We start from the raw sequence: 57,513 nt of genomic DNA on the forward strand, positions 1-57,513 counted from the left end.
ACGCTGGAGCCCTGCGCCATGTGCGCGGGCGCGATCGCGCATGCGCGGGTGCGGCGGCTCTACTACGGCGCGGCCGATCCCAAAGGAGGGGGTGTGGAGCACGGCGCGCGCGTGTTCGCGCAGCCGACATGCCATCACCGGCCGGAGGTGTATGCCGGATTGGGGGAACGGGAGGCGGCGGAGTTGCTGCGGGGGTTCTTCGCTGGGCGGCGGTAACTTCTGCCCTCTCCCGCTTTCGCGGGAGAGGGAAGAGTGTCAGCCCTGCACGTCGTTCTGCTGGATCGGCACGACCTTGATCTCCACACGCCGGTTCGCCGCCTGGCCGTCGGGCGTGTCGTTGGGGGCGACGGGCTGCGTCTCGCCGAAGCCGCGCGTCGCGACGCGCGCGGGCGAGACGCCGCGGGTGGAGAGGTAATCGGCGACCGAGCGGGCGCGGCGTTCGGACAGGCCCTGGTTGTACTGGTCGGAGCCCGTCGCGTCCGTGTGGCCGTACACGTCGATATAGGTCTGGTTGTACTGCGCCAGCGTGCCCGCCACCTGGTCGAGCGTGGTGCGGAACTCGGGCCGGATGGCGGCCGAGTTGTAGTCGAAGTTGATGCCCGACGGGATGTTGAGGATCAGGTCGTCGCCCTGGCGCGTCACCTGCACGTCGGTGCCGGCGGTACGCTGGCGCAGCTCTTGCTCCTGCCGGTCCATGTAGGAGCCGATGGCGGCCCCCGCGATGCCGCCGATGCCGGCGCCCAGGATCCGCTCCGTCCGGTCGCGCCGTCCGCCGACCAGGTCGCCGAGCAGGTACCCGCCGACCGCGCCGCCGATGCCGCCGATCGCGGCGCGGCTGATGCGGCGCTCGCCCGTTTCGGGATCGGTGGTGCAGGCGGCGGTGGTGAGGGCCGCGGAGGCGGCGAAGCTCAGGACGACTTTGGACCGCAGATTCATTCGGATACGCTCCCTGACATACTATGGAGCCGGATAACTCGAAGCCGCCGGCGAACGTTCCCCTGCTTGCGGAACCGCACGGTCCGGGCCAAGTTGGGCCAACAAGCCCGATGGCACAGCTTCCCCCGTTCCCCTGGACCGACGTCCTGATCATTCTGGCGTTGGTCGCCCTGAACGGCGTGTTCGCGATGAGCGAGCTCGCCATCGTCTCCGCGCGCCGCGCGCGGCTGGAGGCGATGGTGCGCGCCGGCAAACGCGGCGCCGCGACCGCGCTCGACCTCGCCGCCGAGCCGTCCAAGTTCCTGTCCACCGTGCAGATCGGCATTACGCTGATCGGCATCATCGCGGGCGCCTATTCGGGCGCCAGCCTGGGCGAGCCGACCGCGGCCAGGCTGCAGATGCTGGGCCTGTCGGCGGGCGCGGCGTCGCGGATAGGCTACGCGCTGGTGATCGGGCTCACCACCTACGCCTCGCTGATCGTCGGCGAGCTGGTGCCCAAGCAGTTCGCGCTCCGCAGCCCGGAGCCGATCGCCGCGGTGGTGGCGATCCCCATGCGCTGGCTCGCCAAGGCGACCGCGCCGCTCGTCTGGCTGCTCGACCGGACCAGCGCGCTCATTTTCCGGCTGCTGCGCCTGCGCCGCGAGTCGGAGGACCAGGTGACGGCGGAGGAGCTGCATCTCGTCGTGGCGGAGGCGTCCAAGTCGGGCGTGATCGAAGAGCATGAGCGCTCCATCATCTCCGGCGTGGTGCGGCTCGCCGATCGGCCGGTGCGCGAGGTGATGACGCCGCGCACGGAGATCGACTGGATCGACGTGGACGCCAGCCCTGAGCAGATCCGCGACGCGCTGCTCGACACGCCGCACACGCGGCTCCCCGTCGCGCGCGGGTCGGTGGACGCGGTCGCGGGCGTGGTCCAGGCGCGCGACATCGCGGGCGCGCTGTTCCGGGGCGAGTCGCTCGACCTCCATCGGCTGATGCGCAAGGCCCCCGTCGTCATCGACCGGATCGACGCGATGGACGCGCTGAACGCGTTGCGCGAGGCCGACGTGCCCATGGCGATGATCCACGACGAGTACGGGCACTTCGAAGGCATCGTGACGCCCGCCGACCTGCTCGCCGCGATCGCGGGCGAGTTCCGGTCGGACGCCGACCCGGACGAGGCCCCCGCCATCGTCGAGCGCGACGACGGGTCGCTGCTGGTGGCGGGCACGGCGGCGGCGGACATGCTCGCCGAGCGGCTGGGGATCGAACTGCCCGAAGACCGCGACTTCGCCACGGTGGCGGGGCTCGCGCTCGCGGCGTTCAAGCATCTGCCGGGTGAAGGCGAGAGCTTCGTCGAGCAAGGCTGGCGATTCGAAGTGGTAGACCTGGACGGGCGGCGCATCGACAAGTTGTTGGTCAGCGCTGACGATTAAGGACGTTCTTGGGCCGCGCCGTCCCAGAACGCTCCATCCCGGACCAAACAGGCGCTGTACGTTACACGCACAACGCGTTGCCAATCCGAGAACTTTCCTTACTGTTGGTGCTAACAGGGGGAAGGCGAATGAGCCTGGTCGCGAGTTGCCCGGGGGACGGGCGGCTAAGTATTTGGTACGCCAAGCCGGCGTTACATTTATCGCGTTATTTAACCGCCTACGATTCATATCACGCTTCTTTGTTGCCGGGCGAAGAAGCGCGGGACGTCATTCCGCCTGCGTGGGCGGCGATCCGTTTCGCGGAGGACGATTTCGACTGGGGGGCGAAGATCGGACGGCGGACGTTCGATCCGGGACCGCGCAACGCCCTGTTCGGGCCGACGAGCCACGCCGCCTATACGCGCTTCGCCACGGGGCGCTGCGTGTGCGTGGGCCTGACGCCGCTCGGCTGGGCCCGCTTCGTCGGACGCGACGCCGCGCCCTTCGCCGACCGGATCACGCCGCTCGAGACGGTGTGGCGAGACCGGACGGAGGCGCTGCGGGCGGCGGTGCTGGAGGCGGACGATCCCGCCCAGGCGTTCGACGCGTTCTTCACCGACCTCTTGATCCGCACGCCGCCGGAGGACGAGGCGGTGGCCCGGGTCGCGGCGCTGCTGCTCGACCCGGAGGTGCTCACCATCAAGGAGATGACGGAGCGGACGGGGATCGACGCCCGGCATATCGCGCGGCTGTCGACGCGCTATTTCGGCTTCACGCCCAAGCTGCTGCTCCGCCGGGCCAGGTTCATGCGCGCGCTGATCGCGTCGATGCAGGTCGGGCGCGGCGGGTGGAAGGCGCTGGTGGTGGCGGCCGGCTACCACGACCAGCCGCACTTCATCCGCGACTGCCAGCTGTTCCTCGGCATGCCGATCTCGTCGTTCATGCTGAAGCCCAAGCCGCTGTTCGAGCTGTCGCTCCGGCTCCGGGCGCAGGTGGTGGGCACGCCGGCGCAGGCGCTGCATCCGGTGGAGGGGTAGGCAGTCAGCGCAGGGGCCGACACGGGAGTAAATCCCGTGCCGTCGGTCGCGGCTGGAGCCGCGCCGGCCGGGCTGCTGTGTGCGGGCGAGCGGAGCTCGCACGCACCGGCTTACAGCTGCGCTGTGCGCCTCACAGCTTGCCGAAAACAGCCTCAAAGCCTGCGCGGTCGCCCGCCGCGAGAAACCTAGCCTGTTCGATCCACCGGTCCCGGTGCAGCCTCCCCGCGAACGGTCCGAGCCGGCCGTCGAGCGCTTGCGCCTGGTCAGCATCGAGCGCCGCGATCTGGCCCACGGTGGTGATGCCCAGCTCGGCGAGCCGTGCGGCGACCTTCGGCCCGAGCCCTTTCAGCTGCGTGACCGGCCCGTCGGCGGGGGAGGGGGTGCCCGCCTGGGCCGGGGCGGGCTCGGCCTCGGCGGCGGGGCTGGCGTCCATGGGCGCGGCGGTCAGGGCACCCCGCAAAGTACTACTTTGCGGGAACCCCACGGCGATGCGCTCGTCCTGCATCGGCCGCGCGGGCGGGGCTTCGTCGGCGACGGGCTCGGTCGGGGCGGGGCCGACCGGTTGCGGCGCGACGAGGTCGTCGTTCGCGGGTGGGGTAGGAGCGATCCCGATCGTGGAGCGGTCGAGCGACTGGGGCGGGATTGGCGCGTCGCGCAACTCGGTCGGGGCGGGCGCGGGCGGCGGGGGCGGCACCCCGGCTTCCGCTGCCTCCTCCTGCACGCGGCGCTCGGCCGCGCGCCTGGCGCGCGCCTTGCGGATACCGACGATCAGGATCAGCAGCGCCGCCGCGGCGAGCAGCGCGATCAGCACGAAGTGGATGGTCGTGAACGTGCCCGTGCCGGGCGGGGTCAGCGTCCCCTCCACCTCGGGGGCGGCGACGGCGGTGATGGGCAGCCACATGGGTCGGCGATCCTCTCGAACCTGTTCTCTGTTCAATCCTGCGGGGTGCGCTCGCGTTCCACCGCGCGCCAGCCGATGTCGCGGCGGTGGAAGCCGTCGGGGTAATCGAGAAGGTCGACGGCGCGGTAGGCGGCGGCCTGGGCCTGCGTGACCGTGGGGGCGAGCGCGGTGACGGCGAGGACGCGGCCGCCGCTGGCGGCCAGCGAACCGTCCGCTTCGCGCGTGCCCGCCTGGAACACGATCGCGCCCGTCGCCTCCGCCTCGTCGATCCCGCGGATCGCGCCGCCGGTGCGGGGCTGGCCGGGATAGCCCTGCGCCGCGACGACCACCGTGAGCGCGGCGTCGGTCGAGAAGAGCGCGGGGCCGAGTTCGGCGAGGCGTCCCTCGGCGGTCGCGAGCATCACCTCCAGCAGGTCGCCTTGAAAGCGGGGCAGCACCACCTCCGCCTCCGGATCGCCGAAGCGGGCGTTGTACTCGATGAGCTTGGGGCCGGTCGCGGTCAGCATCAGCCCGGCGTAGAGCACGCCCTGGAACGGCGTACCCGCCTCGCGGAGAGCCGCCAGCGTGGGCGCGACGATCTCGGCGAGGGCGCGCGTCTCGAGCTCGGGGGTGAGCACGGCGGCGGGGCTGTAGGCGCCCATGCCGCCGGTATTGGGGCCGGTGTCGCCGTCGCCGACGCGCTTGTGATCCTGCGCGGTGCCGAAGCTGGTGAAGAACTCGCCGTCGGTCAGCACGAACAGGCTCGCCTCCTCGCCGGACAGGAACTCCTCGATCACCGCCTCGGCCTCACCGCCGTCGAACAGGCGGTCGAGCGCGGCGTCGGCCTCCTCGCGGCTGTAGGCGATCGTCACGCCCTTGCCCGCGGCGAGCCCGTCGGCCTTGATGACGACGGGCAGCGAGAAGGTGGTCGTGATCGCCGCGTCCGCCTCGTCGCGCGAGCGCACGCGGAGATAACCGGCCGTCGGGATGCCCGCGCGGGCGCACAGGTCCTTGGTGAAGCCCTTGGAGCCTTCGAGCTGGGCGGCGGCCTTGCTCGGGCCGAACACGGAGACGCCCGCCGCGCGCAAGCTGTCGGCCAGGCCATCGACGAGCGGGGCTTCGGGGCCGATCACGACCAAGCCGATGTCGTGTCCGCGCGCGAAATCGACGACGGCGGGGTGGTCGGAGGCGTCCAGCGTCACCAATTGGGCCGAGCGCGCGGTGCCGGGGTTGCCCGGTGCGGCGTAGAGGGTAGTGAGGAGCGGCGACTGGGCCAGTTTCCAGGCGAGCGCGTGCTCGCGGCCCCCGGAGCCCAACAGCAGGACGTTCATGGCCTCTTCCTCCCCCGATGCACCCCGGCTGGTAGCGGAGCCTGTCCCCGGCGACAACGCGCTCGCCGTCACCGTGTCCGAGCTGGCGGGCAGGCTGAAGCGCGTCGTCGAGAACGAGTTCGGCTTCGTGCGCCTGCGCGGCGAGATCAGCGGTTGGAAGCGCGCGGTGTCGGGCCACGCCTATCTCGCGCTCAAGGACGAGGGCGCGGTGATCGACGGCGTGATGTGGAAGGGGCAGGTCAATCTTCTGCAATTCCAGCCGCAGGACGGGATCGAGGTTGTCGCCGCCGGAAAGCTGACCACCTATCCCGGCCGGTCCAAGTACCAGATCGTCATCGAGCGCATGGAGCTGGCGGGCGCGGGCGCGCTGATGGCGCTGCTCGACAAGCTCCGGCAGAAGCTCGCGGGCGAGGGGCTGTTCGACCGTGAGCGTAAAGTACGGCTCCCTTTCATGCCACGGGTGATCGGGGTGGTGACCTCGCCCACGGGCGCGGTGATCCGCGACATCCTGCACCGGCTGGAGGACCGCTGCCCGACGCACGTCGTGGTGTGGCCCGTCAAGGTGCAGGGCGAGGGGTCGGCGCAAGAGGTGGCGAGCGCGGTGCGGGGGTTCGACGCCATGCCCGCCGACGGGCCGGTGCCCCGCCCTGATCTGGTGATCGTCGCGCGCGGCGGCGGGTCGATCGAGGACTTGTGGTCGTTCAACGAGGAGGTGGTCGTGCGCGCGGTCGCCGACTGCTCCATCCCGATCATCTCGGCGGTGGGGCACGAGACTGACACGACCTTGTGCGACCACGCCGCCGACCTACGCGCGCCCACGCCGACCGCGGCGGCCGAGCTGGCGGTGCCGGTGCTGGCCGATCTGCGCTACCAGATCGAGAGCCACGCCGCGCGTACGGGGCGGTGCGCCCGTCGCTACGTCGAGCGCGGGCGGGAGCGGCTGGACGCGCTGGTGCGCGTGCTGCCCAAGCGCGACCAGCTTCTGGGGCCGCAGCGGCAGCGGGTGGACGACGCGTCGGCGCGGCTCGACCGCGGGCTGGAGCGGCGCGTGGTGCAGGCGCGGGGCCAGCTCGACCGCTTAGGCGGCGCGCTCCGCCCGGCGGTGCTGCAACGCGAGCTCGCGCGCGCGCGCGAACAGCTGGAGAGCATTTGGCGGCTGGTAGACTCGCTCAATCCCAACAAGGTGCTCGAGCGCGGCTATGCGCGCGTGACGGGGAGGGCGGGGGACACGCTGCTGTCCGCCGCCGCCGCCAAGGGCGCGGGCGCGGTGACGATCCACTTCGCCGACGGTTCGGTCGACGCCAAGGTTGAGCGGGGCGGCGGCCGTGCCTATCCTGACAAGAAACCCGAGCAGCCTTCGCTGCTCTGACCTCACGGACCGCGTCCCATGCTGATGTCGAACACCGACCGCCCCGCGCGGCTCCACTACATGGCCAACGGCTTCCGCGTGCTGGCGCCGGGCGACCACGTCGTCTGCGCGGCGACGGGCGCGCGCGTGCCGTTGAACGACCTGCGCTACTGGAGCGTGGCGCGCCAGGAGGCCTACGCCACCGCGCAGGTGGCGAGCGAGGCGCTGGCGCCCAAGTGAGGACGTTCCTCGCGCTGGCGCTGCTCGCCGCGCCCGCTGACGATTTCCGATTGGAGGGCGTGCCCACACAGGGCGGCCTCGTGACGGGCGAAGCGCCCGCGGGCGCGGTGTCGGCGGTGCTGCGCACGCCGGGCGCGGCGGACGTCTCCGTCACGCTCGACCGGGGACGGTTCCTCGTCGGGTTCGACCGCGATGCGCCCGCGAACGCCGAACTCGTCGCGCGCTTCGCGGACGGGCGCGAGCTGCGCCGGCCGGTCGTCGTCGCCCCGCGCGCATGGCGGATCGAGCGCGTGGACGCGCCGTTACGCGCCGGCCGCACGAGCGCCGAGTTCGAGGCGGTCAGGCCGGGCGAGCTCCAACGCATCGCCGCCGCGCGCGCCGCGCGGACGGAGGCGACGGGCTGGCGCGAGCGGTTCCGCTGGCCGGCGACGGGGCGCGTGTCCGGCCTGTTCGGGTCGCAGCGCGTCTACCAGGGCGTGCCCGGCTCCTACCATTCGGGCGTGGACGTGGCGCTGCCGACGGGCGCGCCGGTGGTCGCACCCGCGGGCGGCGTCGTGGTGCTCGCCGCCGATCCCGCGCGGCCTTTCACGCTGGAGGGCAATCTCCTCCTGATCGATCACGGCGGCGGGCTGTCGAGCGCCTTCCTCCACCTGTCGCGCATCCACGTGCGCGAAGGGCAGCGCGTCGAGGCGGGCCAACTGGTGGGCGAGGTCGGCAGGAGCGGCCGCGCGACGGGGCCGCACCTCCACTGGGGCCTGCGCTGGCGCGACGCGCGGCTCGACCCGCTGCTCGTCGCGGGGCCGATGCCGCGTTAGTTCACCCGCTTCACGCGGATAGCGGGCTGGCGCTCGACATTGGCGAGGAAGCTGCCGAGAGCGCCCTTGCGGATGCGGATCGCCTGGCCGGGCCGCGGCGTGCGGGCGAGCTCCTCGCTGTCGGTCTGGACCCAGTTCGCCCCGTCGGCGAGCGTGAACCGCCAGCGCCCGCCCGCTTGCGCCGCGTCCTTGAGCGTGGTCTCGATCTGCGCGAACTCGGGCTCCTCCGGTCCGTCGTCGCGGTCGCCGAACAGGCGGATTTTCGGGAGCGTCAGCCCGAACAGGCTGCGGCGCGCCTCGCGCACCTGGGCGCGGTCGACCACCACCACTTCCCGCTTGCGCTCCGCCTCGTCCAACGCCGAGACCTGGGCGTCGTAGCAGCGGAGCCGCTCCGCGTCGGCGGTGAGCTTTCGGCAGTCGACCAGCCGGGACAGGAGCGCCGGCCGCTCGGTCGACTGCGCGGCGGCCCCGCCCGCGGCGGCGAGCGCGAGCGCCCCGATCACGTATTTCATCCTCCGAACCCTCCCGATGCCGACGCCGGCGGTCCCTCGCAAACGTCAGCAGTGTTGCAATAAGGCGACAGGCCGACCGCAAAGCTCCGGCGGCGCTTAATGCGTGGTTTACACGCTTCTTCAGGATCATGCATCAGCGGCCGCATCTCCGAAAGGGGGGTGGTGCGTCGCCGCGTGATGAAGCCGCAAAGGCTCGGACGCGCGGCCCCGCCGGAACGATTCAGCATAAGGACCAGCTAGTGACCTACTCCCGGAAGCTCCAAATCCTGGCGAGCGCCGCGCCGTTCGCGATCGGCCTCGCGCTTCTCGCTTCGCCGGCGAGCGCGCAGCAGGAGGACACCGTCGGCGCTCAGTCGAGCCAGGACCAGACGGTCCCGGGCCAGACGGACGAGGCCCGCGCCGCGGCGGGCCAGGCGACCAGCACGGGGCAGGGCGAGGACGTCGTCGTCACCGGCTCGCGCATCGTGTCGCCGACCATCACGGCCGTCGCGCCCGTGCAGGTGGTCAGCGACGTCCAGATCGACCAAGCGGGCGTCACCAACGTCCAGGAGCTGCTGATCGAGAACCCGGCGTTCACCCCGGGGCTCAGCCGCACCAACACCGCCTTCCTGACGTCGGGGGCGGGCGTGGCCACCGTCAGCCTGCGCAACCTGGGCTCCGACCGCACGCTGGTGCTGATCAACGGCCGCCGCGTCGTCGCGGGCCTGCCCGGCTCGGCGACCGTGGACCTCAACATCATCCCCCAGCAGTTCATCCAGCGCATCGACACGCTGACGGGCGGCGCGTCGTCGCTGTACGGCTCGGACGCCGTCGCGGGCGTGGTGAACTTCATCTACAAGGATGATTTCGAGGGCGTCGACGCCAACGCCCAGTACGGCATCACCGAGCGCGGCGACGACCGCCGCTACCAGGCGAACGTCACGGTGGGTGCGAACTCGGCCGACGACCGCGGCAACATCATGGTGCACGTCGGCTATACCCGCGAGGACGGCCTGCTCTCGCGTCAGCGCCGGAACACGCTGGTCGACGATCTCGACACCGCGTTCAACCTCACCGGCGATCCGGCCGACTACGGCGTGCCCACGCAGCCCTTCTTCTCCGGCTTCGCGCCGCAGGGCCGCTTCACGGCCGGCGGCTGCAACTTCACCTTCGGCCCGACCGGCGCGCTCGAGCGCGGCTTCAGCGCGAACGGCGGAACGATCTCGGCCGGACAGGCGGCCGCCTGCGGCGTGCCTGCCGGCACCGCGCTCCCCGCGCGCGGCTTCAACCGCCAGTTCTTCCGCACCATCGCGGTGCCGGTGGAGCGCTACCTGTTCGCCGCGAGGGCGCGCTACGACATCAGCGACAGCCTCCGCTTCATCGGCGAGGCGACGTACAACAACACCAGCTCGGCCCGTGAGATCGAGCCGTTCCCGCTCGACTCGGGCGGCATCGGCGGCATCAACCCCGTCAGCGGCCTGATCCCGCTCGAGCAGCGCGTGGGCACTACGCTGGTCCGCAACCCGTTCGTTCCCGACGCGATCTACAACGCGGCGCGCGACGGCGACGGCGACGGGCTTCGCGACTTCAGCTTCGCGCGCCGCATCAGCGAGTTCGGCACGCGTAACGGCGAGACGGAGCGCAACCTCTACCGTTTCGTGGTCGGCTTCGAGGGCGACCTGTTCGACAACAAGTTCAATTGGGACCTGACCTACAACTACGGCCGGAACAACGAGTCGCAGATCTCGAACGGCCAGGTGAACGTCCTGAACTTCCGCAACGCGCTCAACGCGGTGCCCGGCCCCAACGGACCGCAGTGCGCCGACCCGATCGCGCGGGCGCAGGGCTGCGTGCCGATCAACATCTTCGGCGCGAACTCCATCTCGCCTGCGGCGGTGCGCTACATCGCCGCCGACCAGACGCTGCAGAGCCGCATCACGCAGCAGGTCGTCCAGGGCAACCTGTCGGGCGTGCTGTTCGACCTGCCCGCCGGCCCGCTGGGCGTGGCGGTCGGCGCGGAGTACCGCAAGGAGACGAGCCGCGAGAACAACGACGCGCTCACCAACGCCGGCCTGAACGCCGGCAACGCCATCCCCGACACGTCCGGCGAGTTCGACGTGAAGGAGCTCTACGGCGAGGTGAACGTGCCGATCCTGGCGGACACGTCGTTCGTCGGCCAGCTCAACCTGCGCGCGGCCGGCCGCGTCTCCGACTACTCCACGGTCGGCACCGTCTACACCTATAGCGTGGGCGGCGAGTGGGCGCCGATCCCGGACATCCGCTTCTCGGGCACGTACGCCCAGTCGGTCCGCGCACCGAACATCGGCGAACTGTTCACCGGTCCGTCGCAGACCTTCCCGTCGGGCCTGCAGGACCCGTGCGTCGGCGTCCAGGCGACCGGCGGCGGGACGCGCGGCGACGTGTGCCGCGCCTCGCCCGGCGTGCTCGCCAACATCGCCGCGAACAACGGCACGTTCGCGCTGACGCAGCCCGACCTTCAGGGCATCAGCGGCTTCAACGGCGGCAACCCGAACCTGGGCGAGGAGACGTCGAAGTCGTACACGGGCAGCGTCGTGATCACGCCGCGCTCGATCGACTTCCTGCGCAACGTCGTGCTCCGCGTCGACTACTTCAACATCGAGATCGAGGACGCGATCAACGCGCCGCCGCGGCAGTTCGTCCTGGACCAGTGCTACAACCAGAACAACCAGGAGCTCTGCTCGTTCATCCGCCGTCGCCCGACCGCGACCGGCAACAACAGCGCGGGCTCGATCGAGCTGATCGACGCGTTCCTGATCAACGCCGGCGAGCTCTCGACCGAGGGCCTGGACGTGACGCTGACCAACCGGATCCCGCTGGACGGCGTCGGCCTGCCGGGTGCGTTCAACATGCGCGTCGCGTACACGCACCTGTTCAACGGCGAGGTCATCCCCGTGCCCGGTTCGACCCCGGACGTCTTCGCGGGCGAGGTCGGGACGCCTCAGGACCGCTTCACCGCGACGGTGGGCTACACGGGCGAGCGCTTCAACATCAACTTCACCGGCACCTACTTCGGCCGCTCGAACGAGGATGACCAGACGCTGGCCTCGCTCGATCTCGACCGCAACGCGATCAAGATCCCTGCGCAGTTCTACTTGGACAGCCAGGCGTCGTTCAAGGCGGCGGACCAGTACGAGTTCTACGTCGGCGTCGACAACCTGCTCGACAATGATGCCCCGAACATCCTGTCCGGCACGACGTTCAACGTGACGGGCACCGACACGGCCGCCGCCACCTACGACGTGTTCGGCCGCCGCTACTATGCGGGCGTGCGCTTCCGCTTCTAAGCGGACGGCTCCGGCCTGATATGATCGGGGCCGCTCCCTCGCGGGAGCGGCCCCTTTTTTTCGGCGATTACGCGACGGAGAGCGCCAACTTGCCTTCGCCCTCGTCGACGCGGACGGTCCGGCCGTCGCCGACGTCGCCGCGGAGCAGCATCTCCGCCAGCGGGTCCTGGAGGTGGCGCTGCACCGCGCGCTTGAGCGGCCGCGCCCCGTACACCGGGTCGTAGCCGACGCGACCGAGCCAGGCGCGGGCGGCGTCGGTCAGCTCCAGCGCGATCTTGCGGTCGCCCAAGAGCTTGGCGACGCGGCCGACCTGGATGTCGACGATCGGGGCCATGTGCGCGAGCCCCAGTCGGTGGAACAGGATCACCTCGTCCAGGCGGTTCAGGAACTCCGGCCGGAAATGGGCGCGGACGACCTCCATGACTTGCGGCTCGACCGACTCGACGTCCTCGCCCTCGCCCAGGTTCGCGAGATACTGCGAACCCAGGTTGCTGGTCAGGATGATGAGCGTGTTGGTGAAGTCCACCGTGCGGCCCTGGCCGTCGGTGAGGCGACCGTCGTCGAGCACCTGCAAGAGCACGTTGAACACGTCGCCGTGCGCCTTTTCGACCTCGTCGAAGAGGACGACCTGATAGGGGCGGCGGCGGACGGCCTCCGTCAGCACGCCGCCCTCCTCATAGCCGACATAGCCGGGCGGCGCGCCCATCAGGCGGGCGACGGCGTGCTTCTCCATGAACTCGCTCATGTCGATGCGCACCATCGCATTGGCGTCGTCGAACAGGAACTCGGCCAAAGCCTTGGTCAGCTCCGTCTTGCCGACGCCGGTCGGGCCTAGGAACAGGAACGAACCCAGCGGGCGGTTCGGGTCCTGGAGCCCCGCGCGGGCGCGGCGGACGGCGGTGGAGACGGCGCGGACCGCGTGCTCCTGGCCGATGACGCGACGGCCCAGCACCTCTTCCATGCGGAGCAGCTTCTCGCGCTCGCCCTCCAGCATCCGGTCGACGGGGACGCCCGTCCAGCGGCTGACCACCGCGGCGATGTCGTCGGCGGTCACCTCCTCGCGGAGCATGGCGGTGGCGGTCTGCGCCTGCGCCTCCTCCAGCTGGCGGGTGAGCTGCGGGATGACGCCGTAGCTGAGCTCGCCCGCGCGCGCGAGGTCGCCCGCGCGCTGCGCCTGGTCAAGTTCGATTCGTGCGTGGTCCAGCTGCTCCTTGAGCTTGGCTTCCGCGCCGATCTTCTCCTTCTCCGCCTGCCAGCGTGCGGTCAGCTCGGCCGACTGCTGTTCGAGGTTGGCGAGGTCCTCCTCCAGCGCCGCCAGCCGCTCGCGCGAGGCGGCGTCGTTCTCGCGCTTGAGCGCCTCGCGCTCGATCTTCAGCTGGATAATGCGGCGGTCGAGCGTCTCGATCTCCTCGGGCTTCGACTCCACCTCCATACGGATGCGGGACGCGGCCTCGTCCATCAGGTCGATCGCCTTGTCGGGCAGGAAGCGGTCGGTGATGTAGCGGTTTGACAAGGTCGTCGCCGAGACGATCGCGCCGTCGGTGATGCGCACGCCGTGGTGGAGCTCGTACTTCTCCTTGAGGCCGCGCAGGATCGAGATCGTGTCCTCGACCGTGGGCTCGCCGACGAACACGGGCTGGAAGCGGCGCTGGAGCGCGGGATCCTTCTCGACGTGCTTCCTGTACTCGTCGAGCGTGGTGGCACCCACGCAGTGGAGCTCGCCGCGGGCGAGCGCAGGCTTCAAGAGGTTGGACGCGTCCATCGCGCCCTCCGACTTCCCCGCGCCGATCAGCGTGTGCATTTCGTCGATGAACAGGATGATCTGGCCCTCGGCGGCCTTCACCTCGTCGACGACGCCCTTCAGCCGCTCCTCGAACTCGCCGCGGTACTTCGCGCCGGCGATGAGCGAGCCCATGTCGAGCGCCATCAGCGTCTTGTCCTTGAGGCCGTCGGGCACGTCGCCGTTGGCGATCCGCAGCGCGAGGCCCTCGGCGATGGCGGTCTTGCCGACGCCGGGCTCGCCGATGAGGACGGGATTGTTCTTGGTGCGGCGCGCGAGCACCTGGATGGTGCGGCGGATCTCCTCGTCGCGGCCGATCACGGGATCGAGCTTGCCGTCGCGCGCGGCCTCGGTCAGGTCGCGGGCGAACTTCTTGAGCGCGTCGTAGCGGTCCTCGGCGGACGCGGTGTCGGCGGTGCGGCCGCCGCGAAGCTGGTTGATCGCGCCGTTGAGCGCGTCGGCCTTCACGCCCGCGGCCGCGAGCGCCTTGCCGGCGGCGGTGGTGGTCGCGAGCGTCAGCGCCAGCAGCATGCGCTCGACGGTGACGTAGCTGTCGCCCGCCTTTTGCGCGACCTGCTCCGCCTGGTCGAGCACGCGCACGGCGTCGTTGTCGAGGCCGGGTGGCGTCTGCGCGCCCGAACCGCTGACGGCCGGCAGCTTGGCGAGCGCGGCGTCGGTCTCGGCGGTCGCGCGCTTGGCGTCGCCGCCCGCGGCCCCGATCAGGCCCGCGGCCATGCCCTGCTCGTCCTCGAGCAGCGCTTTCAGGATATGCTCCGGCGAAATCCGCTGGTGGTTCATGCGGATCGCGACGGTCTGCGCCGATTGGAGGAAGCCCTTGGCGCGGTCGGTGAATCGTTCGAGGTTCATGGAGATCCCTGTTGTCCTTACGCCTCAGGTGGTGTGTTATCCGGGCAACACAAGGGTCGGAAGTTCACAAACTTCGCGCTACGTGCCGGCTGAAAGCACCCCGCCCGAAAGTGCCGGTGCGCCACATAAGCCGAGCGCGCGGCCCGGCGTCCGAGGAAAGGAAAGGGGGCGGCGAAGATGAGAGACGCATGATCCGCTAGCAAGCACGGCCCGATCCTGTAGGACAGCCCCATAAATCAGGGGAGGGCCGATTGATCCGTCGCTTGGCATGGGGGCTGGCCGCCTTGCTGGTCGTCGTCGCGCTCGCGCTCGCCGTCTGGGAACCGCTCGCCGCCACGCGCGCCGCGCCGCCGCCCGTGCGGGCGTACGACGCGGTGATCGCGCGCGACCGGTTCGGGGTGCCGCACATCTTCGGGCGGACGGACGCCGACGTGGCGTACGGCGTCGCCTACGCGCATGCGGAGGACGACTTCTCGACGTTGCAGGAGGTGCTCGCGATGACGCGCGGGCGGCTGGGCGCGATCACGGGTAAGGACGGGGCCGCGGTCGACTACGCCGCGCACCTGCTCGGCGCGCGCGACACGGTGCGGCGGGACTACCCGAAGCTGCCGGCGGACGTGCGGGCGCTGCTCGACGGCTACGCGTCGGGGCTGAACCGCTACGCCGAGCGGCACGCCCGCGAGATCCGGCTGCCTCGGTTGTTCCCCGTCAACGGCGAGGACGTGGCGGCGGGATTCGTGGTACGGCTGCCCTTCTTTTTCGGGCTCGACGCCTTGTTGGGCGCGCTGGCGGGCGACGAGCCGATCCCGGCCGAGCGGCCGCAGGGGCAGGATGGCGCGCCCGTCGGGCAAGCGGTCAGCGAGAACGGGTCCAACGCCTTCGCGGTCGCGCCCCGCCGGTCGGCGGACGGGTGGACGCGGCTGGTCAGCAACTCGCACCAGCCCTGGCGCGGCGGCGTCGCCTGGTACGAGCTGGTGGTGCATTCGGGCGAGGGCTGGAATTTCGCGGGCGCGACCTTTCCGGGATCGCCCTACCCGTTTTTGGGGCACAACGAGTTTCTGGGGTGGACCAACACGGTCAACCGGCCGGACCTGATCGACGTGTACCGGCTCGCCACGCAAGGCGACGCCTACCGCTATGACGGGCGCATGCGGCCGCTTGAGAAGCGGCGCGTGTGGCTGCCCGTCAAGCTGTTCGGTCCGTTCACGCTGCCCGTGCCGCGCACCATATATCGGGCGGTGCAAGGGCCGGTGATGCGGGGCGACAAGGGCGATTTCGCGATCCGCTACGCAGGCGCCGACCAGCTCCGGATGCTGGAGCAGTACTACCGCATCAACCGCGCGCGGAGCTGGGACGAGTGGAACCGCGCCATGGCGATCAACGGCGTGGCGGCGACCAACTTCATCTACGCCGACCGCACCGGGCGGATCGCGATGGTGTACAACGCGATGTTCCCGCGGCGGAAAGCTGGTTTCGACTACGGCAAAGTGCTGCCGGGCGATACGAGCCGGGCGTTCGAGCCCGGCCATCTCGGCTGGGCGGCCGTGCCGAAGAACGTCGATCCTCCGTCGGGCTTCCTCCAGAACGCCAACAACTCGCCCTACCTCGCGGCGGGACGCGGATCGGAGTTGCTGCCCCAGCCGCCGCTGCTCGGCGTAGAGACGGACGCGACCAACCGGGGAACGCGCGCGGTCGAGCTTTTGGAGGCGGACCGCTCGATCTCGCAATCCGACATTGAGCGGATCAAGTACGACACGGGCGTGTCGCAGCGGAGCTGGGCGGCGCGCTGGTTCGACCGGGTGCTCCGCGCGCCGGGGAACGACGATGCGAAGCCGGTGCTGGCGCGCTGGGACTGGAACTTCGACGGGCGAGGCCCCGCCGACGCGCTCGCGGCGCTAGTGCTGCGCGAGGGGAACAAGTGGCATTACCGCAGGCGCGCGCCGACCGACCCGGCGGAGGCGCTGAAGGTCTCGGCGGATTACCTCGGCAAGCATTTCGGGCGGCTCGATCCGCCGCTGGGCGAGGTGCTGCGATTGCGGCAGGGCGGGGTCGACCTGCCGCTCGACGGCGGGCCGGACGTGCTGCGCGCGATGGCGCTGTGGGACGAGGCGGACGACGGGCGGCTCGCGGTCCGGCACGGCGACAGCTTTCTAATGTTCATGGCGTGGGACCGCGAGGGAAGGGTGCGGTCGCGCTCGATCCAGCCCTTCGGTGCAGCGACCACGCGGCCGGACAGTCCACACTACGCCGACCAGGCTTCGCTGTTCGCGGCGAAGCGGACCAAGCCGGTGCTGTTCCACCCGCGCATGCTGCGGGGGAATGTGGAGCGGGTGTACCGGCCGTGACTCGTTCCTCCCCCGCATCGCAGATGCGGGGGAGAATCAGGGCGTTGCACTTGGGCAAGACACTCCTATAGATCGGCCGACATTTGGAGAGAGGGTCGCCCGAACCTATGCAGATCAAGACCTTGGCGCTCGCGGGCGTCCCTTTCGTCGCGCTCCACGCGCCCGCCTACGCGCAGACGGCCCAGAACCCGCCTCCATCCCCGCAAGCGGCGATCGCGCCGGCGGTGCCCGTCTCGCAGCTCGTCCGTCAGGTGGACATCCCCTACCGGCAGTTCACGCTCCCGAATGGTCTCCGCGTCGTCGTGCACGAAGACCGCAAGGCGCCCGTGGTCGCGGTGTCCGTGTGGTACGATGTCGGCTCCAAGCACGAGCCCAAGGGCAAGACGGGCTTCGCGCACCTGTTCGAGCACCTGATGTTCAACGGGTCGGAGAACGCGCCGGGCGAGTTCTTCGAGCCGCTGAAGGAGGTGGGCGCGACCGATTACAACGGCACCACCTATTTCGACCGCACCAATTATTTCCAAACGGTGCCGACCGCGGCGCTGGAGCGCGCCTTGTTCCTCGAGTCCGACCGCATGGGCTATCTGCTCGGCGCGGTGACGCAGGCGAAGCTCGACGAGCAGCGCGGCGTCGTCCAGAACGAGAAGCGGCAGAACGACAACAATCCCTACGGCCTCGTCCAGTATAAGCTGCTGGAAGGGCTGTTCCCGGCCGGCCACCCCTATGGCCACTCCACGATCGGGTCGATGGCGGACCTGGACGCCGCATCGCTGGACACGGTGAAGGACTGGTTCCGCGACCATTACGGCCCGAACAACGCGGTGCTCGTGCTGGCGGGCGACATCGACCTCGCGACCGCCCGGCCGCTGGTCGAGGAATATTTCGGCGCGATCAAGCGGGGGCCGGAGTCCAAAGCGCCGCCCGCGCCCATCCCGACGCTGCCCGCGCCCAAGAAGGACGTGATGCAGGACAATGTCGCCGCGACCCTGCTGCTGCGCAGCTGGGTGGTGCCGGGCCTCAACGACGAGGACTCGGCGGCGCTGGAGGTGGCGGCGGGCGTGCTGGGCGGCCTGTCGTCGTCGCGGCTCGACAACGCGCTGGTGCGCCGCGAGAAGCTGGCGGTGCAGGTGGGCGCGAACAACGCCGACTTCGCGCAGCTGGGCCAGTTCACGATCCAAACGGTGGTGCGTCCCGGCGTCGACGCGGCCGTCGTGGAGAAGCGGCTGGACGAGATTCTGGCCGACTTCATCCGGACCGGACCGACCGCCGACGAGGTGAACCGCTTCGTCACCACCACGGTCGCCGGCCGCATCGACGGGCTGGAGTCGGTCGGCGGTTTCGGCGGCAAGGCGGTCGCGCTCGCCGAAGGCGCGCTCTACTCGAACGATCCGGGCTTCTACAAGAGGAGGCTGCAGGCGCTGAGCCGCCAGACGCCCGAGAGCGTGCGCGCGGCGATGCGGAAATGGCTGACCCGGCCCGTCTACGCGCTCAACGTCGTGCCGGGGAAGCGTCCGGCTTATGAGGAGGCCAAGCGCGCCGCCGCCGACCCGGTGAAGGCCGCGCCCGATACGCCGTTCCAGGGTACGCGCGGGCCGCTGCCGCCGGTGGGCGAGGTCGCCGGGCTCAACTTCCCCGCCGTGCAGCGCACACGCCTCGGGAACGGCATCGAGGTCGTCTACGCGCAGCGCACGGCCGTACCGGTGACGGAGGCCGTGGTGAGCTTCGACGCAGGCGTCGCAGCGGACGTGCCCGGCAAGCTCGGCACGCAGGGCATGACGCTGGCGGTGATGGACGAGGGCGGGACCACCAACCTCGACTCGATCCGGCTGGCCGAAGCCAAGGAGCGGCTGGGCGCGGGCATCGGCACGGGCGGGTCGAACGACCGCACCACCTTCTCGCTCGAGGTGCCGAGCGCCAATCTGCAGCCGGGCATGGCGTTGCTCGCCGACGTGGTGCGCAATCCCGCGTTCCGCGAGGAGGAGCTCGGGCGCTTGAAGAACCAGGCGCTGGCGGGCATCCAGCAGGAGCTGACCAGCCCGCAGGCGCTGGCCGGCCGCGTGCTCCCGCCGCTCCTCTACGGACCCCAGAGCCCTTACGCCAAGGCGCAGGGCCTGGGTGATCCTAAGGCGGTGGCGGCGCTGACGCGCGCCGACCTCGTCGCGTTCCAGCAGGCGTGGCTCCGGCCGGAAAAGGCGAAGATCTTCGTCGTGTCCGACCGTCCCCTGGCCGAGATCACGCAGCTGCTCGAACAGCGCTTCGGCGATTGGCGGGGGGTCGGCGCGGCCGGGACCAAGAGCTTCGGCCGGTCGCAGCCATCGGCTCCGAAGATCGTGCTGGTCGACCGGCCGGACAGCCCGCAGTCGCTGATCGTCGCGGGCCTGCCGACGCAGTTGCGGGGCACGCAGGACCTGCTCGCCTACCAGACCGCGAACGACGCGCTGGGCGGCAGCTTCCTGAGCCGCGTCAACACCAACCTGCGTGAGACCAAGGGCTGGTCCTACGGCGTGCGCGGGTCGTTCAACCAGGCCGAGTACGCCGCGCCCTATGTCCTCTCCGCGCCGGTCCAGGCGGACAAGACGGGACCGTCGATCGCCGAGCTGCGCACCGATGTGCGCGACTTCGTGTCGACCAAGCCGATCACGCAGGCGGAGTTCGACCGCGCGATCACGGGCGCGATCCGGGCGCTGTCCGGCAATTTCGAGACGTCGGACGCGGTCTTGGGCGCGATGCAGTCGAACGATCTCTACAAGCGCCCGGACAACTACTACGCCACGATCACGCAGAAATATCGCGGGTTCACGCGTGATCAGCTCGCCGACGCGATGCGCCGCGTGATCGATCCCAACCGCTTCGTCTGGGTGGTCGTGGGTTCCGCCGCGCAGGTGCGCCCGCAGCTTGACAGCCTGGGCCTGCCCGTGGAGGTGGTCCCGGCGGCCGCGGTGGCCGGGGGTGCGGCGCCCGCGCCCGCGACGCCCGCCGCGACGAAGTGAGGGAGATGAGCTGATGGCTGGTGTCGACGGAACCTACGACTGCACGGTCAAATCGCCGCTGGGCGACCAGAAGATGACGCTGACGGTGCGGGGCGAGAACGATAAGTTCACCGGCACCGTGTCGGGCGCGATGGGCTCGAGCGACGTGTCGGGCGACGTGCGCGGCCAGCAGATCAGCTGGAAGCAGCAGATGACGGTGCCGATGCCCATGACGCTCGACTGCCAGGCGACGGTGGACGGCGACACGATCACCGGCACGGTAGGCGCGGGGGCGTTCGGGAGCTTTCCGTTGAACGGCGCAAGGGTGCACGCGGGCTAGCGGAGCTAGCACGCGAGACACTCAAGCCCGGCCGGCGTAGCGCAGCTACGTCCGACGACGCGGCTTTGCCGCGGCGGGGTAGTACGAAAGGGCCCGTCCTCCCGGTGCGGAGGGCGGGCCCGTTTGTTGTGAAAAACAAGCGCCGCGGCGAAGCCGCGTCGTCGGCCGACACGCGCGGGTCAGAACCGCGCGGTCGCCGGCCGAGCACGGCCGTCTCGCTTCGAGCTGTGCTCGGCGCGTGCGGCCTAGCTGAGTACCACCGCGTTCGACCCCGCCGCCTTCGCCAGCATCTGGCTCATCGCCTTCAGCAACTTCCCCATCGCGACCGGCTTCAGCAGCACCTCGTCCGCGCCCTGCGCGATGCAGCGCTCACGCAGGTCCAGCGCGGTGTCGGCGGTGACGACGATGACGGGCAGCTGCGCCTTGGCGTCGCCGCGCGCGCGCAGGTGGCGGATGGCGGTCAGGCCGTCCATGCCGGGCATGCGCAGGTCCATCAGAACGATGGAGAACTGGCCCTCGTCGATCATCTGGAGGCCGGTCTCGGCGTCGGGCGCCTCGGCCATGTTGGCGCCGACGACGCTCAGCATGTCCTTGACCACTCGGCGGTTCATTGCGTCGTCTTCTACGAACAGGACTTGCATGCGACCGGATTCCCTGAACTTCGAATCACTGTGTAGCGGTTGGTGGTAAACACGGGCTTACCGAGGCCTCACGCCGCCCGCGCATCCAAGAGCGCGGGGGCGACCAGCGTTTCGGGATCGTCGCCGTAGAGCGAGCGCAGCGCCGTCATCAGGTCCGCCGCGCCGATCGGCTTCACCACGAGCTGCGACGCGCCCACGAGCATGCCCTCGGCGACGGTGATCCCGGCCGCGGCGGGGGCGAGGAGGAGCGTGGAATGCGCGCCCGTCCGGTTCGCCGCGGCGACCAGCTCGCGTAAGCCCGCCAGCACCTCCGGACCTTCCGCGCCGGCCGACGCAGCGTCGGCGACGACGTGCGTGATCCCGCCCGCCTCCATCGCGGCGACCGCTTCGCCCACGCCGTCGCAGACGGTGACCGACTCGGCCTCGGCGGCGAGCAGCAGGCGCATGACGCCCTGATTCAAGGGGTTGCGCTCGAGAAGGAGCATGCGCGCCTGCCCGAGCGCCGGATTATTCTCCAGCTCCTCGGCCGCCGCCGCTTCGACCTCGGCGCGCTCCAGCGGCAGCGTCACGGTGAAGCTGGCACCGTGGCCGGTGGCGCTCTCGACGCGGATGTCGCCGCCCAGCGCGACCGCGAGCTGCTTGCAGATGGCGAGCCCCAGGCCGGTGCCACCGTACTGGCGCGTCGTGCCGCCGTCGACCTGGCGGAACGCTTCGAAGATCTCCGCCTGCTTCTCCGGAGGGATGCCGATGCCAGTGTCGGCGACGCGCAGCACCAGCGTCTCCGCGCCGTCCGCTCGCCCCTCGACGCCCGCGAACAAGGTGACGCGGCCCTGCGCGGTGAACTTGAGCGCGTTGGACATCAGGTTGAAGACGATCTGGCGCAGGCGGCCGCCGTCCGACACGATGCGCCTGGGCGCGTCCGCCTGGTCTAGCACCAGCTCAAGCCCCTTGGCCTGCGCCTGGCCACTCCACAGGCGTGCGGCGTCGTGGAGGATGCGGTCGAGGTCGCACGGCTCGCGCGCGACGGTGAGCTCGCCCGATTCCATCTTGGCGACGTCCAGGATGTCGTCGACCAGCGCCTTCATCGTCTCGCCCGCGCCGTGCACCACCTCGATGCGCTCGCGCACCTCCTTGGCGACGCCGCGGTCGGCGAGCAGCACCTGCGTCATGCCCAGGATGCCGTTCAAGGGCGTCCGGATCTCGTGGCTGGTGGTGGCGAGGAACTCGGTCTTGGCCTTCAACGCCTTTTCCAGCTCGGTGTTGACCTCGGTCAGCGAGTTGTTGGCGGCCGTCACCTGGTCGCGGCTGCGGCGGACCGCGAGGAAGCCGAACAGGAGGACGCCGAACACCGCCGCGCCCGCGACTAAGAGGCCGCTGAACAGGATGTTCTGCGACCGCCGCCGGTCGCGCTCCGCCTCCAGCTCGCGGGCCTGCTGGTCCTGGCGGAGCTTGGCGATCTGCAGGTTCTGGTTGGTGAAGTCGAAGCGCGCCGCCATCAGCTGCGCCGCGGCGGAGGCGGTGAGCTGCTGCGCCTCGTTCTCCAGGCGCTGATAAGCCTTGAGGTGCCTGAGCGCGAGCGCGCTGTCGCCGCGTCGCTCGAACACGCGCGCCGCGGCGTGATGGTAGTCGCGGAAGAGCGTGTCGGACTTTTCCAGGTCCACGCCCGCGAAGATGCGCGCCAGCGACACCTCCGCGTGGTCGAAATCGCCGCGCGCGATCGCGACCATGGCGGCCGCGCCGTGCACGAAACGCCGCCATCGTGCGCCTTCGCCGCTCGCGCTGAGCCTCATCGCCTCGTCCACCGCGGCCTGCGCGCGGCCCAGGCGCCCGGCCTCGGCCTCCGATTCGGCCAAGTTGACGTTAATGCGCGCCTGGAGAAGCATCGCGCCGAGCCGGCGCGCCTGGGCGAGCGCGGTCCGATAGACGTCGGCGGCCATGGCGTGCCGGCCCTGCTTGCGGTACGCTTCCGCCTGATTGTTTCGAAGCGTCAGCGTCAGCATGGGATCGCTGGGATAGGCGGCCTCTGCCTGCCGGGAGTATTGCAGCGCGCGGTCGTAGTCGCCGGCGTCGTGATAGATCAGACCGATGTCCTGGAGGGTGAGCGCGTTGCTCCGCTGCTCGCCGGCGCGGTGGAACACGTCGTGCGCGCGCTGATAGTCGCGCAGCGCGTCCAGCGTTCGGCCGGTCACCGATGCGATGAAGCCGCGCGAGCGCAGGGCGTCGCCGTGCAGCTTGGTGTTGGGCGCGGCCTGCATGGCCCCGGATAGCGCGGCGTCGATCGCCGGCGCCGCTTCCGCCGTCTTGTCGAGGAAGATGAGCGCTTCGCCTTCCAGCCAGCGCCCGGTCGCCGTCGCGACGACCTTTTCCCTGCCCTCCGGGAGCCGCGCCGCGGCCGCCAGCACGCCCCGAGCCAGCGAGAGCGCCCGGGCGGGGTCGCTCATCATCGCCTTCTTGGCCTCGGCGATGGCGCGGTCGATCGCAGCCGCCACGTCCGTCCGCTTGACGGCGCCCGCCGGCTCGGGCCCTGCGGCGACGGCGGGAGCCGCCGGGGCGGCGAGCAGGAGCGCCAGGAGGACGCACGGCGGGAGCAAGCTCGTTCGCATGGCCGCGACGCTACCGCCCAAAACTTAAGATGACGCAAAAGGGAAAGGGGCCGCCGCCTCGCCGGCGACGGCCCCCTCCCACGTCTCGCCTGTGCTTCAGAAGCTCAGGCGCATGCTCCCGCCGACCGTCATGGACGGCTGGGCGGCGGCGTCGCTCTTGAGGTCGGCGCGGCCGAACAGGCTCAGCTCGCCGCGGCCGTCCAGCATCGACCGGCCGTACATCGCCTCGGCGACGAAGCGGCGCGTCCCGCTGTTGAGCTCGAACGTCTCGACTTCGGTGCCCAGGCGGCCGGTCGTGCGGTCGACCACCTTGACCTGGTTCACCGCGACCGATCCGCTTTCGACGTGCAGCGGCTGGGCCAGGGTGACGCGCGCCCGGTCCGACCCGTCGAACAAGCCGTTCTTGGACAGCGCGACCTGGAAGGCGCTGCTGACGAGGCCGCCGTCCGCGACGCCCATGTTCTGGCGGCCGAGATCGGCTTCGCGAGTGCGGCCCAGCGTGCCGGATACGGAGAAGGTCAGCCCGTGGCCGGGCGTCACGTCCGCACCGATCGTGGCCGCGTCGGTGGTGGAGCCGTGCGCGAAGTCGGAGGCGTCCAGCGACTGCGTGCCGAGCAGGCCCGCGCCCTCGTCGAGCATGGTGTAGCTCGCGGTGGCGGTGAGCCAGCCGGTGGCGCGGTAGCGGGCCGAGAGGACGCTGGCGGTCGCCTGGTACGCGTCGAGCCCGCCTAGCGCCACGCGGTCCTGGAACGGCATCTGGTCCGTGTCGCGGCGCGCGCTCTGGTTGGACACGCCGGCCGTCAGCGTCAGCCGGTCGCCGAGCGCCACGTCCGCCGCGGCATAGGCCGCGCCGGACGCCAGGCCCAGGAACGGGTTGGCGCCGCCGTTGAGCACGTCGTAGTCCGACTGAAGGGCGAAGCCGCGCTGCCCGTCGACGTCCGCGCCGCCCACGCCGCTGCCGAACCGCATCGCGACCCGGCCGCTGGCGGATTGGAACGCGACCGCCGTATCGAAGGGCGACGTGCTCTGGCGCAGGCCGGGCCGCCACGCCTTGGGCGTGACGCTGACGGACGCGGCCAGATCGCCGAAGCCCGCCATCGGCGCGCTGAACCGCTGCGCGCCGAACGCGTCGGATCCCGTGCCGGCGAAGCGCGTGGGCGAGCCCAGCGCCGCCTGGAAGCGGCTCCGGAGATACCAGTTCATCTGGTCGCGGTTGCTGCCGACCTGCATGCCGACCAGCTTGGACGACATGGGGACGTAGAAGTCGCGCCAGGACGAAGTCGTGTTCTCGAAGACGTAGAAATACGCCCGATTATAGTCCCAGGTCGACCGCGTGTACGAGCTGGTGTTCCGAAGCGTCGCGAGCGTCGTGTCGGTGAGGGCGCCGCCGTTGAGGCTCTGCTTGATCGTGACCTTGTTCCAGTCGAGCGGAGACATGGCGGCCTCGACGTCCAGCATGCCGCGGCCGTACACGGGGTCCGTGCCCGGTTCTCCGAGGTCGCGGGCGCTCGACAGGATGATGTGCGCGACGTCCAGTGGCTTGTCGAGCAGCCAGGGCCAGCGCTCGGCGATCAGCGCCACCGTGCCCGACACCAGCGGCGCGGCGAAGGACGTGCCCGACAGGCGGGTGACGTTGCTCTTCACCCCGGCCGAGTAGTTGCCCGTGCCGTCGTCGACCAGCATGAGCTCGCCGGGCGCGACGAGGAAACGGTTCATCAGGAGGCCGCTTTCCTTGATGTAGTCGGACTTCTCGACGAACCACGGATTCGACTTGGTCCAGCGCGCCGTGTTCTTGCACACGAAGCCGTCCGTCAGGCAGACGTTGCCCGGCCGGTTGGAGAAGTTCGAGATGACGTTGTTCGGGTCCACGGAGCCGACGACCAGGAAGGTGCTGTCGAACGCGGCCGTCATGTCGACGTTCTTGGTCTGGGTGAACCCGTCATTGCCCGCGGCGATCACGAAGACGCCGTCCTGGATCTTGGACTTGATCGCGCTGTCGCCGAGCACAGGCTTCCAGTCGGGATGGAAGGTCCAGCCCGGTACGCCCAGCGAAAGATTGATGACGTGGGCGTCCGTGCCTAGCGTATTCAGCCCGGCCTTAATGTGCGTCCACGACGCCGACTCGGTCGCGTCGAACGGGTTCCAGGCGACGATCTCGGCCCGGGGCGCGAGGCCCATGACGCCGCGGCCGTCATGCGCGCCGACGATTAGGCTCGCCACCGCGTTGCCGTGCGCGCCCGCCACCTGCGAAATGCCGGCGGACCGGATCACGTTGGCCTTGGGGTCGCCGGTAACGCTGAAGTCCAGCAGGCCCACCTTCACCTTGGCGCCGTACAGGCCAGACTGGGCCTGGTGCGTCATGGAGGGCGTCCAGTTGATCGCCTTCATCCAATGGTCGACCGAGTCGACGCCGGAGAAGAGCATGACGTTGTCGCGCCAGTCGAGCAGGAACAGCTCGAGGTCGACCTCGTTCAGCCCGGCGATCGACCGCGCGTCCGAGAGGTTGATGCCCCATTTGGAGAGCATCCGGTTGGAGAAGCCGTCCTCGAACGTCTTGCCGGTCTGCGCCGTCACGGCCGAGCCCCACACGCCCTTGGTGGCGGCGACCATGGTGAAGATCTCGTTCCGGATGCCGGTGTAGTTGGTCGGCGCCGAGTCGAAGCTCTTGAGCGTGCCGTCCACCGAGCGGAGTCCGTCGGCGAAGGCGCGGATGCGGCTGGAATAAGCTTCCAGGTTCCCGTCGAACGCGCGGATGCGGCTCGAGCTGGCGAGCAGCGAGCTCGACTGGGAATATTGCGTGCCCCAGAAGGTGTTGGAAGTGGGGGTGTAGCTGTAGGTGCCGCTGACCGCCGGGTCCGACCAGAAGGCACGGATGCGGCTCGACAGCCCGTTGAGCTCGCCCGCGAAGGCGCGGATGCGGCTGGACGAGACGCCCAGCGTGTCCTCGAAGGCGCGGATGCGGCTGGAGGTGCCGACGATGTCGCCTGCGAACGCGGTGTAGCGGCCGTCGTGCAGCAGGAACGGGCCGCCGAACGGGCGGATGACGCCGCGGTCGCCCTTGCCCGCCATCGGCACCAGCCGCACCTCGGAGCTGAGGTCGGCGTCGGGCGCGACCGGCGTGAACGGCCGGATCGTGCCCCTGTCGCCCTTGCCCGCCGCCGTCACGTCGACGGTGGTGAGATCGGGCGCGACCGGCGCGAACGGTCGGATGGTCCCCTTGGTCCGGCCCGAAGCCGACGAGACGGGTGCGCCCGGCTTGGGCGCGGCGGCGGTCTGCGCCGCGGCGGGGGCCGCGATCGCGAAGGAGAGCGCCACCGCGGTGGTGGCCAGCAATTGGTGTTTCGTCTCGGTCATCCTGACCCCCTATTCTCGTCCGATGCCTCCATCGGCACGGTGCCAGTTAGGGGGTGAATGCTGACGAGGATGCGAAGGGGCTGGGTGAAGGACCCGTCAACCTTCTTTTATCAAGCGGCCTCCCGCGCGGCCTGCTCGGCGCGGCGTCGATCGGCGGCGAACGCGGCCAGCGCCTCGTCGAGCGGGGCGAGCAGCAGCTCGTGCTCGGCGGCGGGCGGGTCCGCCGCCGCACCGCCGCCCGCACCGTCGACCAGCGTCGGGTCAAGCCCGCACGCCCGCGCCACCGCGCGCGCGAAGTCGGCGGCGCCGAGCGCGGGGCCGTGGCGGAGACGCCAGACGCCCGTCGCGTCGTCGATTAGGAGGTCGAGCGCCGCGTTCACGAGCGCCGGGAGATAGGCGGGCGTCACCAGCCGGTCGCCCGCCGCGCGGAAGCGCCGCCCCGCCTCCAGAGCGCGCGCGACCTCGGTGGCGAAGTCGTCGCCGTCCCCGCCGAACATGCCCGCCGCGCGCACGACGAGACGCTCGGGCGAGCCGTCCAGCTCGTCGGAGACGTGCAGCGTGCGCAGACCCCGCAGCTTCGCCGCCGACGTCCGCCTTCCGCGTGTCGCTTCCACGTCCACCATCGCCCAGGGCCGATGCCGGTCGGCGCAAGCCGCGGCGCCCGCAAGGTCGGTGAGCACGTAAGGGATGTCGCGCACGTCGCACGCGCGCGCAAAGGCCCGGCCCAGCGTGCCCGTCGCGCCGCAGATGAGCAGCGGGGCCACGTCGGCGGCGCGGGGCAGCGCGGGGGCGCCGCGCTCGAAGCGGGCGGGGCGGGGGACGGGCGGGTGGAGGAGCCGCATCGGCCGCCGCCACCAACCGGGCGTGGTCGCGACCGGGTGGCGCGCGGCGCCGTCGGGCAGGCCCTTCCATAGGTGCGCCAGCGCGGTCGGGCGCGGCGTGCCGGCACCGACGTCGTAGAGCCCCGCCTCGTACACGCCCTCGCAGGTGAGGAGCGTGTTCCAGCCACAGCTGCCCAGCACCGCCCAGGCGGTGACGCCCCGCACGTCGACGCCCTCTTCACGCAGCGCGGCCGCGGTGTCCCAGACCTCGCCGACCCAGCGCAGCTGCTCCTCGCGCGTGCAGCCCAAATGCACCTCCGTCACCGCGACCGGCGTCCTGTACCGCTCCCACGCCTCGCGCAGCGCGCCCGCCAGGCCGCCGGGCGCGGGGTCGAGCACGCGAATCGCCTCCACGTCGGCGTAGCGCTGCTCGAAATTGCCGCCGATGACATGCTCGGGATAGCGCTGGACGCGGTGGTCGAGGAAGCGGTCGCTGGTGAGGTAGTGGTTGATGCCGACGATGTCGGGCGGGCAGGGGGCGTCAGCGAGCGCCCGTAGCCGATCCTCCAGCCCGAACTCGACCAACCGCCGCCAGAGCGGATGATCGGGCGTCACCCGGCCGCAGAGCAGGTCCCAGCCCGCCCAGCGCCGCGTATTGTCGAACGCCGCCTGGTGGAACAGCGGCGCGGTGGCGTAGGTGCGGCCGAGATCGTCCGTCTGGATCAGCCGCGCGTGTGGGATTACCTCGCGGATCGCGCGCATCGCGTGGGCGACGCCATCCACTTGGTTGACGAGCGCGGTCCAGAAGCTGCCCTCGTCGCGGTGGTGCGGGTACCAGTGGCCATAGAGGCAGGAGAAGCGCGCGGTGGTCAGCGGTTCGTTGACGGGCGTCCAGTCCTCGATCCACGGGTAGCGGCGCGCGACCTGTCCGGCGTAGCGGCCGAGCTTGGCGGGGAATTCGGGGTCGAGCAGGCTGGTATAGTGCGGCCCGCTCCCGTGGTGCACGAGGCCGGCGATCGGCCGGATGCCGAGATCGCGCAACCGGGCGAGACGCGCGTCGCTCCAGGACCAGTCGCATTCGTCAGGGTGGTTCGGCGCGACGCGCTCCCACAGCACGGGGTAGCGCATCGCCTTGAACCCGACGTCCGCGAACAGGTCCAGGTCCTCGTCGCGCCCGTGATGGCCCGAGAGGTGCGACTGGTCGCCCCAGCGGTCGCCCACCCGCACCACCGTGCATTCCGCGCCGCCCCAGAGTTCGAGCTCAGCCATGTCGTCGCTCCGGTCCGTATTGCGCCGCACATTCCCGTTCCCGTCCCAACGATCTGGATTCGGGGCGGTTTCGCTTACCTCCACCCGGATCCACGCTAATCCACGTTAACCATCAATGGCTTAGACGTGATCGGCGGGAACCTAAGTAGATGATGGCGGTTAAAGCTGTTCATCCAACAGTAAGGTTCCAGAGAAGGTGAAAAATCAGCTTCCGCAGGCGTCCAAACCCCATCTCGTGCAGGCGCAGGTCCCCAGCGGAAGCCCGACCCTCCTCTGCCTCAGCCACCTCCGCTGGAACTTCGTCTTCCAGCGTCCCCAGCACCTGATGAGCCGCTTCGCGCAGACGCACCGCGTGCTGTTCTGGGAGGAGCCCGAGTATGATGCGTCCCTGACGGAACCGGAGGTCCGCGAGGAGGTGGACGCCAAGTCGGGCGTGATCCGCCTGACGCCCGTGCTTGAGAAGCCCGCGCGCTGGGAGCGCGAGCAGCTGCGCGACCTGCTCGACGCCTGGCTCGCCGCCAACCCGTCCGAGGGGCCGCTGGTGCGCTGGTACTACACGCCGATGATGCTGCCGATCTCCGAGCATCTGGAGGCGGCCTGCACCGTGTACGACTGCATGGACGAGCTCGCCAATTTCAAGGGCGCGTCCAAGGAGCTGCTCGACCTCGAAGCGCGGCTGCTCCGCGTCGCCGACCTCGTCTTCACGGGCGGCGCCAGCCTGTACGAGGCGAAGCGCGACCGGCATTCCGACGTCCACGCCTTTCCGTCGTCGGTCGACGTGGCGCATTTCGCCCGCGCGCGCGGCATCAAGACGGAGCCCGCCGACCAGGCCGGCATCGCCAAGCCCAAGCTCGGCTGGGCGGGCGTGGTCGATGAGCGCATGGACCTCGAGCTGCTCGCCGCGGTCGCCGACGCGCATCCCGAATGGTCGGTCGTCGTGATCGGCCCGGTGGTGAAGATCAGCGAGGACGACCTGCCGCGCCGCGCCAACCTCCATTACCTCGGCGGCCGCGACTACGCCGACCTGCCCGCCTATATGAGCGGCTGGGACGTCGCGCTGATGCCGTTCGCGATCAACGACGCGACCAAGTTCATCAGCCCGACCAAGACGCCCGAGTACCTCGCCGCCGGCCGCCCCGTCGTCTCGACGCCGGTGACCGACGTGGTGCGTTCCTACGGCGAGCTCGACGCGGTCAAGATCGCCGACACGCCCGAGAGCTTCGTCCGCGCCTGCGAGGAGGCGATGGCGCTGTCCGCCGGCGACGACATGGCGTGGCTCGACCGGGCGGACGCCCAGCTCGCGCGCGGCTCCTGGGACCGCACCTTCGCCGAGATGTCGACGCTGATTTCCGCCGAGATCGAGGAGCGCGGCCGCGTCGAGGCGGTGGTTTCGCCGACCGGCTGGCCCGACCAGGGCACGCACTATGACGTGATGGTCGTCGGCGCGGGCTTCGCGGGCGCGGTGATGGCCGAGCGGCTGGCGTCGCAGTCGGGGCTTCGCGTGCTGGTCGTCGACCGCCGCCCGCACATCGCGGGCAACGCGTTCGACCATCTCGATCAGGCGGGCGTGCTGATCCACCAGTACGGGCCGCACATCTTCCACACCAACTCGGCCGACGTGTTCGATTATCTGTCGCAGTTCACCGAGTGGCGTCCGTACGAGCACCGCGTGCTCGCCGACATCGACGGCAAGCTCGTGCCCATGCCGATCAACCGCACGACGCTGAACGTCCTCTACGACCTCGATCTCAAGACCGACGAGGAGGCCGAGGCCTATCTGGAGAGCCGCGCGGAGCCGGTGGAGGTGATCAAGACGAGCGCGGACGTCGTGATCTCCAAGGTCGGGCGCGAGCTCTACGAGACCTTCTTCCAGGGCTACACCCGCAAGCAGTGGGGCATGGACCCGTCGGAGCTCGACAAGTCGGTGACGAGCCGCGTGCCGACCCGCACCAACACCGACGACCGCTACTTCACCGACACGTTCCAGGCGATGCCGCTCCACGGCTTCACCAAGATGTTCGAGCGCATGCTCGACCATCCGAACATCGACGTACTTCTGGGCGTCGACTACCGCCAGGTTCGCGACGTGTACTCGCACGACCACCTGGTCTTCACAGGCCCGATCGACGAATATTTCGGCTTCCGCTACGGCAAGCTGCCCTACCGCTCGCTCCGGTTCGTCCACGAGACGCACGACGTGGAGGTGTTCCAGCCCGTCGCGGTGGTGAACTATCCGCGCCAGGACATCCCCCACACGCGGATCACCGAGTACAAGTACCTGACCGGCCAGGTGCACCCGAAGACGAGCATCACCTACGAGATCCCGTCGGCGGAGGGCGACCCCTACTACCCGATCCCGCGCGACGAGAACCAGCAGCTGTTCAAGAAGTACGAAGCGCTTAGCGTGGCCGCGGGCGACGTGACGTTCGTCGGGCGGCTGGCGACGTACCGGTATTATAATATGGACCAGGTGGTCGGGCAGGCGCTGGCGACGCATCGCAAGCTGGCGCCGAGCTTGTTGGGGAAGAAGGAAGCCACCGAGGGCAAGGCCGCGGTGGCGGCGTAAGGCGCAGGGGGCACGCGGCCAGCGCGAGCTGGCCGCGAGACGCCCAATCCTGGCCGGCGAGCGGGCGAGGCGAACTCGCCCGACTCGTCCGACGACGCGGCTTTGCCGCGGCGCTGCCTCCCGCCTGTCCTAACCTCCAATCCGTCCCGTCATGCCGGACTTGATCCGGCATGACGCTTCTTCTGCTCGCGAGAGCGGTTCGCCTAAACGTCCGCTATGGGTGGGAAGCGGACGTTGCCGCGCTATCGCTGCCACGTTCGCAACGCTGAGACTGCCTCGTCGTAGCGACGTGCAAGCTGGGGTAGCTCATCAGCGTTCAAGCCGATGGTGAGAGCAAGATCATCGGCAGGCAACGTTGCGTGACATACACCGGGATGACCTGCCATCTCCATGGCAAAGCAACTAACGAATGGAGCAGGCGAACCCGAAGGCGTTTCGGGGCTATACGTCCAGAATGTTTCGTTGCCGCGTCTAACCCAAGGACGGCCTCTCCATTCCACTCGTTGCAGCCCGCAGATCGTGGAGTTTACGTGTGCCTGGGTTCCTTTTGCTCTGGCGCAGATTGTGGCCCGCTCTTGCACTTGGACATTGCGCTGCTCTGTCCGGGGCGCGTCCGGGTTGAGAATGAAGATAAAGCCCTCGTCCTTCGAAGGCGGCAAGAGAAACGGATAGCTGCTCTTCGCAATCAGGTTTCCGTCAGGCACCCGATACACATGGGTACCAACCCGCTGGGCATCGCTGCAGCCCGCAAGCAAGAGAGCAGCCGAGACTACTGCGACACCATAGAGCGGACGGGGTTGTGTGACCTCCATGCCGGGAGACTGCCGCCTGAGACGAATGTCCGCAATGGGTCGAAAGCGGACATGCCGAAAACCGCTGTCCTACAAGCCCGCGCGTCGATAGCGTCCCGAGTCGCTCTTTCTCATCGTCAGCCCCAAACTCGTCATCCCAGCGCAGCCGCAGGCGGGCGTAGCCCAACCTGGGATCGCGCTGTTCGGACCGGGTGCGCTCTCGGCTCGCGACCCCAGCTTGCGCTGGGGTGACGAACGGATGGACGTGCGTCCAGTTGCGTCAACTTCAACGGCGCGGTAAAAAGCCGCCCGTTCAGCTACTTAGCATCACCCGGTTCCGCGCTCCGCCCCGAAAAGCTCGCACAACACGCGTTTCGGCGTCAAAGTCGTCAAACTCACCCCTGAAAACGGCGGAAAACCGCCGTTCACGACTTGCGCTCCGCGCCGAACGCGTCAACCACGCTCAGGCGTTCCTGCAGTGTACTTTAGTGTACTTCCAGCGCCGCTATGCCCGCCCCAACCGCACCAGCAGCTCGTCCAACGCCTGCAGGAACCGCGACCGGTCCGCCTTCCCGAACGGCGGCGGGCCGCCCACCACGTCGCCGCCGGCGCGGAGGTCGGCCATGATCGCGCGGGTGGCGACCGCGGCGCCGATCGAGCTCGTCGTGAACGGCTTGCCCGTGGGCGCGAGCGCGGCCGCGCCCGCCTTCAGCACGCGGTCGGCGAGCAGGATGTCGGCGGTGACCACCACCGCGCCGGGAGCAGCGGCTTCCGCGATCCAGTCGTCGGCCGCGTCGAACGCGTCGCCCACGACGACGCGCGACACCAGCGGGTGGTCGGGGACGCGGAGCCGCTGGTTGCTGACGACCGTGACTGGCACGCCGTGCCGCCACGCGACGCGGTAGACCTCGTCCTTCACCGGGCAGGCGTCCGCGTCGACCAGGACGCGCCGGCCCAGAGCCGATGCCGCCGGGCTCGCGCCCGGTGGGCTCACCGCGGACGGCCCTGGCGTGGGCCGCGGGGACCGTTCGGACGCGCGTGCGTCGGGCGTGCGCGATGCGGCGGTCGCTGCGCCGGGCCGCCGCGCGGGGGCCCGCCGGGGCCGGCATCCATCGGCTCGATCGCGATGCCGTCCTCCGCGGAGCCCGCCGTGCGGGTGAGCGCGTGCGCGAACTTCGCCGCCACGTCGCCGCGCACCTCGACTGCCGTCTCGTTCGGACCGATGCGGATCGCGCCGATGGCGTCCTTGGTGATGTGCCCGCGGCGGCACAGCAGGGGGAGCAGCCAGCGCGGATCGGCGTTCTGGCGGCGGCCCACGTCGAGGCGGAACCAGGCCGACGGGCCGAAATCCCCATTCTGTATTTCTGGGCGCGGCGGTCGACGCTCGGCGCGCTGCTCCGCCGCGATCAGCTCTTCGGGCGCGGGCAGACTCGCCCGCATCGTGTGGACGAGCGCGGCAGCGATGTCCTCGGGCGACCGCTCGGCCAAGAGCTTGGCGGCGAGGTCGCGGTCTTCCTCGTCCACCTCTTGCGGCTGGAGCAGCCTCGCCAGCAGCCGCTCGCGGTCGGCGGCGCGGATCAGCTCGGGCGAGGGAGGCTGGATCCACTCGGCCTGGATGCGCGCGCCCCGCAGCATGCCGTCGACGCGGCGGCGGCGCGGATAGGGGACGATGATCACCGCCGTGCCCTTCGATCCCGCGCGGCCCGTGCGGCCGGAGCGGTGCTGGAGCACCTCGGCGTCGCGCGGCACCTCGACGTGGACCACGAGGCTGAGGCCCGGCAGGTCGATGCCGCGCGCCGCCACGTCGGTCGCGACGCACACGCGCGCGCGGCCGTCGCGAAGTGCGGCGAGCGCGTTGTTTCGCTCCGACTGGCTGTGCTCGCCCGACAGCGCCACCGCCGCGAAGCCGCGCTCGACGAGGCTGGCGTGCAGGTGGCGGACGTTGTCGCGCGTGGCGCAGAACAGGATCGCCGTCTCCGCCTCGTGCAGGCGCAGCAGGTTGACGACGACGTTCTCGATGTCGGCGGGCGCGACTGCCACCGCCTGATAGGCGATGTCGGCGTGGCCGGCGGTGTCGGACACGGTCGCGATGCGGTGCGCGTCGCGCTGATAGGTGCGGGCGAGCGCCACGATCGGCTTGGGCAGCGTGGCGGAGAAGAGCAGGGTGCGCCGCGTCTCGGGCGTCGCGTCGAGGATTTCCTCCAGGTCTTCGCGGAAGCCCATGTCGAGCATCTCGTCGGCCTCGTCGAGGACGACGGCGCGCAGGGCGGAGAGGTCGAGGCTGCCGCGCTCCAGATGGTCGCGCAGGCGGCCGGGGGTGCCGACGACGATGTGTGCACCGTAGGAGAGGTTCCGCCGCTCGCGCGCGGCGTCCATGCCGCCCACGCAGGTGACGACGCGGCCGCGCTCGTAAAGCCAGCCCAGCTCCTTGGCGACCTGCAGCGCCAGCTCGCGCGTCGGCGCGATGGCGAGCGCGAGCGGCGCGGTGGGCTGGGGCAGCGCGCCGTCGGCGAGCAGCTCGTCGGCGATGGCGAGGCCGAAGGCGACGGTCTTGCCCGACCCCGTCTGCGCGGAGACGAGCAGGTCGCGCCCGCGCGCCTCCTCGGCGAGCACGGCGGCCTGAACGGGGGTGGGATCGGCGTAACCGCGCGCGGACAGCGCCGCGGCGAGCGGTTCGGGTAGGGTCGGAAATGTCATGAGCGCTGCCACATGGCGTCTGACGGGCTCCGGGGCAAGGAGGTTGCGACCGATCGTGAACCGCTTGACGCAGGTTACGACTCCGGCCCAAGGGCGCGCATGGTCCGCACCCTCACCGACCCGCACGGCATGAAGCGCCGGGGCGTCCTGTTCGTGCTCTCCTCGCCGAGCGGCGCCGGCAAGTCGACGATCGCGCGTAAGCTGCTCGCCGCCGAGCCCGAGCTGGGCCTGTCCGTGTCCGCGACCACGCGGCCGATGCGCCCGGGTGAGGAGAACGGGCGCGACTACCACTTCGTCGACCTGGACGAGTTCCGCCGCATGGTCGCCGACCACGAGTTCCTGGAATGGGCGCACGTGTTCGGCCACCGCTACGGCACGCCGCGCGCGCCCGTGGACGCGATGCTCAAGTCCGGCCGCGACGTGCTGTTCGACATCGACTGGCAGGGCGCGCAGCAGCTCCACCAGATCGCGGGCGGCGACGTGGTGCGCGTGTTCATCCTGCCGCCATCGATGGAGGAGCTGCACGAACGGCTCCAGCGTCGCGCCACCGACAGCCAGGAAGTGATCAGCGGCCGCATGAGCCGCGCCGCGACCGAGGTCAGCCACTGGGACGGGTACGACTACGTCCTCGTCAACGACGACGTGGAGCGCTGCTTCGAGAACGTCCGCACCATCCTCCACGCCGAGCGGCTGAAGCGCTCGCGGCAGACGGGGCTGATCGGGTTTATCAGAAAACTAACTACGAAGTCCTGACCGCGCCCGCAGCGGTCAGGAAGCGCACCGCCGCATCGAACTCGCGCCGCCGACCTTCGCGCGATTGGGTCGCGAGCGCGTCCTCGCCCCACTTCTCCTCCTGCCAGTCCTCGTCCAAGCTGGCCGCCGCCCAGACCGCATCCGGCGCGAGCGCGCCCTCGACGAGCGCGAGCGGCAGGATCAGCGAGCCGGTGATCGTCACCACGGGCGACAGGCCCGCCAGCGCCCAGGCATCGAGCGCGCCCACCGCGTCGGCGAGCCGTTGCACGGTCGCGGGCGGCTGGGCGCGGTGCATGACGCCCGTCGCGAGCTCGAAATGCACGTCGTACCGGCCCCGCGCCCAGTCGAGCACCGGATCCCACGCCGCGGCCTGGCGCTGAATCAACTCGGCGGGCCCGTCCGCGCGATAGTAGAGCAGGTCGCCCTCGCCGTAGCGCGACAGCGCCGCCGCGAACGCCGAGCGCTCCGGCTCGACGCGATCGATCGCGGCGTTGGCGAGGCCGGTCAGCGGCATCAGGCGCGGATCGACCTCGTCGCCCACGTCGCGCCACTCGCCCGCGACCGCCTCCGCCAGCGCCTCCGTCGGCAGCGCGAGCGGCGCGCGGCCGGGCGTGCGCACGGGCCGGCCGTCGAGCACGACGACTAGGGTAGGGCCGATCCCGACCTCTTTCCAGAAACGCTTCACTCGGGCGGCGTCCGCCAGCGGCGCGCCATGGATTTCGGCACGACGGCGATCATCAGCAGCGCCGAGAGGACGATCCCCGCCCCGATCACGCGCGGCAGCACGTCGACGCTGCGGCCGATGATGTAGAGGCCGAACACCGCGCCCGCGACGCCGGCAATCTCGACGGCCATCATCGTATAGTAGCGCTGCCGCGCCAGCGTGTCGGGATCGGTCATGACGCCTCCGATAGCCGCGGCCCCAACAGCTGGGGTAGCGTACGCGCGTCCGTCGCGACGACGTCCGCGCCCGCGTCGATGAGCTCGCTCGGCCGGTGGTAGCCCCAGGCCACGCCCACCGCACGCGCCCCTGCGGCCTTGCCCATCGCCATGTCGAAGCTGGTATCGCCGATCATCGCGGTGGCTTCCGGCTCGGCCCCCGCCTCCGCCATCGCGGCGAGCGCCATGGACGGATCGGGCTTGGACGGGTGGCGGTCGGCGGTCTGGAGTGTCACGAAGCGGTCGGCGATGCCGTGGTGCGCGAGGATGTGCGCGAGCCCGCGGTCCGACTTCCCCGTCGCGACGCCCAGCGTCCAGCCGAGATCGAGCAACTGGTCCAGCGTCTCCGCCACGCCGTCGAACAGCGGCTCGGGGTCGAGCCGGTTCTCGGTCCGGAGCGTGAAGAAGGCCTGTTTGTAATCCGCCGCCAGCGCGCGGTGGAACACGTCGTTCTCGTGCGGCGTCAGCGCGCGCACCGCCTCGACGAGGCTCAATCCCACGATCCGCCGGATCGCGGCGCGCGGCGGCGGCTCGTGGCGGTGGAGCGAGAAGGCGTGCTCCATCGCGCGGCAGATGTTCGCCTGGCTATCGACCAACGTCCCGTCGCAGTCGAAGATGGCGAGGCGGACGGGCGGGGGCATTCGGCGTGCATAGGGCCGGCTTGAGATCAGGGAAAGGCGGTTCGCAGCCTTAAGAACCCCGCCCGCGCCGCTCGCCCCGGCGTGCCTTGCGGACCGTCTTGGCGTGAGCCTTCGCCCGTTGCTTCAGGACCGACTTGGGCGGCGGGCCCTTGACCTCGTCGTCGGGGAGGAAGTTGCCTGCGACCTCCTCGAAGCCGAGCGAGACGAGGCTCTCGCGAAAGTGCACCGGCAGCTCCGCCGTCACGTCGAGCGCGCCGCCGTCGGGGTGGTCGACGCGGATGCGGCGGGCGTGGAGGTGCATCTTGCGGCTGATGCCGCCCGTCAGGAACGCCGCGGGGCCGCCATATTTGCCGTCGCCGACGATGGGGTGGCCGATCGCGGCCATGTGGACGCGCAGCTGGTGCGTGCGGCCGGTGAAGGGCTGGAGCTCGACCCAGCAGCAGCGGTTGCCCGCGCGCTCGACGACGCGGTAGCGCGAGCGGGCGGGCTGCCCCTCGGCTTCGTCGACGTGCATCTTCTCACCGCCAGTGCCGGGCTGCTTGGCGATGGGCAGCTCGACCGTGCCGTCGTCGATCGAGGGGACGCCGACGACGAGCGCCCAATAGGTCTTGCGCGCGGTGCGGCTGGAAAATGCCTTGGCGAAGAACGCCGCCGCGCGCGCGGTACGCGCCACGAGCAGCGCGCCGCTGGTGTCCTTATCGAGACGGTGGACGAGCTTGGGGCGGCTCTCGCCCTCGCGGAACGCCTCGAGCAGGCCGTCGACATGCGCGGTCGTTTTGGTGCCGCCTTGCGTCGCGAGCCCCGGCGGCTTGTTGAGCACGAGCGCGGCCGCGTCCTGGTGGATCACCATCTCGCGCGCGAAGGCCATCTCGTCGGCGCTGAGCGGCAGACGCTCGCGCTTGGCGGGGCCGTCGGCGCGGACCGGCTCGGCGGGCGGCACGCGCAGGGTCTGGCCGGCCGCGATGCGGTCGCCCGGCCCCACACGCGCGCCGTCGAGGCGGAGCTGGCCGGTGCGCGCCCATTTGGCGACGATCGTGAAGCTCGTGTCGGGCAGGTGCCGCTTGAACCAGCGGTCGACGCGGATGCCGTCGTCGTCGGGCGCGACGGTGAACTGGCGGACGTCGGTGGGGGAAGGGGAGGGCATCGCCCCGCCCTAGCGGGCTCAGCCGCCGTTGGCGACCAAGTCCACGTCCGTCCCGCCGTCGCCGCGCGGGCGGAGATAGGCGAGATAGGCCGCCTGGCCCCGCACGCCGCCGACGACGTGCGTGCCGTCCTCGGCGCGATGCTCGGCGGAATAGCCCGCCTTGCGGCCGCGCGTGTAGTACCAGTCGGCGAGCTGCTTCAGCGGGGCCGAGCTGCGGAAGGTGACGACGCGAAGCGAGCAGCCGGCCTCGTCGGTGCCGGCGGCCTCGACCACACGCGCGTTGGGGTAGAGCGCGGCCGCGGCGGGCAGGCGGTTGGCCCAGCCGGCCGAGTAGCGGATGCGGTTCGCGCACGCCGCCATGCCGTTCCCTTCCGCGAGCGCGCCCAAAGTCAGCGCGTCGTCGCGGCGGCGGCACTCGGGGCAGTCAGTTTTCGCGTCGGGGGCGGACGCCAGCCCGGCGGGTGCGGGCGCGTCGGACCTGGCGGCGATGTCGACGGGTGCTGTCGCGCCGCCGTCCGGCCGGTTGGGCGGGCGGATCGCGTTGGCGTTGGACCCTTGCGTCAGGCGCGGATCGACCATGATCTGGTCCTGCAGCGCCGCCGCGACCGCCGGGTCGCGCGCCGGATCGGCGGCGTTGACGCCGGCCAGCTCGTTGTCGAGCCGGGCGAGCTCGTCGGAGTTGTCCGTTCCCTGGTTGCAAGCGGCGAGCGCGAGAAGGACGGCGAGGACGACGGACTGGCGCATGGGCGATCCTTAACACGCGGGTAACTCTGACCCTGGACGGCCAGGTGTTAAGAAACCGTCTCCGAACATGGTGAACGTCGCACGAAAAAGGGCCCGGCGGGTGGTTCCCGCCGAGCCCCGGATCGCCGCCGACAGATACGCATCAGCGGCAACGCACCTCGCGCCGTTCGATCGCGCGGCCGAGCAGCGCGCCGCCGCCGCCGCCGAGCAGCGTGCCGAGCAGGTTCGACCCGCCCGGCGCGATCAGGTTGCCGAGCACGCCGCCGGCCACGCCGCCGATGATCAGGCCCGTCGTGCCGTCGTTGCGGCGGCAGTAATAGCGGCCGTCCTGCCCGCGATAGACGCGGTCGTTCCGCGACAGGTAGCGCGGCTGGTAGTAGCGGCCGTCGCGGTAGTAGCGATCGGCATAGTAACGATTCTGGCCGGGCTCGTAGCGGTTGTAGTCGTAGCGGTTGTACTGGCGATAGTCGCGGCGCGCCTCGCGGACGTTCCGGCGATATTCGCGCCGGGCCTCGCGCGCCTCGCGGCGGTCGTCGGCGTCGCGCAGGTCCTCGCGATACTCCTGACGGGCGTCGCGCAGGTCGTCGCGATACTCCTGACGGGTCTGGGCCGCGGCGGGGATCGCCGTCAGCGTCGTTGCGGCGAGCGCGGCGGAAAGCATGATACGCATGTGCACACTCCTTCGGAAAGGGATGCTGACATAACCGCCATCCGCCGGCCCAAGTTGCGTGAACGGTAAACTACGTTTCGTTCACATGGCCGAAAGCGCTCAGGCGAGCGTCGCGTCCAGCGTGATCTCCGCGTCGATGACCTTGGACAGCGGGCAGTTCTCCTTGGCCTTCCGCGCGAGCTCGTCGAATTGGGCCCGCTCGATCCCGCCAACCTGCGCCCGGAGCGTCAGCGCGGACTTGGTGATGGTGAAGCCCTCGCCGTCCTTCTCCAGCGAAACCTTGCATTCCGTGTCGAGCGTGCCGTCGCTGAAGCCCGCGCCCGCGAGCTGGAACGCGAGCGCCATGGTGAAGCAGCTGGCGTGCGCGGCGGCGAGCAGCTCCTCCGGGTTGGTGCCGGGCCCGTCTTCGAAGCGCGTGCCGAAGCCGTAGCGGCTGTCGGCGAGCACGCCCGACTGCGTCGAGACATAGCCCTGGCCCTCCTTGCCCATCCCCTGATAGCGCGCGGTCGCGGAACGTGTCGGCATGTTCGTTCTCCCAAGAAGAAAGGGGCGCCGCGATCGGATCGCGACGCCCCTCGGGTCGGTCGACCGCTGGCCTTAACGGCAGCGGCGGCCGCTGGTTTCCCGCTCGATCGCGCGGCCGGCGAGCGCGCCCGCCGCGGCGCCGCCCAGCGTGCCGAGCGTGCGGTCGCCGCGCGTGTCGATGGTGCGGCCAAGCAGCGCGCCCGCCACGCCGCCGACGACGAGGCCGGTGGTGCCGTCGGGCTTGCGGCAGCGCAGGCGGCCGCGGTCGTCGCGCCACTCGCGGTACTTGTACCGGCGCTGCGCGTCGGCGGGGTCGGCGACGGTGAGGGCGGGGACGACCATCGCGGTCGCGCCCAGGGCGAGCATCAATTTACGCATGGAACACTCCTTTACACGGTATTGGAGAACGGAATGGGTGCGTAACGTCCGCCTCGCAAACCCGGTTGCATGAACAGAAAACAACGGCGCGGGCGAGGCGCGGCCCCGCCCGCGCCGGTGCGCGCCGCAGGCGCGCAGTCAAGCCCGGCCGGCGAGTGGCCGGCCGAGCCGGTCAACTCGTCCGACGTCACGCGGCGGCTCCGCCGTCGCGCTCTCATCCCCGCAATCCACGTTATCCACAATCGTAACGCTAACGAATCCATTTGGACCGACTCGGACGCTGGTGGGACTATCCACCTGTCGGAAGCAGACGAGCGGCGGAGACGCGGTGAGGCGAGCGACCGGCGGACCGGGATCGGGCGGCGTTCTTTCAGGCGCGGCGCGCTCCGGGTCCGGATCGAAACGGCCACGCGGTCGCCCGCCCCCACGCAGGCGCCGTACGGCCGCGAAGGTCCAGACAGGCGGAAAGGCCAGGGTCCCCCATGATCCGCCGGCCTGATCGCCTGCCGCTCGAGCGGCGCGACCTGCGGCATGCCCCCCATGGCGGCCGCGCGGCGTCGAATGGGCGGCGACCGGGGGTCGGCGGCGACGTCGGCCCCCATTTGCGTGGCGCGCAGGCGCGGCCACGCCCGCGCCGTTGCGCAGGCGAAGCCGCGCAGCGCGCTACGCGGCCGGCGGGTGGCCGGCCGAGCCGGCCATCTCGTCCGACGTCACGCGGCGGCTTCGCCGTCGCGGTCCGGACACCGACTTGCCACCGCTCCAAACATTACGGAGCTCGCGGGGCTCGGGCTCGTCGCTTCGATCCGTAGTTTCCCGGATCGGCCCGCACGGCTAGGTCCACTGTCATGCTCACCCCCTCCGCCGTGCTCCCCATCGCGCTGCCCTGGCTGGACGCCGCGGGGCTCGCCGTGTTCGCGGCGTCGGGGGCGCTGGCGGCGGCGCGGCGGGGGCAGACGATGGTGACGCTCTGCTTCTTCGCGCTCGTCACCGGGGTCGGCGGGGGCACGGTGCGCGACCTCCTGATCGGGGCGCCGGTGTTCTGGGTGCGCGACGCATGGCCGGCGGCGCTGTGCCTGCTCGTCGCGGTCCTGATCTGGGTGACGCCGGAGCGCTGGTGGCGGGGCGACGCGCTCGACTGGTTCGACGCGGTGGGGCTGGCGGCGTACGCGGTGTTCGGCGCGGCCAAGTCGCTTAGCCTAGGCGTGCCGCCGGTGCCGGCCGCGCTGATGGGCGTGGTGACGGCGTGCGTAGGCGGCATCCTGCGCGACGTTCTGGCGAGCGAGCCGTCCATCCTGATGCGGCCCGAGCTCTACGTCACCGCCGCCGCGCTCGCCTCCGCGCTGTACGTGGTGCTGGTCTCGCTCGGCGCGCCGCAGGTCCTCGCGGCGGCGCTGGCGGCGGGGGCAGGCTTCGCGCTTCGGGCGGCGGCGATCCGCTGGCGGCTGGCGCTGCCGGCCTATCGCGGGCGGCGCTAGCGGAAGGGGCGGGGAGGGCGCGGCGGGTCGCCGGGCTCGGCCAGCGGGCGCTGCCAGACGCCGACATCGATCCAGCGGCCGTGTTTCCAGCCGACTTGCTCGTTCACGCCGACGAAGCGGAAGCCGAGCCGCTTGTGCAGGCCAACCGACGCCTCGTTCGGCAGGGCGATGATGCCGACGGCCTGGGTGAAGCCCTGCCGCGTCAGCCGGTCCAGCAGCTCGGCGTAGAGCGCCCGCCCGCACCCACGGCCTTGCACGTCGGCGGCGACGTACACCGTCGTCTCCACCGCCCAGGCGTACGCCGCCCGCGTCCGGAACGGGGACGCGTAGGCGTAGCCGCACACCGCGCCGTCCGCCTCTGCGACCAGCCACGGGTGACGGTCGCCGCCCGCCGCCATGCGGCGCGCCATCTCGGCCGCGTCCGGCGGCTCCAGCTCGAACGAGACGACACCGTCGGTGACGTATGGCGCGTAGATGGCCGCGAGCGCGGCGGCATCGTCCGGCCGCGCGGGCCGGACAATCGTCACCAGCCCAGCTTCGCCATCACCAGGTCGAGCAGCCGCAGGTCGTCCGCGCGCGCCGCCGCCGGGCCGAAGCCCACGCATTCCAGGCACCGCGCCTGCACCGTGCCCGCGGCGAGCAGGCCCCGGGCGTCGGCCAGCGCGCGCGCGACGAGCGCCCGGCGCTCGGCGGCGATGCGGCCGAACGCGTCGCCCGTCGGCGCGCCCGCGTCCTCGTCGTCGCCGCCGAACGAGCGCGCGAGCTGCGCGGCGAAGCCCGGCTCCTTCTCCAAGTACACGGTGCGGACCGAGCCTGCGTCGAGCCGGGCGCGCCGCGCGGCTTCGGCCACCGCCTCCTCCAGCCCGCCGAAGCGGTCGACCAGGCCCAGCTGCCGCGCGTCCGCACCCGACCAGACGCGGCCCTGGCCGACCTGGTCGACGCGTTGCGGCGTCATGCGCCGCGCCTGCGCCACGCGCGCGATGAACTGGCGATACCCGTTCTCGATGCCCGCCTGCAGCACGGTGTCGACCACCGGGTTGGTGCCCGCCAGCAGGTCGGGCTGGCCCGACAAGGGCGTGGTGCGCACGCCGTCGGCGTTGACGCCGATCTTGGCCAGCGTCTGCTCGAAGGTCGGCAGCACGGCGAAGATGCCGATAGAGCCGGTGATCGTGCTCGGCTCGGCGAAGATCTGGTCGCCCGCGGTCGCGACCCAGTAGCCGCCCGACGCCGCGAGCCCGCCCATCGACACGACCACGGGCAGGCCGCGGCGTTTGCCCTCGAGGATTGCCTGGCGGATCCGCTCGCTCGCCAGCGCCGATCCGCCGGGCGAGTCGACGCGCACCACCAACGCCTTTAGGTCGTGCTTCTTCAGGCCGTCGAGCACCGCCTTGGCGATCGTGTCGCCCGCGGCGCTGCCCGGCCCGGCGCGACCGTCGACGATCGTGCCCGCTACCGTGACGACGCCGATCGCGTCGCCGCTGGACTTGAGCGGGTTGGCCGCCAGGAACTGGTCATAGCCGATGCGCTTGAAGCCGATCGCGGTCTTGGACGTGTCCTCGCCCGCGAGCTGCGCCACGCGCTTGGTGAAGGCGATGCGGTCGCCCAGCCGGTCGACCAGCCCCGCGCGCCGGTTCGCCTCCGCGATGTTACCGCCGGCCGCGACGATCACCTGCGCGGGCTGGGCCAGGAACTGGTCGATCCCCGCCCGCGGCCGCGCGCGGCGCACCGCCTGCCGCCACTCCTCCAAGATGTCGCCGTAGACCGCGCCCAGCGCTTCTTTCGACTCCGGGCTCTGGTCGGTGCGGGTATAAGGCTCGACCGCCGACTTGTAGGTGCCGACGCGATACACGTGCGCGGTGACGCCCAGCCGATCAAGCAGACCCTTCAGATAAGGCTGCGTGCCGCCCGGCCCGGCGAAGATCGTGCCGCCCAGCGGGTCGACCCACACCTCGCTCGCCGCCGACGCCAGGCGATAACCGCCGTCGGTGTAGCCGGTGGCGTAGGCGAGCACGTGCTTGCCGCTGCCGCGCACGCGCAGGATCGCGTCCTGCACTTCCGCCAGCGTCGCGGGATAGCCGCCGCCGAAGCGGTCGAGGTCGAGCACCACCACCTTGACGCGCGCGTCGGTGCGCACCGCGTCCAGCACGCGCACCACGTCGCGCAGGCGGTACTCGCGACCGACCTGCTGGCCCGACAGCGCGGCGAAGGGCGACACCTCGGCGGGCTGCTCGACGATGGGCCCGTTCAGGTCGAGCACCAGCGCGCCCTCGCCGAACGCGCGGCCGCCCGGTCGGGCGGTCAGCGCCGCGAACAGCAGCCCGAAGAAGAGCAGCATGAACAGGAGGACGAGCCCGTCCTTGATCCCCACCAACAGCTGCCAGGCGCCGCGTACCAGCTTCACGTGTTCGATCTCCTCGGACGGGACGCGTCCGCTTGCGGACATAGTAGGCGGAGGTGTCATAGGCCCGCAAGACGCTTTCTTGTTCCTCCCCCGCCCACGGCGGGGGAGGGGGACCGCGCCAGCTTGCTGGCGTGGTGGTGGGGGAACAGGGCGATGCCGTATCCCGTAGCTCCCCCTCCACCGCCTGCGGCGGTCCCCCTCCCCCGCTGCGAGCGGGGGAGGAATTGAGTAGGCGGAGACCCTCCGCTACGCACCCCGCCTCATGTCCGCGCCCGTCCCCCTCCCCGCCGCGACCGGCGTCGCGCCCGCGTCCGCCCGCGCGGAGCTGGGCGAGCTCGTGCGGCTGGCGGGGCCGCTGGTGGTCGCCAACCTGCTCCAGATGGCGGTGTACGCGGTGGACGTGGTCTTCGTCGCCAGGCTGGGCGAGGTGGAGCTCGCCGCGGCGACGCTGGGCGTCTACGTCTACAGCGTCGTCATGTGGGCGCTGGTCGGCATGACGGGCGCCGCCGCCCCGCTGATCGCGGCCGAGCTGGGCGCGCGCGCCAACGCGGTGCGCGAGGTCAGGCGCTCGTTCCGCATGGCGCTGTGGCTCACCGTCATCGCGGCCGCGCCGTTCCTTCTGCTGCTCGCGAACGGCGAGGCGCTGCTGCTGCTGGCGGGCCAGGACGCGCGCGTCGCTAAGCGGGCGGACGCGTTCATGGACATCCTGCTCTGGGCCATGATCCCCGCCGTCGCCGCGTCCGTGATGCGCACCGCCGCGGCCGCGCTCGGCCGGCCGGCCTACGCCATGGCGGTCAACGTCATGGCGCTCCTCGTCGCGGTCGGGGCCAACTGGCTCCTCGTGTTCGGCAACCTCGGCTTTCCCCGGCTGGGGCTGGAGGGGTCCGCGCTGGCCAGCGTCCTGACCACGGTCGCGATGTTGTTCGCTTATGCGGCGATCCTGCTGCTAGACCGCAGGCTGCGGCGCTTCCGCCTGTTCGGCCGCTGGTGGCGGGCCGAGTGGGCGCGCCTGCGCGAGATCGTGAAGCTCGGCGTCCCTATCGCGCTGACGCTCACCTTCGAGGGCGCGCTGTTCGGCGGCGCGGGGTTCCTGATGGGGCTGATCGGCGTGATGGAGGTCGCGGCGCACGCGGTCGCGCTCAACATCGCCGCCATCGCCTTTCAGGTGCCGTTCGGCATTGCGCAGGCCGCGACGATCCGCGTCGGCTTAGGTTACGGCGCTGGCGACCGGGTCTGGATCGCGCGCGCGGGGTGGGTCGCCCTGGGCGTGACGGTCGGGTTCATGGCGCTGACGGCGGCCGCGCTGCTCCTGTTCCCGCGCCTGTTCGTCTCGGCGTACGTCGACGCGGGCGCGGCCGGGAACGCCCGGCTCGTCGCGCTCTCCGTCCAGCTGCTCCTCGTGGCCGCCATGTTCCAGCTGTTCGACGGGGGCCAGGTGGTCGCCGCCGCCGTGCTGCGCGGCCTGCAGGATACGCGCGTGCCGATGATCGTGGCGCTGTTCGGCTACTGGGTCGCGGGCTTCGGCACCGCCGTGCTGCTCGGGTTCCAGGCGGGCTGGGGCGGGACCGGCATCTGGTGGGGGCTCGCGATGGGCGTGGCGGTCGTGTACGGGCTGCTGCTCTGGCGCTGGGCCGCGCGCGAGCGACTCGGGCTGTTGCCCGCCTGACGATCCGTTCAGAAAAAGCGCTCGGCCCCTCTTGAATTGTCCGATCGACGGGAGCAAATCCGCGTCCGTTGGCACTCCCGCAGGGAGAGTGCTAAAAACTGTCACATTCGGAAAAAGGGCAAGCCCATGAACTTTCGTCCGTTGCACGACCGCGTGCTGGTGCGCCGCGTCGAGGCCGAGGAGAAGACCGCCGGCGGGATCATCATCCCCGACACCGCCAAGGAGAAGCCGCAGGAGGGCGAGATCGTCGCCGCCGGCACCGGCGCCCGCAACGAGCAGGGCCAGGTCCATCCGCTGGAGGTCAAGGCCGGCGACCGCATCCTGTTCGGCAAGTGGTCGGGCACCGAGGTCCGCGTCAACGGCGAGGACCTGCTGATCATGAAGGAGTCGGACATCCTCGGCATCGTCGGCTGAGGCCCTCCCAATACCTGATTCCGTGTCAAACTCGTCAAACTCACTCAGACTGAAAGGGTAGCCACATGGCAGCCAAGGACGTGAAATTCTCGCGCGACGCGCGCGAGCGGATCCTCAAGGGCGTCGACATCCTGGCCGACGCGGTCAAGGTCACGCTGGGGCCGAAGGGCCGCAACGTCGTGATCGACAAGAGCTTCGGCGCGCCACGCATCACCAAGGACGGCGTCACCGTCGCCAAGGAGATCGAGCTCAAGGACAAGTTCGAGAATATGGGCGCGCAGATGCTGCGCGAGGTGGCGTCCAAGACGAACGACATCGCGGGTGACGGCACCACCACCGCCACCGTGCTCGCCCAGGCGATCGTGCGCGAGGGCATGAAGTCGGTCGCGGCCGGCATGAACCCCATGGACCTGAAGCGCGGCATCGACATGGCCGTTCAGTCGGTCGTCGAGAACATCAAGGGCCAGTCCAAGGACGTGGCCGGCACGCAGGAGATCGCCCAGGTCGGCATCATCTCCGCGAACGGCGACCGTGAGGTCGGCGAGAAGATCGCCGAGGCCATGGAGAAGGTCGGCAAGGAAGGCGTCATCACCGTCGAGGAGGCCAAGGGTCTCGAGTTCGAGCTGGACGTCGTCGAGGGCATGCAGTTCGACCGCGGCTACCTGTCGCCCTACTTCATCACCAACCCGGAGAAGATGACGGTCGAGCTCAACGACCCGTACATCCTGATCCACGAGAAGAAGCTCTCCAACCTCCAGGCGATGCTGCCGATCCTCGAGGCGGTGGTGCAGTCGGGTCGTCCGCTGCTGATCATCGCGGAGGACATCGAGGGCGAGGCGCTCGCGACGCTCGTCGTCAACAAGCTGCGCGGCGGCCTCAAGGTTGCGGCCGTCAAGGCGCCGGGCTTCGGCGACCGCCGCAAGGCGATGCTGGAGGATATCGCAATCCTCACCGCCGGCGAGATGATCTCCGAGGACCTCGGCATCAAGCTGGAGAACGTGACGGTCGGCATGCTCGGCACCGCCAAGCGCGTCACCATCGACAAGGACAACACCACGATCGTGGACGGCGCGGGCGACGAGACCGCCATCAAGGCGCGCACGGAGGCGATCCGCCAGCAGATCGAGAACACCACGTCCGACTATGACCGCGAGAAGCTCCAGGAGCGCCTGGCCAAGCTCGCGGGCGGCGTGGCCGTGATCAAGGTCGGCGGTGCCACCGAGGTCGAGGTGAAGGAGCGCAAAGACCGCGTCGACGACGCGCTGCACGCGACCCGCGCGGCCGTCGAGGAGGGCATCGTCCCCGGCGGCGGCACCGCGCTGCTCTACGCCACCAAGGCGCTCGAGGGCCTGAAGGGCCAGAACGACGACCAGACCCGCGGCGTCGACATTATCCGTCGCGCGCTGCAGGCCCCGGTGCGTCAAATCGCCCAGAACGCCGGCCATGACGGCGCGGTGGTCGCGGGCAAGCTGATCGACGGCGGCGACGCCACGCTCGGCTTCAACGCCCAGACCGACACCTATGAGAACCTGGTCCAAGCCGGCGTGATCGACCCCACCAAGGTCGTCCGCACCGCCCTCCAGGACGCGGCGTCGGTCGCCGGCCTGCTCATCACCACCGAGGCCACGGTGGCCGAGCTGCCGGAGGACAAGCCGGCGGCCGGCGGCATGCCCGGCGGCGGCATGGGCGGGATGGACTTCTAAGCCGACGCGGCCTGGCGCCAGCCACGCTGGCCCAGGACTCGCGAAGGCTCGGCCGGCGGGCTGCTGGCCAGTCCAGCAGTCCCGTCCGACGTCCAGCGCGGGCTTCGCCCGCGCCAGCCCACCGAACGAAGGAAGGGCCGGAGCACCCGCTCCGGCCCTTCTTTTGTCGGGCTGAGCGGAGTAGATGGTCCATATGGCTTCCATCGCGCTCGATCCCGCCTACCGCCGCGTCTCCGTCGAGGAGTTCCTCCGGATGGACTTCGGCGACGCCAAGGCGGAGCTGGAGGACGGCATCATCTTCATGATGGCGGGCGGCACGCCGGAGCACGCGCTGATCGCGGCCCGCCTAATTCGGCATCTCGGCAACGCGCTCGACGGCTCGGGTTGCGAGCCGGTCGGTTCGGACATGCCGCTCCGGACGGAGGAGCGCACGATGCGCTTGCCGGACGTGAGCGTTTATTGCGGCCCGATCGGCCGGCCAGAGGACCCGGGGCGCGCCGGACCAGTGGTGCTGATCGAGGTGCTGTCGCCCTCCACCTCCGACCACGATCAAAAGGTCAAGCTGCTGGAATATCAAGCTCTGCCCAGCGTTCGAGAGATCATGTTCATCGACCCGATCACGGGGGCGGTGCGGGCGGTGCGCCGGTCGGACGACGACGGGTGGTCCGACCGGTGGCTCCGCGGCGATGAGCAGCTAGAGCTCCGCTCGCTGGGCGTGTCGCTTACGCGGGCGGAACTCGGCCTTCCTGATTGAGTCGCAACTCTCCCGTCCTGCGGCACGTTACCCGGCCCATGCCCGCCCGCGCCGACGACCCCCGCATCCCCGTCAACAGCGCGGTGCTCGGCTACGGCCCCATGCTCCCGCTCGTCGTCGCCGCGCTCGGCGCATGGTTCGGGGCGGGCATGCTGCCGGAGTTCGCGCTCCGGCTGGCGATCATCTGGGCGGCGCTGGTGCTCGCCTTCATCGCGGGCGTGCGGCGCGGGTTCGGCTTCGGCGTCGACCGCGCTTCGACCTGGTCCGAGATCGCGAGCTCGACGACCTACTTCGCGCTCGCCGGCCTGGCGCTGGTCGCGCCGCGCGCGGACTGGGCGCTCATGCTGCTCATCGGCGGCTACCTGTTCGCCGCCTGGGCGGACCGCCGCGCCGCGCTGGCGGGAAACGCGCCGCTCCATTTCGCGCGGCTGCGGCCGCCGCAGCTCGTGCTTGGCGCGGCGGCGCTCGCCGCGCTGCTCGCCTGGTTGTTCTCGGGAGGAACCGAATGAAGCTCTACTACAGCCCCGGCGCATGCAGCCTCGCCGACCACATCGCGCTCCACGAGGCCGGCATGGACTTCGAGCACGAACGCGTCGACCTGAAGTCGAAACGGACGGAGCACGGCCGCGACTATCGCGAGGTGAACCCGAAGGGTTACGTCCCCGCACTCCAGCTCGACTCGGGCGAGGTGCTCACGGAGAACGTCGCCGTGCTCGACTGGATCGCGCATCAATCGGCGACGCTGAAGCCCGAAGGTCCGCTCGGCCACACGCGCCAGATCGAGGCGCTCGCCTATATCGGCGGCGAGGTGCACAAGGCGTTCGGCCCCATGTTCAAGGGCGGCTCCGACGAGGACAAGGCGCGCGCGAAGGAGCAGGTCGCCGACAAGCTGCGTTTCCTGGCCGGCCGGATGCGGGGCGAGTATCTGCTCGGCGACCGGCCGGGCGTCGCCGACTTCTACCTGTTCGTGATGCTCACCTGGGCGCAGAAGCAGGGCATCGACACGCCGGAGCCGCTGGCGCGCTTCCGCGACAAGCTCATGGCGCGCGACTCCGTCCGTACCGCCATGGAGCATGAGGGGCTGCTCAAGAGCCCTTCATAGCCTCGATCAGCTTCTTCACCTCCTGGCTGCGCCCGCGCGGCAGGATCAGCACGTCCTGCCCGCTGGCGACCACGATCAGGTCCTCCACGCCGACCAGGGCGACGCGCACGCCATCGCTGCGCACGAGGCAGTTCTTCGTGTCGATCGCGATCACCTGGCCGCCGTGCGCGTTGCCGGCCTCGTCGCGTTCGCTGATCTCGTGGAGCGCGTCCCAGCTGCCCACGTCCGACCATCCCATCGAGACGGGGACCACCGCGACCCGGTCGGCCTTCTCCATCACGGCATAGTCGATCGAGTCCGCCGGCGAGGTCGCGAAGGCGTCGGCGTCCGGGAAGATGCGCCCGCCCTCGACGCGCGCGCGCGCAATCGCGTCCTGTGCCGCGACCAGCATGCCCGGCGCGTGCGCGGCCAAGGCGGCCAGATACATATCGGCGCGGAACAGGAAGATGCCGCCGTTCCAGACATGGTCGCCCGACGCCAGCATCTCCTCCGCCCGGTCGCGCGGCGGCTTCTCGACGAAGCGGGCGACGCGGTGGACGCCCGGCGCGACCTCCTCGCCCACCTGCATCCAGCCATAGCCCGTCTCCGGCCGGTCGGGCGTGATGCCGAAGGTGACGAGCCAGCCCTGGTGCACGAGCGGCAGCGCCGCCTCAATCGCGCGGTGGAACGCGTCCACGTCGCCGATGACGTGGTCGGACGGCATGACGAGCAGCGGCTCGGGCCCGCCGCCCGCCGCCACCGCGGCGAGCGCGATGGCGGGCGCGGTGTTGCGGCCCATCGGCTCCAGCACCAGCGCCTGCGCGAGCGCCTCGGCTTGGGCCAGCTGCTCCTCCACCATGTCCGCGTGCAGGGCGTTCGCCACCACGATCGGTCGGGCAAAGCGCTCGCCGCAGGCGCGCCTGGCCGTCAGCTGCAGCATCGTTTCCTCTGCCGTCAGGCTCAAGAGCTGCTTGGGCCGCTCGGGCCGCGACATGGGCCATAGCCGCGTGCCCGATCCGCCCGACAGGATCACCGGGATGATGGTGTTCGTCACTGACTCGTTTCCCTTCGCATCTCGCGGCTTCCTAAGTCGTTTCGTGTCCGAAAGCGACCGCTTCACCCTTTGTTAGTCCCGCCGTGCGACATGGCCTGTCGGAAAAGCTTACACGGTCAGGGGCCGCGCGGTGATCAGGCTGTTCAAGCATTACGTGCCGCACACGGTGCTGCTGCTGGGGTTGGTGGACGCGCTCTGCCTGCTCGCGGCCGGCGAGCTGGGCTGGGTGCTGCGCGCGCGGCAGGCCGACATCGACGCCGGCACGGTGACGGACCGCCTGCCGCAGCTGCTGATCTTCACCGCAGCACTCCAGATCGCGCTGGTCGCCGTCGGAGCCTACTCGGCGGCCTCGTTCCGCTCCTTGCGCTTTGCCGCGGCTCGGCTGGCGGTCGCGGTGGCGCTGGGCCTGCTCGGGCTGTCCGTCATCTTCTTCCTAGTTCCGTCGGTCAGCTTCTGGCGGTCGAACCTGCTCTACGCCCTGCTCATCGCCGCGGCGCTGCTGGTGGCGGTGCGCGCCGCCCTGGGCCGGGCGCTCGGGAGCGACACGTTCAAGCGCCGCGTCGTGGTGCTGGGCGCGGGCGCGCGTGCGGCTCGGATTGTTGAGTTGGCGGGGAGGCCGGGAGTTAATTTCGTCGTGGCGGGGGTGGTGGCGATGGGGGAGGCGCGGCCGGTCGTCGCGCACGCGACGCCGCGCGACGCGATCCCGAGCCTGGCGAGCCACGTCGTCGACCTCCACGCGAGCGAGGTGGTGCTGGCGCTGGAGGAGCGGCGCAACGCGCTGCCGGTCAAGGACCTGCTCCGCGTCAAGACGACCGGCGTGCAGGTCGTCGACCTTTCGAACTTCCTGGAGCGTGAGACGGGGCGCATCGATCTGGCGAGCGTGAACCCGTCCTTTCTCATCTTCTCGGACGGCTTCGCGTCGGGCCGCATGCTGTCGAGCATGGTCAAGCGCGCGTTCGACGTCGCGGCCAGCCTCCTGCTGCTCCTGCTGACGTTGCCGGTGATCCTCGTCACCGCGCTCCTCATCAAGCTCGAGTCGCCCGGTCCCGCCTTTTACCGCCAGCGCCGCGTCGGCCTATTCAACGAGCCGTTCGAGATCATCAAGCTGCGCTCCATGCGCCAGGACGCGGAGGTGGGCGGCCGCGCGGTGTGGGCGGCGGAGGACGACCCGCGCGTGACGCGCGTCGGCCGGATCATCCGCAAGATACGCATCGACGAGCTGCCCCAGGCCTGGACCGTTCTGAAGGGCGAAATGAGCTTCGTCGGCCCCAGGCCCGAGCGGCCGCAATTCGTGTCCGACCTGGAGAACCACCTGCCCTTCTACGCCGAGCGGCACATGGTGAAGCCCGGCATCACCGGCTGGGCGCAGATCAACTACCCCTATGGCGCGTCGATCGAGGACGCGCGCGAGAAGCTGGAATACGATCTCTACTACGCGAAGAACTATTCGCCCTTCCTCGACCTCCTCATCCTGCTCCAGACGCTGCGGGTCGTGATCTGGCCGGAAGGCGCGCGGTGAGGGCCGCATGACCGCCGGGCTGATCCTCTGGACCTATGCGCTCGCCGCGCTCTTGTTCGTCGTGCTGGCGCTGTCGAGCGCGCGGGCGGGCGCGCCCCGGATCGTCCCGGCCGCGTTGTGCGTCACCGCGACCTGGCTCCTGGCGGTGGCCGGGCTGGGACCCGCGCACGTCGCCGCCGGCCTGGCGGAGGGCGCGCGCGACCTCGTCTGGCTCCTGGCGGCGCTGCGCATTGCCCGGGACGACGCCGACGGGCGCGGCCCCGCCCGGCTCCTGGCGTTCGCGCTCGCTGCCGGCATCCCCGTCGCGCTGATGGTGACGGCGGTGGTCGGCGCGCCCGCGCCCGTGCAGCTCGGCTCGCGCATGCTGATGGCGCTCGCGGGCGTGATCCTGCTGGGCCGCGCGGAGGGGCGGCGGGGTCCGGAAGAGCGACTGACCGCCGCGCTCGCGATGCTATGGGGCGTCGATCTGTTCGTGATCGCGCCCGGCTTCCTGATCGGCTGGACGCCCACGCTCGTGCTCGCGCGCGGCGTCACGATGCTCGGCGTCGGCGCTGCCTTCGCGCTCGCCGCGGCGCCGCGCGGCGACCGCAGCTTCGGCCTGTCCCGCGGATTGCGGCTGCGCGCGATCGTCGGCGCGGCGCTGTTCCTCTATATGGCGGCGGTGGTCGCCGCCACGGGCTGGGCGGCCGACCTCCCGCCGACCGAGGCCCGCATCGCGCAGACCGCGATCGTGGTGGGCGCGACGACGACGCTAGCGGTGCTCGCCTCCACCTCCTGGCTGCGCGCCTGGACGCGCGTGGTCGTCGAGAAGCACCTGTTCGGCCACCGCTATGATTACCGATCCGCCTGGGCGCGGTTCACCGGCACGCTCGGCCGGCCGGGCGAGGACGGGCCGCTTCCCCAACGCGTCGTCCAGGCGGTCGCCGACCTGGTCGACGCGCCCGCAGGGCTGCTGCTCGCGCGCGGCGATGACGGACTGGAGCCCGCGGCGGGCTGGCGCTGGGAGGAGGGCGGGGCCGCGCCGGACCTGCCGCTCGCCGAACATCTGGAGCGCACGGGCCGGATCGTCGAGCTCGACCGCGTGCGCGACGGCCTGGCCCCCCCGGAAGAGCGCGCGGCGGTGCCGGCGTGGATGACGGCGCGCGCCGAGGCTTGGGCGCTGGTGCCGCTGACGCACCTGGGCGTGCTGGTCGGCGCGATCCTGCTCGCGCGGCCGCCGGTGGCGCGGCCGCTCGACTGGGAGGATCTCGACCTGCTGCGCCTCGCAGGCGCGCAGGCGGCGAGCTACCTGGCCGAGGATCGCGCGCACGTCGCGCTCGCCGACGTCGAGCGCTTCGACGAGTTCAACCGGCGCTTCGCCTTCATCCTCCACGACATCAAAAACTTGGTGAGCCAGATGAGCCTGGTCGCGCGCAACGCCGAGCGGCACGGCGACGACCCCGCGTTCCGCGCCGACATGGTGGCGACGCTGAAGGACTCGGCGGAGCGCATGACCGCGCTCGTGCAGCGCCTGACGCACCGCCCCGCCGCGGCGGCCGGCGTCGCCGAGCCGGTGGATCTCGCGCACTTCGCCGAGCAAGCCGCGCGGTCGCGTCGGGCGCAGCATCCCGTGGTCGCCCGAACGAACGGGCGTCCGTTTGCGCTCGCCGACGCCCAGGCGCTCGCTCAGGCGCTCGGCCACCTCGTCCAGAACGCAGTGGAGGCGAGCCCAGCGGGCGTCGCGGTCGAGATCAGCGCGCGTGTCGAGGGCTGCCGCGCGGTGGTCGAGGTCGCCGACCGGGGCTGCGGCATGTCGGCGGCGTTCGTCCGCGACCGGCTGTTCCGACCGTTCAGCTCGTCCAAGCCCGGCGGCTTCGGGCTGGGCGCGTTCGAGGCGCGGCAGCTCGTCCGCGCGATGGGTGGCGCGCTGGAGGTGGAGAGCCGCGAAGGGGAGGGGACGCGCTTCCGCATCGTCCTGCCCGCCGCGCCCGAGATGGAACAAGCGGCATGACCGACAAACCCGTGCTCCTCGTCGTCGAGGACGATCCCGGCCTGCAGCGCCAGCTGAAATGGGCCTATGACGATTACGAGGTCGTCGTGGCCGGCGACCGCGCGTCGGCCATCGACGCGCTGCGGCTGCACGAGCCCGCGGTGGTGACGCTCGACTTAGGGCTGCCGCCCGACCCCGACGGCGTCGCGGAAGGCTTCGCCTGCTTGGCCGAGATCTTGGCGCTCAAGCCCGACACCAAGGTCGTCGTCGCGTCCGGCCACGGCGCGCGCGAGAGCGCGTTGAAGGCGATCGCCGACGGCGCGTGGGACTTCTACTCCAAGCCGATCGACATCGACCAACTGGGCCTGATTGTGTCCCGCGCCTTCCACGTCCACGCGTTGGAGGCGGAGAATCGGCGGCTGGCCGCGCAGGGTGCGGCGGGCGGCTTCGGCGGCCTGATCTACGCCTCGCCCGAGATGGGGAAGGTGACGCGCACGCTGGAGCGCGTCGCGCCCGCCGACGTGTCGGTGATGCTGCTGGGCGCGAGCGGGACGGGCAAGGAGCTGCTCGCGCGCGGGCTCCACGACGCGAGCCCTCGCGCCGCCGGCCGTTTCGTCGCGATCAACTGCGCCGCCATCCCCGAGACGCTGCTGGAAAGCGAGCTGTTCGGCCATGAGAAGGGCGCGTTCACCGGCGCGGTGCGCACCGTCGAGGGCAAGATCGAGCAGGCGAGCGGCGGCACCTTGTTCCTCGACGAGATCGGCGACGTGCCGCTGCCCATCCAGGTCAAGCTGCTGCGCTTCCTGCAGGAGCGCGTGATCGAGCGGGTGGGCGGACGCAAGCCGATCCCCGTCGACACGCGCGTCGTCTGCGCGACGCATCAGGACGTGGACGCGATGGTCGCCGACGGGCGCTTTCGCGAAGACCTCTATTATCGGCTCGCCGAGATCGTCGTGCGCATCCCCAGCTTGCGCGAGCGGTCGGGTGACGCGGGGCTGCTGGCGCGGCATTTCGTCCAGCGGCAGGCGCAGGCGCTGGGCCGCGACGTGGTCGGGCTCGCGCCCGACGCGGCGGCCGCGGTCGACGCCTGGAGCTGGCCCGGCAACGTCCGCGAGCTGGAGAACCGGGTGAAGCGCGCCGTCATCATGGCGGAAGGCAAACGGATCACGGCCGCCGACTTGGACCTGGACGGCGGCGAGGCGGACGACGCGCTCCTCAACCTGCGCGCCGTGCGCGAGGGCGCGGACCGCCGCGCCATCGCGCGGGCGCTGGCGCGCGCGGAGGGCAATATCTCCGGCGCGTCGCGCCTGCTCGGGATCAGCCGACCCACCTTGTACGACCTCCTGAAGAGCTACGACCTCCATGGCTGAGGCCACTTATCCGCTGCTCCGCCGTCGGCGTCGCCGGTTCAAATGGAAGCTGCCGCGACTGCACCGTCGTGCGCGGCCGATCGCGATCGCGCTGCTCGCGTTCCTGGGCGTGATGGCGGGCGTGTACTCCGCCACCCGGCCCGCGCCGGTCGACATGGCCCAAGCGCTCGCCGCGAGCCGGCGCACGCTCGCCGAGGGCAACTACAACGCGGCGCGCCACAACGCGCAAGCCGCGCTTCGAACCGACGGGAACTCGGTCGAGGCGCAGCTGCTGCTCGCCCGCGCGTTCCTGGAGCTGGAGGACGGCGGCGCGGCGCAGGCGGCGCTGACGCGCGCGCGCGAACTCGGCGTACCCGCCGGTGCGTTGCACCACTTGGTCGCGCACGCGCTCGTGCTGCAGGGCGACGCCGTCGGTGCGATGCGCGAACTCGATCACGCGCCGGCGGAGCATGCTGGCTACGCCGCGCGCATCCGCGCCCGCGCGTTCGCGGCGCAGGGCAGGCGGGGCGCGGCGCTCGAAACGCTGGAGGCGCTGGTCCGGTCGGACCCGAACGACGCGCGCGCTTGGGCGGACCTCGGACGCCTGCGCTTCTCGGGCGGCGAGGTGGGCGCGGCCGACGAGGCGGCGAGCCGCGCGGCGACCCTCTCGCCCCACGACCCGCACGCGCTGACGCTTAAAGGCGAGCTGGTCCGCGCCCGCTTCGGGCAGCTCGCTTCGCTCCCCTGGTTCGAGGCGGCGCTGAGGCGCGACGCGTATCACTATCCCGCGCTGATCGAGTACGCCGCGACCCTGGGCGAGCTCGGCCGCCACCGCGACATGCTCGCCGCAGCCCGCGCCGCCGCGCTCGCCGAGCCGGGCGCGCCGCAGCCGCTCTATCTGCAGGCGGTGCTCGCCGCGCGCGCGGGCAATCACGAGCTCGCCCGCGCGGTGCTGGGCCGCGCCGGGTCCGACGTGGAGTCGATGCCGGGCGGCGCGCTGCTCGCCGGCGCGCTCGAATACGCCGCGGGCCGCTATGGCGGCGCGGTCGAGCGCTGGCGCGCGCTGCTCGAGCGCCAGCCGATGAACCTGCGCGTGCGGAGCCTGCTCGCGGCCGCGCTTCTCCGCTCGGGCGAAGCGGGCGCGGCGCTCGACGTGCTCGGTCCCGTGCTGGAGCGGGCCGACGCCGACCCGTACGCACTCAGCGTCGCCGCGCGCGCGGCTGAGGCGCGGGGCGACCGCGTCCGCGCCGCGGCACTGCTCGACCGTGCGGCGCGCGGCGGCCAGGCTCCCGCCGCGGTGTTCGCGAGCCCCGACGCGCCCGTCGCGCTCGCCGCCGCGGCCGCGAGCCGCCCGAACGACCCGACCTTCGCGCTGGGCCTAATCCGCGGGCTGGCGGACGGGGGCAGGGGCGCCGCCGCCGTCCAGACCGCGCAGGCGCTCGTCCGCGCGGCGCCCGGCGCGCCCGCGGCGCATGTCGCGCTCGGCGACGCGC

At 71.0% G+C, this 57,513-nt stretch carries 45 protein-coding genes (2 of these 45 only partly in view); 23 read left to right on the forward strand and 22 right to left on the reverse strand.

Going from position 1 to position 57,513, the window contains the following annotated elements; all coding sequences use genetic code 11:
- Nucleotides 1–216: the 3' portion of a nucleoside deaminase gene (locus CKY28_RS14170; protein ID WP_095999007.1), read on the forward strand. Its footprint begins 213 nt before the window's first position; 216 of the gene's 429 nt are visible here — the last part of the coding sequence; its start codon lies off the left edge, out of view; the stop codon is at nucleotides 214–216.
- Between the two features lie 39 nt (nucleotides 217–255).
- On the opposite strand, the gene CKY28_RS14175 is transcribed toward CKY28_RS14170, so the two are convergent.
- Nucleotides 256–936 (reverse strand): YiaD family glycine zipper/OmpA-like lipoprotein, encoded by a 681-nt coding sequence (locus CKY28_RS14175; RefSeq protein WP_176473107.1) that lies wholly within the window; start codon nucleotides 934–936, stop codon nucleotides 256–258.
- Between the two features lie 110 nt (nucleotides 937–1,046).
- On the opposite strand from CKY28_RS14175, the gene CKY28_RS14180 reads away from it, so the two are divergent.
- Together CKY28_RS14180 and CKY28_RS14185 are read left to right on the forward strand one after the other, a co-directional pair.
- A complete protein-coding gene (locus CKY28_RS14180; protein ID WP_095999008.1) occupies nucleotides 1,047–2,351 on the forward strand; it encodes a hemolysin family protein in 1,305 nt (434 codons plus the stop codon).
- A gap of 242 nt (nucleotides 2,352–2,593) precedes the next feature.
- Entirely contained in the window at nucleotides 2,594–3,367 is a 774-nt protein-coding gene (locus tag CKY28_RS14185) for a helix-turn-helix domain-containing protein (RefSeq protein ID WP_176473108.1), read from the forward strand.
- 130 nt (nucleotides 3,368–3,497) lie between these two features.
- Here the strand turns inward: CKY28_RS14185 and CKY28_RS14190 are convergent, their stop codons facing one another.
- Both CKY28_RS14190 and purD read right to left on the reverse strand, forming a co-directional pair.
- Nucleotides 3,498–4,268: a hypothetical protein gene (locus CKY28_RS14190; RefSeq protein WP_245841849.1), complete on the reverse strand. Its 771-nt coding sequence runs from the start codon at nucleotides 4,266–4,268 to the stop codon at nucleotides 3,498–3,500.
- A 32-nt stretch (nucleotides 4,269–4,300) separates the two neighbouring features.
- Nucleotides 4,301–5,578, reverse strand: coding sequence for a phosphoribosylamine--glycine ligase (purD, locus tag CKY28_RS14195; RefSeq protein ID WP_095999010.1), 1,278 nt, complete (start codon nucleotides 5,576–5,578; stop codon nucleotides 4,301–4,303).
- Here purD and xseA point away from each other — a divergent pair.
- From xseA to CKY28_RS14210, 3 genes are read left to right on the forward strand one after another with little or no spacing between them, the layout of a single operon-like run.
- Nucleotides 5,577–6,947, forward strand: a complete 1,371-nt coding sequence (gene xseA / locus CKY28_RS14200) for an exodeoxyribonuclease VII large subunit (RefSeq protein WP_095999011.1) — start codon at nucleotides 5,577–5,579, stop codon at nucleotides 6,945–6,947. The genes purD and xseA overlap by 2 nt on opposite strands.
- A gap of 18 nt (nucleotides 6,948–6,965) precedes the next feature.
- Nucleotides 6,966–7,166: a DUF2093 domain-containing protein gene (locus CKY28_RS14205; RefSeq protein ID WP_095999012.1), complete on the forward strand. Its 201-nt coding sequence runs from the start codon at nucleotides 6,966–6,968 to the stop codon at nucleotides 7,164–7,166.
- The gene (locus CKY28_RS14210; RefSeq protein ID WP_095999013.1) at nucleotides 7,163–7,981 is read left to right on the forward strand and encodes a M23 family metallopeptidase; all 819 of its coding nucleotides are present in this window, start codon (nucleotides 7,163–7,165) and stop codon (nucleotides 7,979–7,981) included. The genes CKY28_RS14205 and CKY28_RS14210 overlap by 4 nt, the downstream gene beginning before the upstream one ends.
- Here CKY28_RS14210 and CKY28_RS14215 read toward each other — a convergent pair.
- Nucleotides 7,978–8,493, reverse strand: a complete 516-nt coding sequence (locus CKY28_RS14215; protein WP_095999014.1) for a hypothetical protein — start codon at nucleotides 8,491–8,493, stop codon at nucleotides 7,978–7,980. The two genes, CKY28_RS14210 and CKY28_RS14215, sit on opposite strands and share 4 nt — an antisense overlap.
- Before the next feature lie 239 nt (nucleotides 8,494–8,732).
- On the opposite strand from CKY28_RS14215, the gene CKY28_RS14220 reads away from it, so the two are divergent.
- Nucleotides 8,733–11,798, forward strand: a complete 3,066-nt coding sequence (locus CKY28_RS14220) for a TonB-dependent receptor domain-containing protein (RefSeq protein WP_245841850.1) — start codon at nucleotides 8,733–8,735, stop codon at nucleotides 11,796–11,798.
- Nucleotides 11,799–11,865: 67 nt separating this feature from the next.
- Here the strand turns inward: CKY28_RS14220 and clpB are convergent, their stop codons facing one another.
- Complete coding sequence (clpB, locus tag CKY28_RS14225; protein WP_095999016.1) at nucleotides 11,866–14,445, reverse strand: ATP-dependent chaperone ClpB; 2,580 nt, start codon at nucleotides 14,443–14,445, stop codon at nucleotides 11,866–11,868.
- Between the two features lie 251 nt (nucleotides 14,446–14,696).
- On the opposite strand from clpB, the gene CKY28_RS14230 reads away from it, so the two are divergent.
- From CKY28_RS14230 to CKY28_RS14240, 3 genes are all read left to right on the forward strand, one after another.
- Nucleotides 14,697–16,790: a penicillin acylase family protein gene (locus CKY28_RS14230; protein ID WP_095999017.1), complete on the forward strand. Its 2,094-nt coding sequence runs from the start codon at nucleotides 14,697–14,699 to the stop codon at nucleotides 16,788–16,790.
- A gap of 107 nt (nucleotides 16,791–16,897) precedes the next feature.
- A complete protein-coding gene (locus CKY28_RS14235) occupies nucleotides 16,898–19,780 on the forward strand; it encodes a M16 family metallopeptidase (protein WP_095999018.1) in 2,883 nt (960 codons plus the stop codon).
- A gap of 13 nt (nucleotides 19,781–19,793) precedes the next feature.
- Nucleotides 19,794–20,099: a hypothetical protein gene (locus tag CKY28_RS14240; RefSeq protein WP_095999019.1), complete on the forward strand. Its 306-nt coding sequence runs from the start codon at nucleotides 19,794–19,796 to the stop codon at nucleotides 20,097–20,099.
- A gap of 245 nt (nucleotides 20,100–20,344) precedes the next feature.
- Here the strand turns inward: CKY28_RS14240 and CKY28_RS14245 are convergent, their stop codons facing one another.
- The 4 genes from CKY28_RS14245 to CKY28_RS14260 form a co-directional block, all read right to left on the reverse strand.
- Nucleotides 20,345–20,740 carry a response regulator gene (locus tag CKY28_RS14245; protein WP_095999020.1) on the reverse strand — a complete coding sequence of 132 codons (396 nt, stop codon included), beginning with the start codon at nucleotides 20,738–20,740 and terminating at the stop codon, nucleotides 20,345–20,347.
- A gap of 68 nt (nucleotides 20,741–20,808) precedes the next feature.
- A complete protein-coding gene (locus CKY28_RS14250; RefSeq protein ID WP_095999021.1) occupies nucleotides 20,809–23,343 on the reverse strand; it encodes an ATP-binding protein in 2,535 nt (844 codons plus the stop codon).
- Between the two features lie 96 nt (nucleotides 23,344–23,439).
- On the reverse strand, nucleotides 23,440–26,697 hold the full coding sequence (locus CKY28_RS14255) for a S8 family peptidase (RefSeq protein WP_095999022.1): 3,258 nt from the start codon (nucleotides 26,695–26,697) through the stop codon (nucleotides 23,440–23,442).
- Nucleotides 26,698–26,807: 110 nt separating this feature from the next.
- Nucleotides 26,808–28,787: a family 1 glycosylhydrolase gene (locus CKY28_RS14260; RefSeq protein WP_095999247.1), complete on the reverse strand. Its 1,980-nt coding sequence runs from the start codon at nucleotides 28,785–28,787 to the stop codon at nucleotides 26,808–26,810.
- A gap of 196 nt (nucleotides 28,788–28,983) precedes the next feature.
- On the opposite strand from CKY28_RS14260, the gene glf reads away from it, so the two are divergent.
- On the forward strand, nucleotides 28,984–31,353 hold the full coding sequence (gene glf / locus CKY28_RS14265; protein WP_245841851.1) for a UDP-galactopyranose mutase: 2,370 nt from the start codon (nucleotides 28,984–28,986) through the stop codon (nucleotides 31,351–31,353).
- 1,296 nt (nucleotides 31,354–32,649) lie between these two features.
- Here glf and CKY28_RS14270 read toward each other — a convergent pair.
- Nucleotides 32,650–33,138 (reverse strand): YaiI/YqxD family protein, encoded by a 489-nt coding sequence (locus CKY28_RS14270; RefSeq protein WP_245841852.1) that lies wholly within the window; start codon nucleotides 33,136–33,138, stop codon nucleotides 32,650–32,652.
- Nucleotides 33,135–34,841: a DEAD/DEAH box helicase gene (locus tag CKY28_RS14275; RefSeq protein WP_095999250.1), complete on the reverse strand. Its 1,707-nt coding sequence runs from the start codon at nucleotides 34,839–34,841 to the stop codon at nucleotides 33,135–33,137. Before CKY28_RS14275 ends, CKY28_RS14270 begins: the two co-directional genes overlap by 4 nt.
- Nucleotides 34,842–34,940: 99 nt before the next feature.
- Between CKY28_RS14275 and gmk the strand changes: the two genes are divergently transcribed.
- The gene (gmk, locus tag CKY28_RS14280; RefSeq protein WP_095999023.1) at nucleotides 34,941–35,594 is read left to right on the forward strand and encodes a guanylate kinase; all 654 of its coding nucleotides are present in this window, start codon (nucleotides 34,941–34,943) and stop codon (nucleotides 35,592–35,594) included.
- On the opposite strand, the gene CKY28_RS14285 is transcribed toward gmk, so the two are convergent.
- From CKY28_RS14285 to CKY28_RS14320, 8 genes are all read right to left on the reverse strand, one after another.
- Nucleotides 35,581–36,279 (reverse strand): ATP12 family chaperone protein, encoded by a 699-nt coding sequence (locus tag CKY28_RS14285; protein WP_095999024.1) that lies wholly within the window; start codon nucleotides 36,277–36,279, stop codon nucleotides 35,581–35,583. The genes gmk and CKY28_RS14285 overlap by 14 nt on opposite strands.
- Entirely contained in the window at nucleotides 36,276–36,494 is a 219-nt protein-coding gene (locus CKY28_RS14290; RefSeq protein WP_095999025.1) for a hypothetical protein, read from the reverse strand. Before CKY28_RS14290 ends, CKY28_RS14285 begins: the two co-directional genes overlap by 4 nt.
- Nucleotides 36,491–37,174 carry an HAD-IA family hydrolase gene (locus CKY28_RS14295; RefSeq protein WP_095999026.1) on the reverse strand — a complete coding sequence of 228 codons (684 nt, stop codon included), beginning with the start codon at nucleotides 37,172–37,174 and terminating at the stop codon, nucleotides 36,491–36,493. The genes CKY28_RS14290 and CKY28_RS14295 overlap by 4 nt, the downstream gene beginning before the upstream one ends.
- A gap of 49 nt (nucleotides 37,175–37,223) precedes the next feature.
- Nucleotides 37,224–38,318, reverse strand: coding sequence for an RluA family pseudouridine synthase (locus tag CKY28_RS14300; RefSeq protein ID WP_095999027.1), 1,095 nt, complete (start codon nucleotides 38,316–38,318; stop codon nucleotides 37,224–37,226).
- An 18-nt stretch (nucleotides 38,319–38,336) separates the two neighbouring features.
- Nucleotides 38,337–39,062 carry a hypothetical protein gene (locus CKY28_RS14305; protein ID WP_095999028.1) on the reverse strand — a complete coding sequence of 242 codons (726 nt, stop codon included), beginning with the start codon at nucleotides 39,060–39,062 and terminating at the stop codon, nucleotides 38,337–38,339.
- Nucleotides 39,063–39,204: 142 nt separating this feature from the next.
- Nucleotides 39,205–39,732 carry a glycine zipper 2TM domain-containing protein gene (locus CKY28_RS14310; protein ID WP_095999029.1) on the reverse strand — a complete coding sequence of 176 codons (528 nt, stop codon included), beginning with the start codon at nucleotides 39,730–39,732 and terminating at the stop codon, nucleotides 39,205–39,207.
- A gap of 99 nt (nucleotides 39,733–39,831) precedes the next feature.
- Complete coding sequence (locus CKY28_RS14315; RefSeq protein ID WP_095999030.1) at nucleotides 39,832–40,257, reverse strand: OsmC family protein; 426 nt, start codon at nucleotides 40,255–40,257, stop codon at nucleotides 39,832–39,834.
- A gap of 72 nt (nucleotides 40,258–40,329) precedes the next feature.
- Nucleotides 40,330–40,635, reverse strand: coding sequence for a glycine zipper 2TM domain-containing protein (locus CKY28_RS14320; RefSeq protein WP_095999031.1), 306 nt, complete (start codon nucleotides 40,633–40,635; stop codon nucleotides 40,330–40,332).
- Nucleotides 40,636–41,480: 845 nt separating this feature from the next.
- Between CKY28_RS14320 and CKY28_RS14325 the strand changes: the two genes are divergently transcribed.
- Nucleotides 41,481–42,110: a trimeric intracellular cation channel family protein gene (locus tag CKY28_RS14325; protein ID WP_095999032.1), complete on the forward strand. Its 630-nt coding sequence runs from the start codon at nucleotides 41,481–41,483 to the stop codon at nucleotides 42,108–42,110.
- On the opposite strand, the gene CKY28_RS14330 is transcribed toward CKY28_RS14325, so the two are convergent.
- Both CKY28_RS14330 and sppA read right to left on the reverse strand, forming a co-directional pair.
- Entirely contained in the window at nucleotides 42,107–42,637 is a 531-nt protein-coding gene (locus tag CKY28_RS14330) for an arsinothricin resistance N-acetyltransferase ArsN1 family B (RefSeq protein ID WP_095999033.1), read from the reverse strand. The two genes, CKY28_RS14325 and CKY28_RS14330, sit on opposite strands and share 4 nt — an antisense overlap.
- A complete protein-coding gene (gene sppA / locus CKY28_RS14335; RefSeq protein WP_095999251.1) occupies nucleotides 42,634–44,511 on the reverse strand; it encodes a signal peptide peptidase SppA in 1,878 nt (625 codons plus the stop codon). Before sppA ends, CKY28_RS14330 begins: the two co-directional genes overlap by 4 nt.
- Before the next feature lie 262 nt (nucleotides 44,512–44,773).
- Here sppA and CKY28_RS14340 point away from each other — a divergent pair, with 262 nt between their 5' ends.
- From CKY28_RS14340 to CKY28_RS14365, 6 genes are all read left to right on the forward strand, one after another.
- Entirely contained in the window at nucleotides 44,774–46,177 is a 1,404-nt protein-coding gene (locus CKY28_RS14340) for an MATE family efflux transporter (RefSeq protein ID WP_095999034.1), read from the forward strand.
- A gap of 126 nt (nucleotides 46,178–46,303) precedes the next feature.
- Entirely contained in the window at nucleotides 46,304–46,591 is a 288-nt protein-coding gene (groES, locus tag CKY28_RS14345; RefSeq protein WP_095999035.1) for a co-chaperone GroES, read from the forward strand.
- Nucleotides 46,592–46,656: 65 nt separating this feature from the next.
- Nucleotides 46,657–48,294 carry a chaperonin GroEL gene (groL, locus tag CKY28_RS14350; RefSeq protein WP_095999036.1) on the forward strand — a complete coding sequence of 546 codons (1,638 nt, stop codon included), beginning with the start codon at nucleotides 46,657–46,659 and terminating at the stop codon, nucleotides 48,292–48,294.
- A gap of 193 nt (nucleotides 48,295–48,487) precedes the next feature.
- Nucleotides 48,488–49,048, forward strand: a complete 561-nt coding sequence (locus CKY28_RS14355; RefSeq protein ID WP_176473109.1) for a Uma2 family endonuclease — start codon at nucleotides 48,488–48,490, stop codon at nucleotides 49,046–49,048.
- A 38-nt stretch (nucleotides 49,049–49,086) separates the two neighbouring features.
- Nucleotides 49,087–49,557 carry a DUF3429 domain-containing protein gene (locus CKY28_RS14360; RefSeq protein WP_095999038.1) on the forward strand — a complete coding sequence of 157 codons (471 nt, stop codon included), beginning with the start codon at nucleotides 49,087–49,089 and terminating at the stop codon, nucleotides 49,555–49,557.
- Nucleotides 49,554–50,150 carry a glutathione binding-like protein gene (locus CKY28_RS14365; protein ID WP_095999039.1) on the forward strand — a complete coding sequence of 199 codons (597 nt, stop codon included), beginning with the start codon at nucleotides 49,554–49,556 and terminating at the stop codon, nucleotides 50,148–50,150. Before CKY28_RS14360 ends, CKY28_RS14365 begins: the two co-directional genes overlap by 4 nt.
- On the opposite strand, the gene CKY28_RS14370 is transcribed toward CKY28_RS14365, so the two are convergent.
- Entirely contained in the window at nucleotides 50,134–51,183 is a 1,050-nt protein-coding gene (locus CKY28_RS14370) for a mannose-1-phosphate guanylyltransferase/mannose-6-phosphate isomerase (RefSeq protein ID WP_281253250.1), read from the reverse strand. The two genes, CKY28_RS14365 and CKY28_RS14370, sit on opposite strands and share 17 nt — an antisense overlap.
- Before the next feature lie 130 nt (nucleotides 51,184–51,313).
- Between CKY28_RS14370 and CKY28_RS14375 the strand changes: the two genes are divergently transcribed.
- The 4 genes in view from CKY28_RS14375 to CKY28_RS14390 are tightly spaced (at most 7 nt apart) and all read left to right on the forward strand, a layout consistent with a single transcriptional unit that may run on beyond the window.
- Entirely contained in the window at nucleotides 51,314–52,702 is a 1,389-nt protein-coding gene (locus CKY28_RS14375; protein WP_095999040.1) for a TIGR03013 family XrtA/PEP-CTERM system glycosyltransferase, read from the forward strand.
- A gap of 7 nt (nucleotides 52,703–52,709) precedes the next feature.
- Complete coding sequence (gene prsK, locus CKY28_RS14380; protein ID WP_095999041.1) at nucleotides 52,710–54,692, forward strand: XrtA/PEP-CTERM system histidine kinase PrsK; 1,983 nt, start codon at nucleotides 52,710–52,712, stop codon at nucleotides 54,690–54,692.
- On the forward strand, nucleotides 54,689–56,041 hold the full coding sequence (gene prsR, locus CKY28_RS14385) for a PEP-CTERM-box response regulator transcription factor (RefSeq protein ID WP_095999042.1): 1,353 nt from the start codon (nucleotides 54,689–54,691) through the stop codon (nucleotides 56,039–56,041). The genes prsK and prsR overlap by 4 nt, the downstream gene beginning before the upstream one ends.
- On the forward strand, nucleotides 56,034–57,513 hold the 5' portion of the coding sequence (locus CKY28_RS14390; RefSeq protein ID WP_095999043.1) for a tetratricopeptide repeat protein. The gene runs 470 nt beyond the window's last position; the window shows 1,480 of its 1,950 coding nt (coding positions 1–1,480); it begins with the start codon at nucleotides 56,034–56,036; its stop codon lies beyond the right edge, outside the window. The genes prsR and CKY28_RS14390 overlap by 8 nt, the downstream gene beginning before the upstream one ends.

The sequence above is a fragment of the Sphingomonas lenta genome (assembly GCF_002288825.1).
GTDB classification, from domain to species: Bacteria; Pseudomonadota; Alphaproteobacteria; order Sphingomonadales; family Sphingomonadaceae; genus Sphingomonas; species Sphingomonas lenta.

What these genes read in the sequence shown, in the direction of transcription:
- prsK (WP_095999041.1), top strand. Translation starts at nt 52,710, where the DNA reads ATGACCGCCGGGCTGATCCTCTGGACCTATGCGCTCGCCGCGCTCTTG.
- CKY28_RS14245 (WP_095999020.1), bottom strand. Translation starts at nt 20,740, where the DNA reads ATGCAAGTCCTGTTCGTAGAAGACGACGCAATGAACCGCCGAGTGGTC.
- CKY28_RS14360 (WP_095999038.1), top strand. Translation starts at nt 49,087, where the DNA reads ATGCCCGCCCGCGCCGACGACCCCCGCATCCCCGTCAACAGCGCGGTG.
- CKY28_RS14275 (WP_095999250.1), bottom strand. Translation starts at nt 34,841, where the DNA reads ATGACATTTCCGACCCTACCCGAACCGCTCGCCGCGGCGCTGTCCGCG.
- groL (WP_095999036.1), top strand. Translation starts at nt 46,657, where the DNA reads ATGGCAGCCAAGGACGTGAAATTCTCGCGCGACGCGCGCGAGCGGATC.
- CKY28_RS14260 (WP_095999247.1), bottom strand. Translation starts at nt 28,787, where the DNA reads ATGGCTGAGCTCGAACTCTGGGGCGGCGCGGAATGCACGGTGGTGCGG.
- CKY28_RS14235 (WP_095999018.1), top strand. Translation starts at nt 16,898, where the DNA reads ATGCAGATCAAGACCTTGGCGCTCGCGGGCGTCCCTTTCGTCGCGCTC.
- prsR (WP_095999042.1), top strand. Translation starts at nt 54,689, where the DNA reads ATGACCGACAAACCCGTGCTCCTCGTCGTCGAGGACGATCCCGGCCTG.
- purD (WP_095999010.1), bottom strand. Translation starts at nt 5,578, where the DNA reads ATGAACGTCCTGCTGTTGGGCTCCGGGGGCCGCGAGCACGCGCTCGCC.
- CKY28_RS14240 (WP_095999019.1), top strand. Translation starts at nt 19,794, where the DNA reads ATGGCTGGTGTCGACGGAACCTACGACTGCACGGTCAAATCGCCGCTG.
- CKY28_RS14325 (WP_095999032.1), top strand. Translation starts at nt 41,481, where the DNA reads ATGCTCACCCCCTCCGCCGTGCTCCCCATCGCGCTGCCCTGGCTGGAC.
- CKY28_RS14305 (WP_095999028.1), bottom strand. Translation starts at nt 39,062, where the DNA reads ATGCGCCAGTCCGTCGTCCTCGCCGTCCTTCTCGCGCTCGCCGCTTGC.
- CKY28_RS14310 (WP_095999029.1), bottom strand. Translation starts at nt 39,732, where the DNA reads ATGCGTATCATGCTTTCCGCCGCGCTCGCCGCAACGACGCTGACGGCG.
- CKY28_RS14340 (WP_095999034.1), top strand. Translation starts at nt 44,774, where the DNA reads ATGTCCGCGCCCGTCCCCCTCCCCGCCGCGACCGGCGTCGCGCCCGCG.
- groES (WP_095999035.1), top strand. Translation starts at nt 46,304, where the DNA reads ATGAACTTTCGTCCGTTGCACGACCGCGTGCTGGTGCGCCGCGTCGAG.
- CKY28_RS14295 (WP_095999026.1), bottom strand. Translation starts at nt 37,174, where the DNA reads ATGCCCCCGCCCGTCCGCCTCGCCATCTTCGACTGCGACGGGACGTTG.
- CKY28_RS14180 (WP_095999008.1), top strand. Translation starts at nt 1,047, where the DNA reads ATGGCACAGCTTCCCCCGTTCCCCTGGACCGACGTCCTGATCATTCTG.
- CKY28_RS14320 (WP_095999031.1), bottom strand. Translation starts at nt 40,635, where the DNA reads ATGCGTAAATTGATGCTCGCCCTGGGCGCGACCGCGATGGTCGTCCCC.
- xseA (WP_095999011.1), top strand. Translation starts at nt 5,577, where the DNA reads ATGGCCTCTTCCTCCCCCGATGCACCCCGGCTGGTAGCGGAGCCTGTC.
- CKY28_RS14315 (WP_095999030.1), bottom strand. Translation starts at nt 40,257, where the DNA reads ATGCCGACACGTTCCGCGACCGCGCGCTATCAGGGGATGGGCAAGGAG.
- CKY28_RS14190 (WP_245841849.1), bottom strand. Translation starts at nt 4,268, where the DNA reads ATGTGGCTGCCCATCACCGCCGTCGCCGCCCCCGAGGTGGAGGGGACG.
- CKY28_RS14355 (WP_176473109.1), top strand. Translation starts at nt 48,488, where the DNA reads ATGGCTTCCATCGCGCTCGATCCCGCCTACCGCCGCGTCTCCGTCGAG.
- CKY28_RS14205 (WP_095999012.1), top strand. Translation starts at nt 6,966, where the DNA reads ATGCTGATGTCGAACACCGACCGCCCCGCGCGGCTCCACTACATGGCC.
- CKY28_RS14290 (WP_095999025.1), bottom strand. Translation starts at nt 36,494, where the DNA reads ATGACCGATCCCGACACGCTGGCGCGGCAGCGCTACTATACGATGATG.
- CKY28_RS14215 (WP_095999014.1), bottom strand. Translation starts at nt 8,493, where the DNA reads ATGAAATACGTGATCGGGGCGCTCGCGCTCGCCGCCGCGGGCGGGGCC.
- gmk (WP_095999023.1), top strand. Translation starts at nt 34,941, where the DNA reads ATGGTCCGCACCCTCACCGACCCGCACGGCATGAAGCGCCGGGGCGTC.
- CKY28_RS14300 (WP_095999027.1), bottom strand. Translation starts at nt 38,318, where the DNA reads ATGCCCTCCCCTTCCCCCACCGACGTCCGCCAGTTCACCGTCGCGCCC.
- clpB (WP_095999016.1), bottom strand. Translation starts at nt 14,445, where the DNA reads ATGAACCTCGAACGATTCACCGACCGCGCCAAGGGCTTCCTCCAATCG.
- CKY28_RS14365 (WP_095999039.1), top strand. Translation starts at nt 49,554, where the DNA reads ATGAAGCTCTACTACAGCCCCGGCGCATGCAGCCTCGCCGACCACATC.
- CKY28_RS14175 (WP_176473107.1), bottom strand. Translation starts at nt 936, where the DNA reads ATGAATCTGCGGTCCAAAGTCGTCCTGAGCTTCGCCGCCTCCGCGGCC.
- CKY28_RS14250 (WP_095999021.1), bottom strand. Translation starts at nt 23,343, where the DNA reads ATGCGAACGAGCTTGCTCCCGCCGTGCGTCCTCCTGGCGCTCCTGCTC.
- CKY28_RS14255 (WP_095999022.1), bottom strand. Translation starts at nt 26,697, where the DNA reads ATGACCGAGACGAAACACCAATTGCTGGCCACCACCGCGGTGGCGCTC.